The 57,007-nt window shown below is 65.3% G+C and carries 47 protein-coding genes, 2 tRNA genes, 2 rRNA genes and 2 pseudogenes (2 of these 53 cut by a window edge); 30 read left to right on the forward strand and 23 right to left on the reverse strand.

From position 1 onward, the window contains the following. Position 1, reverse strand: a 1-nt sliver of a protein-coding gene (locus K5H97_RS03980; RefSeq protein ID WP_028691346.1) for a PilZ domain-containing protein. It extends 368 nt beyond the left edge of the window; just 1 of its 369 coding nucleotides falls inside the window; only part of the start codon is in view: it crosses the left edge, with 1 base visible at position 1; its stop codon lies beyond the left edge, outside the window. Between the two features lie 166 nt (positions 2-167). Here K5H97_RS03980 and K5H97_RS03985 point away from each other — a divergent pair, with 166 nt between their 5' ends. From K5H97_RS03985 to K5H97_RS04000, 4 genes and pseudogenes are all read left to right on the forward strand, one after another. Further along, a complete protein-coding gene (locus K5H97_RS03985; RefSeq protein WP_028691347.1) occupies positions 168-2,234 on the forward strand; it encodes a carbon starvation CstA family protein in 2,067 nt (688 codons plus the stop codon). A gap of 13 nt (positions 2,235-2,247) precedes the next feature. Further along, positions 2,248-2,445: a YbdD/YjiX family protein gene (locus tag K5H97_RS03990; RefSeq protein ID WP_028691348.1), complete on the forward strand. Its 198-nt coding sequence runs from the start codon at positions 2,248-2,250 to the stop codon at positions 2,443-2,445. 78 nt (positions 2,446-2,523) lie between these two features. Then, on the forward strand, positions 2,524-3,501 hold the full coding sequence (gene yjiA, locus K5H97_RS03995; RefSeq protein ID WP_028691349.1) for a GTPase: 978 nt from the start codon (positions 2,524-2,526) through the stop codon (positions 3,499-3,501). 126 nt (positions 3,502-3,627) lie between these two features. Then, a pseudogene (locus K5H97_RS04000) lies at positions 3,628-3,846 on the forward strand (Fis family transcriptional regulator); the annotation flags it as partial. Positions 3,847-3,905: 59 nt separating this feature from the next. On the opposite strand, the gene glyA reads toward K5H97_RS04000, so the two are convergent. Both glyA and K5H97_RS04010 read right to left on the reverse strand, forming a co-directional pair. Then, entirely contained in the window at positions 3,906-5,159 is a 1,254-nt protein-coding gene (gene glyA / locus K5H97_RS04005) for a serine hydroxymethyltransferase (RefSeq protein ID WP_028691350.1), read from the reverse strand. A 312-nt stretch (positions 5,160-5,471) separates the two neighbouring features. Then, a pseudogene (locus tag K5H97_RS04010) lies at positions 5,472-8,456 on the reverse strand (EAL domain-containing protein); the annotation flags it as partial. 1,098 nt (positions 8,457-9,554) lie between these two features. Here K5H97_RS04010 and K5H97_RS04015 point away from each other — a divergent pair. The 5 genes from K5H97_RS04015 to K5H97_RS04035 all read left to right on the forward strand — a co-directional run bounded on the left by K5H97_RS04015 (position 9,555) and on the right by K5H97_RS04035 (position 17,021). Continuing rightward, positions 9,555-9,947 (forward strand): hypothetical protein, encoded by a 393-nt coding sequence (locus tag K5H97_RS04015; RefSeq protein ID WP_028691352.1) that lies wholly within the window; start codon positions 9,555-9,557, stop codon positions 9,945-9,947. 228 nt (positions 9,948-10,175) lie between these two features. Next, positions 10,176-11,843 carry an energy-dependent translational throttle protein EttA gene (gene ettA / locus K5H97_RS04020; RefSeq protein ID WP_028691353.1) on the forward strand — a complete coding sequence of 556 codons (1,668 nt, stop codon included), beginning with the start codon at positions 10,176-10,178 and terminating at the stop codon, positions 11,841-11,843. Between the two features lie 278 nt (positions 11,844-12,121). Next, entirely contained in the window at positions 12,122-13,462 is a 1,341-nt protein-coding gene (gene gdhA / locus K5H97_RS04025; protein ID WP_028691354.1) for an NADP-specific glutamate dehydrogenase, read from the forward strand. A 246-nt stretch (positions 13,463-13,708) separates the two neighbouring features. Further along, positions 13,709-15,259 carry a collagen-like triple helix repeat-containing protein gene (locus K5H97_RS04030; RefSeq protein ID WP_028691355.1) on the forward strand — a complete coding sequence of 517 codons (1,551 nt, stop codon included), beginning with the start codon at positions 13,709-13,711 and terminating at the stop codon, positions 15,257-15,259. A 91-nt stretch (positions 15,260-15,350) separates the two neighbouring features. Then, entirely contained in the window at positions 15,351-17,021 is a 1,671-nt protein-coding gene (locus tag K5H97_RS04035; protein WP_051555696.1) for a ShlB/FhaC/HecB family hemolysin secretion/activation protein, read from the forward strand. Between the two features lie 11 nt (positions 17,022-17,032). On the opposite strand, the gene K5H97_RS04040 is transcribed toward K5H97_RS04035, so the two are convergent. Then, the gene (locus K5H97_RS04040) at positions 17,033-17,440 is read right to left on the reverse strand and encodes a response regulator (protein WP_028691357.1); all 408 of its coding nucleotides are present in this window, start codon (positions 17,438-17,440) and stop codon (positions 17,033-17,035) included. Positions 17,441-17,485: 45 nt separating this feature from the next. Then, a complete protein-coding gene (locus tag K5H97_RS04045) occupies positions 17,486-17,668 on the reverse strand; it encodes a Flp family type IVb pilin (RefSeq protein WP_028691358.1) in 183 nt (60 codons plus the stop codon). A gap of 290 nt (positions 17,669-17,958) precedes the next feature. Here K5H97_RS04045 and cpaB point away from each other — a divergent pair, with 290 nt between their 5' ends. From cpaB to K5H97_RS04085, 8 genes are read left to right on the forward strand one after another with little or no spacing between them, the layout of a single operon-like run. Further along, positions 17,959-18,900 carry a Flp pilus assembly protein CpaB gene (cpaB, locus tag K5H97_RS04050; protein WP_028691359.1) on the forward strand — a complete coding sequence of 314 codons (942 nt, stop codon included), beginning with the start codon at positions 17,959-17,961 and terminating at the stop codon, positions 18,898-18,900. Between the two features lie 19 nt (positions 18,901-18,919). Continuing rightward, positions 18,920-20,212: a type II and III secretion system protein family protein gene (locus tag K5H97_RS04055; protein ID WP_036986199.1), complete on the forward strand. Its 1,293-nt coding sequence runs from the start codon at positions 18,920-18,922 to the stop codon at positions 20,210-20,212. After that, positions 20,209-21,399 (forward strand): pilus assembly protein, encoded by a 1,191-nt coding sequence (locus tag K5H97_RS04060; protein WP_028691361.1) that lies wholly within the window; start codon positions 20,209-20,211, stop codon positions 21,397-21,399. The genes K5H97_RS04055 and K5H97_RS04060 overlap by 4 nt, the downstream gene beginning before the upstream one ends. Next, positions 21,396-22,652 (forward strand): CpaF family protein, encoded by a 1,257-nt coding sequence (locus tag K5H97_RS04065; protein WP_028691362.1) that lies wholly within the window; start codon positions 21,396-21,398, stop codon positions 22,650-22,652. The genes K5H97_RS04060 and K5H97_RS04065 overlap by 4 nt, the downstream gene beginning before the upstream one ends. Next, positions 22,649-23,530, forward strand: a complete 882-nt coding sequence (locus tag K5H97_RS04070; protein WP_028691363.1) for a type II secretion system F family protein — start codon at positions 22,649-22,651, stop codon at positions 23,528-23,530. The genes K5H97_RS04065 and K5H97_RS04070 overlap by 4 nt, the downstream gene beginning before the upstream one ends. A 2-nt stretch (positions 23,531-23,532) precedes the next feature. After that, positions 23,533-24,420, forward strand: a complete 888-nt coding sequence (locus K5H97_RS04075) for a type II secretion system F family protein (protein ID WP_028691364.1) — start codon at positions 23,533-23,535, stop codon at positions 24,418-24,420. A gap of 14 nt (positions 24,421-24,434) precedes the next feature. Next, the gene (locus K5H97_RS04080) at positions 24,435-25,136 is read left to right on the forward strand and encodes a tetratricopeptide repeat protein (RefSeq protein ID WP_028691365.1); all 702 of its coding nucleotides are present in this window, start codon (positions 24,435-24,437) and stop codon (positions 25,134-25,136) included. 13 nt (positions 25,137-25,149) lie between these two features. Beyond that, entirely contained in the window at positions 25,150-25,410 is a 261-nt protein-coding gene (locus K5H97_RS04085) for a DUF3613 domain-containing protein (RefSeq protein ID WP_028691366.1), read from the forward strand. Between the two features lie 46 nt (positions 25,411-25,456). On the opposite strand, the gene K5H97_RS04090 is transcribed toward K5H97_RS04085, so the two are convergent. Continuing rightward, positions 25,457-26,239 (reverse strand): response regulator, encoded by a 783-nt coding sequence (locus K5H97_RS04090; RefSeq protein WP_189660374.1) that lies wholly within the window; start codon positions 26,237-26,239, stop codon positions 25,457-25,459. Positions 26,240-26,352: 113 nt separating this feature from the next. Continuing rightward, positions 26,353-26,823, reverse strand: coding sequence for an A24 family peptidase (locus tag K5H97_RS04095; protein ID WP_028691368.1), 471 nt, complete (start codon positions 26,821-26,823; stop codon positions 26,353-26,355). Positions 26,824-26,898: 75 nt separating this feature from the next. Between K5H97_RS04095 and K5H97_RS04100 the strand changes: the two genes are divergently transcribed. Together K5H97_RS04100 and K5H97_RS04105 are read left to right on the forward strand one after the other, a co-directional pair. After that, positions 26,899-27,342: a TadE family protein gene (locus K5H97_RS04100; RefSeq protein WP_028691369.1), complete on the forward strand. Its 444-nt coding sequence runs from the start codon at positions 26,899-26,901 to the stop codon at positions 27,340-27,342. Further along, positions 27,339-29,975, forward strand: coding sequence for a PAS domain-containing sensor histidine kinase (locus K5H97_RS04105; protein WP_028691370.1), 2,637 nt, complete (start codon positions 27,339-27,341; stop codon positions 29,973-29,975). Before K5H97_RS04100 ends, K5H97_RS04105 begins: the two co-directional genes overlap by 4 nt. On the opposite strand, the gene K5H97_RS04110 is transcribed toward K5H97_RS04105, so the two are convergent. From K5H97_RS04110 to K5H97_RS04140, 7 genes are all read right to left on the reverse strand, one after another. Further along, positions 29,960-31,912, reverse strand: a complete 1,953-nt coding sequence (locus tag K5H97_RS04110) for a pilus assembly protein TadG-related protein (RefSeq protein ID WP_036986202.1) — start codon at positions 31,910-31,912, stop codon at positions 29,960-29,962. The genes K5H97_RS04105 and K5H97_RS04110 overlap by 16 nt on opposite strands. Positions 31,913-32,032: 120 nt before the next feature. Beyond that, positions 32,033-32,593, reverse strand: coding sequence for a DUF4136 domain-containing protein (locus K5H97_RS04115; protein ID WP_028691372.1), 561 nt, complete (start codon positions 32,591-32,593; stop codon positions 32,033-32,035). Between the two features lie 19 nt (positions 32,594-32,612). After that, positions 32,613-33,245 carry a DUF4136 domain-containing protein gene (locus K5H97_RS04120; protein WP_028691373.1) on the reverse strand — a complete coding sequence of 211 codons (633 nt, stop codon included), beginning with the start codon at positions 33,243-33,245 and terminating at the stop codon, positions 32,613-32,615. A 20-nt stretch (positions 33,246-33,265) separates the two neighbouring features. Further along, complete coding sequence (locus K5H97_RS04125) at positions 33,266-34,015, reverse strand: methyltransferase domain-containing protein (RefSeq protein WP_028691374.1); 750 nt, start codon at positions 34,013-34,015, stop codon at positions 33,266-33,268. Beyond that, positions 34,012-34,317 carry a MazG-like family protein gene (locus K5H97_RS04130; RefSeq protein WP_028691375.1) on the reverse strand — a complete coding sequence of 102 codons (306 nt, stop codon included), beginning with the start codon at positions 34,315-34,317 and terminating at the stop codon, positions 34,012-34,014. The genes K5H97_RS04125 and K5H97_RS04130 overlap by 4 nt, the downstream gene beginning before the upstream one ends. A 56-nt stretch (positions 34,318-34,373) precedes the next feature. Continuing rightward, positions 34,374-35,225: a MaoC family dehydratase gene (locus K5H97_RS04135; RefSeq protein WP_028691376.1), complete on the reverse strand. Its 852-nt coding sequence runs from the start codon at positions 35,223-35,225 to the stop codon at positions 34,374-34,376. A 2-nt stretch (positions 35,226-35,227) separates the two neighbouring features. Then, a complete protein-coding gene (locus tag K5H97_RS04140; protein ID WP_028691377.1) occupies positions 35,228-36,580 on the reverse strand; it encodes a 3-oxoacyl-ACP reductase in 1,353 nt (450 codons plus the stop codon). A 117-nt stretch (positions 36,581-36,697) separates the two neighbouring features. On the opposite strand from K5H97_RS04140, the gene K5H97_RS04145 reads away from it, so the two are divergent. Both K5H97_RS04145 and K5H97_RS04150 read left to right on the forward strand, forming a co-directional pair. Next, positions 36,698-37,975, forward strand: a complete 1,278-nt coding sequence (locus tag K5H97_RS04145) for an acetyl-CoA C-acetyltransferase (protein ID WP_028691378.1) — start codon at positions 36,698-36,700, stop codon at positions 37,973-37,975. Between the two features lie 48 nt (positions 37,976-38,023). Then, positions 38,024-38,800, forward strand: a complete 777-nt coding sequence (locus tag K5H97_RS04150) for an AraC family transcriptional regulator (protein ID WP_028691379.1) — start codon at positions 38,024-38,026, stop codon at positions 38,798-38,800. 18 nt (positions 38,801-38,818) lie between these two features. On the opposite strand, the gene cueR is transcribed toward K5H97_RS04150, so the two are convergent. Genes cueR through K5H97_RS04165 form a run of 3 tightly spaced genes read right to left on the reverse strand, consistent with a single transcriptional unit; the run spans position 38,819 to position 42,060 of the window. Beyond that, a complete protein-coding gene (cueR, locus tag K5H97_RS04155; RefSeq protein ID WP_028691380.1) occupies positions 38,819-39,223 on the reverse strand; it encodes a Cu(I)-responsive transcriptional regulator in 405 nt (134 codons plus the stop codon). After that, positions 39,220-41,619, reverse strand: coding sequence for a heavy metal translocating P-type ATPase (locus K5H97_RS04160; RefSeq protein WP_028691381.1), 2,400 nt, complete (start codon positions 41,617-41,619; stop codon positions 39,220-39,222). The genes cueR and K5H97_RS04160 overlap by 4 nt, the downstream gene beginning before the upstream one ends. Before the next feature lie 54 nt (positions 41,620-41,673). Then, positions 41,674-42,060: a hypothetical protein gene (locus K5H97_RS04165; RefSeq protein WP_028691382.1), complete on the reverse strand. Its 387-nt coding sequence runs from the start codon at positions 42,058-42,060 to the stop codon at positions 41,674-41,676. Positions 42,061-42,206: 146 nt separating this feature from the next. Here K5H97_RS04165 and K5H97_RS04170 point away from each other — a divergent pair, with 146 nt between their 5' ends. Then, the gene (locus tag K5H97_RS04170; protein ID WP_028691383.1) at positions 42,207-42,404 is read left to right on the forward strand and encodes a heavy-metal-associated domain-containing protein; all 198 of its coding nucleotides are present in this window, start codon (positions 42,207-42,209) and stop codon (positions 42,402-42,404) included. Between the two features lie 169 nt (positions 42,405-42,573). Beyond that, the gene (locus tag K5H97_RS04175; RefSeq protein ID WP_028691384.1) at positions 42,574-43,755 is read left to right on the forward strand and encodes a multidrug effflux MFS transporter; all 1,182 of its coding nucleotides are present in this window, start codon (positions 42,574-42,576) and stop codon (positions 43,753-43,755) included. Here the strand turns inward: K5H97_RS04175 and K5H97_RS29530 are convergent. Further along, entirely contained in the window at positions 43,706-43,903 is a 198-nt protein-coding gene (locus tag K5H97_RS29530; protein WP_081791590.1) for a hypothetical protein, read from the reverse strand. The genes K5H97_RS04175 and K5H97_RS29530 overlap by 50 nt on opposite strands. Before the next feature lie 491 nt (positions 43,904-44,394). Here K5H97_RS29530 and K5H97_RS04180 point away from each other — a divergent pair, with 491 nt between their 5' ends. After that, on the forward strand, positions 44,395-45,105 hold the full coding sequence (locus tag K5H97_RS04180; RefSeq protein ID WP_028691385.1) for an ArsR/SmtB family transcription factor: 711 nt from the start codon (positions 44,395-44,397) through the stop codon (positions 45,103-45,105). Here K5H97_RS04180 and K5H97_RS04185 read toward each other — a convergent pair. From K5H97_RS04185 to K5H97_RS04205, 5 genes are all read right to left on the reverse strand, one after another. Next, positions 45,102-46,052, reverse strand: coding sequence for an adenosine deaminase (locus K5H97_RS04185; protein ID WP_028691386.1), 951 nt, complete (start codon positions 46,050-46,052; stop codon positions 45,102-45,104). The genes K5H97_RS04180 and K5H97_RS04185 overlap by 4 nt on opposite strands. A gap of 86 nt (positions 46,053-46,138) precedes the next feature. Then, a complete protein-coding gene (locus tag K5H97_RS04190; RefSeq protein ID WP_028691387.1) occupies positions 46,139-46,825 on the reverse strand; it encodes an SDR family oxidoreductase in 687 nt (228 codons plus the stop codon). A gap of 445 nt (positions 46,826-47,270) precedes the next feature. Beyond that, on the reverse strand, positions 47,271-47,855 hold the full coding sequence (locus K5H97_RS04195; RefSeq protein WP_028691388.1) for an IMPACT family protein: 585 nt from the start codon (positions 47,853-47,855) through the stop codon (positions 47,271-47,273). A 9-nt stretch (positions 47,856-47,864) separates the two neighbouring features. Next, on the reverse strand, positions 47,865-48,527 hold the full coding sequence (locus tag K5H97_RS04200; protein WP_028691389.1) for a TetR/AcrR family transcriptional regulator: 663 nt from the start codon (positions 48,525-48,527) through the stop codon (positions 47,865-47,867). A gap of 85 nt (positions 48,528-48,612) precedes the next feature. Then, a complete protein-coding gene (locus K5H97_RS04205) occupies positions 48,613-49,530 on the reverse strand; it encodes a LysR family transcriptional regulator (RefSeq protein ID WP_028691390.1) in 918 nt (305 codons plus the stop codon). 119 nt (positions 49,531-49,649) lie between these two features. Between K5H97_RS04205 and K5H97_RS04210 the strand changes: the two genes are divergently transcribed. The 6 genes from K5H97_RS04210 to K5H97_RS04235 form a co-directional block, all read left to right on the forward strand. Next, positions 49,650-50,996, forward strand: a complete 1,347-nt coding sequence (locus K5H97_RS04210; RefSeq protein WP_028691391.1) for an aspartate aminotransferase family protein — start codon at positions 49,650-49,652, stop codon at positions 50,994-50,996. 71 nt (positions 50,997-51,067) lie between these two features. Further along, positions 51,068-52,561, forward strand: coding sequence for a CoA-acylating methylmalonate-semialdehyde dehydrogenase (locus tag K5H97_RS04215; RefSeq protein ID WP_028691392.1), 1,494 nt, complete (start codon positions 51,068-51,070; stop codon positions 52,559-52,561). A gap of 612 nt (positions 52,562-53,173) precedes the next feature. After that, a 16S ribosomal RNA gene (locus K5H97_RS04220) occupies positions 53,174-54,710 on the forward strand. 86 nt (positions 54,711-54,796) lie between these two features. Beyond that, positions 54,797-54,873 (forward strand) — tRNA-Ile (locus K5H97_RS04225). 24 nt (positions 54,874-54,897) lie between these two features. Beyond that, positions 54,898-54,973: transfer RNA gene (locus tag K5H97_RS04230), tRNA-Ala, on the forward strand. Positions 54,974-55,218: 245 nt separating this feature from the next. Continuing rightward, positions 55,219-57,007, forward strand: a 23S ribosomal RNA gene (locus tag K5H97_RS04235); it runs 1,104 nt beyond the window's last position. Together the 16S and 23S rRNA genes with 2 tRNA genes alongside form the textbook arrangement of a ribosomal RNA operon.

The raw sequence follows: 57,007 nt of genomic DNA on the forward strand, positions 1-57,007 counted from the left end.
TGGGAAAAGCCCTCGGGGGTTCAACCTGACTATAGTGGGTTATGGTGCAGTATCAGGTACCGCAATCTGGCCGCAGAGGCTCTAGACCAAAGCAAGTGTGGCAATGCGCGATGAGTCGCCCTAGACTCGATGGGCGGTCTTTCCAATCCACCAGCTGGAAGTAAACCATGAACAACAATAATAGCCTGCTACGCCACATTCCGTGGCTGGCGCTGGCAGTCATAGGGGCCTGCGCGCTGGGTGTGGTCGCCCTGCGTCGCGGTGAGGCCATCAACGCCTTGTGGATCGTGGTCGCGGCAGTGGCCCTTTACCTGGTCGCCTACCGTTACTACAGCCTGTTCATCGCCACCAAGGTGATGCAGCTCGACCACCGCCGGGCCACGCCCGCGGTGCTCAACAACGATGGCCTGGACTACGTCCCGACCAACAAGCACATTCTCTTCGGCCACCACTTCGCCGCCATCGCCGGCGCCGGCCCGCTCGTCGGCCCGGTGCTCGCCGCGCAGATGGGCTACCTGCCCGGCACGCTGTGGCTGATCGCCGGCGTGGTGCTGGCCGGCGCGGTGCAGGACTTCATGGTCCTGTTCCTCTCCACCCGCCGCAACGGCCGCTCGCTGGGCGACATGGTTCGCGAGGAAATGGGCCGCATCCCGGGCACCATCGCCCTGTTCGGCTGCTTCCTGATCATGATCATCATCCTCGCGGTGCTGGCGCTGATCGTGGTCAAGGCCCTGGCCGAGAGCCCGTGGGGCATGTTCACGGTGATGGCGACCATCCCGATCGCGATGTTCATGGGCATCTACATGCGCTACATCCGCCCGGGCCGCATCGGCGAGATCTCGGTCATCGGCGTGGTCCTGCTGCTGCTGTCGATCTGGCTGGGGGGCCAGATCGCCGCAGATCCGGTGTGGGGCCCGGCGTTCACCTTCACCGGCGTGCAGATCACCTGGATGCTGGTCGGCTACGGTTTCGTCGCTGCCGTGCTGCCGGTGTGGCTGGTGCTGGCGCCGCGTGACTACCTGTCGACCTTTCTCAAGATCGGCACCATCGTCGGCCTTGCCATCGGCATCCTGATCATCGCGCCCGAACTGAAGATGCCGGCGCTGACCCAGTTCACCGACGGCACGGGCCCGGTTTGGAAGGGCACCCTGTTCCCGTTCCTGTTTATCACCATCGCCTGCGGCGCGGTGTCCGGCTTCCACGCGCTGATCTCCTCGGGGACCACGCCCAAGCTGCTGGACAACGAAACCAACGCCCGCTACATCGGCTACGGCGGCATGCTGATGGAGTCGTTCGTCGCCATCATGGCCATGGTCGCCGCCTCGGTGATCGAGCCTGGGGTGTACTTCGCCATGAACAGCCCGGCCGCGGTGGTCGGTGCCGACGTCGTCTCGGTGGCGCAGACTGTGAGCAGCTGGGGCTTCATGATCACACCCGAGCAGCTCGAGGCCACAGCCCGTGATATCGGCGAGCACACCATCCTGGCCCGTGCCGGTGGTGCACCGACCCTGGCGGTGGGCATTGCGCAGATCCTGCACCAGGTACTGCCGGGTGAGAACACCATGGCGTTCTGGTACCACTTCGCGATTCTGTTCGAGGCGCTGTTCATCCTCACTGCAGTAGACGCCGGTACCCGTGCCGGTCGCTTCATGCTGCAGGATTTGCTGGGCAGCTTCGTGCCGGCCCTGAAACGCACCGAGTCGTGGACCGCCAACCTGATCGGCACCGCCGGTTGCGTGGCGCTGTGGGGCTATCTGCTGTATCAGGGCGTGATCGACCCTCTGGGTGGCATCAACACCCTGTGGCCGCTGTTCGGCATCTCCAACCAGATGCTCGCCGGCATCGCCTTGATGCTGGGTACCGTGGTGCTGATCAAGATGAAGCGCCAGCGCTACGTCTGGGTCACCCTGCTGCCGGCCGTGTGGCTGCTGATCTGCACCACCACCGCGGGCCTGATCAAGTTGTTCGACCCGAACCCTGCGGTCGGCTTCCTGGCCCTGGCCAAGAAGTACAGCACCGCGCTGGATGCCGGCCAAGTGCTGGCCCCGGCCAAGGACATCGGCCAGATGCAGCATGTGATCTTCAACGCCTACACCAACGCCGGCCTGACCGTGCTGTTCCTGGTGGTGGTGTTCAGCGTGCTGTTCTTCGCCGTCAAGGTTGGCCTCGCCGCCCTGGGTCGCAAGGAGCGCACCGACAAGGAAACCCCGTTCCAGGCCCTGCCTGACGCTTGAGAGGATCGCCGCGATGTTCAACGACCTGGGTCGACTGGGCAAGTACCTGGGGCAGGCCGCCCGCCTGATGGTCGGCATGCCCGACTACGACAACTATGTCGAGCACATGCGCAAGAAGCACCCGGACAAGCCGGTGATGAGCTACGAAGAGTTCTTCCGCGAGCGCCAGGAAGCGCGCTATGGTGGCAAGTCCGGGCCCAAGTGCTGTTGAACCCGCGACACGCGTGAACCAGTGGGAGCCCGGGCAACCGGGCTCCCACTTTCATTTTCAGCTGCAGGAGACAACCGCGTGCAAACGCCGATTCCCGTTACCGTGCTGACCGGCTTCCTTGGCGCCGGCAAGACCACATTGCTCAAGCATATGCTCAGGGCCGAGCATGGCCTGAAGCTCGCCGTGATCGAAAACGAATTCAGCGAGGCCGGCATCGACAGCCAACTGCTGGGCGATGAACCGGTGCAGGTCATGACCCTGGCCAACGGCTGCGTGTGCTGCAGCATCCATGGCGACCTGACCCGGGCCCTGTACCTGCTGCTCGAACGGCTGGATGCCGGTGAAATCGCCTTCGATCGCCTGGTCATCGAGTGCACCGGCCTTGCCGATCCGGCGCCGGTGGCGCAGACCTTCTTCATCGATGAAGAGCTGCGCGAGCGCTATATCCTCGACGGCATTATCACCCTGGTCGACACCGCCCATGCCGAGCTGCACCTGACCCAGGCCATCGCCCAGGCCCAGGTTGGCTTCGCCGACCGCCTGCTGCTGAGCAAGACCGACCTGGTCGAGCCACAGGTGGTCGACGCCCTGCGCGAGCGTCTGGCGCGCATCAATGGCCGGGCGGCAATCCGCGTGGTCGAGCACGGCCGCATCGACCTGGCCGAGCTACTCGATGTGCGCGGCTTCAACCTCAACCCGGACCTGGGCATCAGCCCAAAGCCCACCTTGCGCCCGCTGCTCAAGCCGGCCACCCCTGACCGTATCTCGACGCTGGTGCTGCGCACCGAAACGCCGTTGGACATCGATCGGCTCAGCGACTTCATGAACGAGCTGCTGGAAGAGCACGGCAAGCAATTGCTGCGCTACAAGGGGGTATTGAACATTGCCGGTGAGGACCGCCGTCTGGTGTTCCAAGGGGTGCTGAAGCTCTATGGCTTTGATTGGGACGCCGAGTGGAAGGACGGCGAGACACGGGAAAGCGTGATGGTGTTCATTGCCGATGAGCTGCCGGAAGAGAATATTCGGGCAGGGTTTGAGGCGTTGTATCACGCATGAGTGGGACGTAGCTGACTGGTTGATGCCGCCAAATGGCGGCATTTTTTTGCCTCGTTCAATACATTGGGCCACACGCTATGGCCCCCTTGAAAGAGGTACCTTTTTTGGTGCGCTTGGTCGAGTCACAAGCGGGTGACTGCCTGGCAGCTGACTGAGGCGATGAAGCAGCAGAAGGTCAGCAAGAAGGCGCTTGCCGAGCGCATGCACACCAGCCGTACGGCGGTCGATCGAGCGCTTGATCAGACGGATGCCGGCATGACGCTGGCAACGCTGGCCAGTGCGGCGAGAGCCTTGGGCCAGCGCGTGGAAATACGTCTCGTGCCGGATGTCGCAACAACTCGCTGAGAACAAGCACAAAAAAGCCCGGCACATGGCCGGGCTTTTTCACATCAGGCGTCCGCCAATCAGTTGCCGTACACCGGCAGCTTCTTGCAGATGGCCTTGACCTTCTCGCGCACGGCGTCGATCACCGCTTCGTTGTTCAGGTCGGCCAGGATGTCGCAGATCCAGCCAGCCAGTTCGCGGCACTCGGCTTCCTTGAAGCCACGGGTGGTGACGGCAGGGGTGCCGAAACGCAGGCCCGAGGTGACGAACGGCGAACGTGGGTCGTTCGGGACCGAGTTCTTGTTGACGGTGATGAACGCCTTGCCCAGGGCGGCGTCGGCGTCCTTACCGGAGATTTCCTGCTTGATCAGCGACAGCAGGAACAGGTGGTTCTGGGTGCCGCCGGAAACGACGTCGAAACCACGCTCGATGAACACTTCGGCCATGGCCTGGGCGTTCTTTACCACTTGCTGCTGGTAGGCCTTGAACTCAGGCTGCAGCGCTTCCTTGAAGCAGATCGCCTTGGCGGCGATGACGTGCTCCAGCGGGCCGCCTTGGGCGCCCGGGAAGACCGCGGAGTTCAGCTTCTTCTCGATGTCGGCGTTGGCGCGGGCCAGGATCAGGCCGCCACGCGGACCGCGCAGGGTCTTGTGGGTGGTGGTGGTGACCACGTCGGCGAACGGAACAGGGTTCGGGTACACGCCGGCGGCGACCAGGCCAGCCACGTGGGCCATGTCGACGAACAGGTAGGCACCGACCTTGTCGGCGATTTCGCGGAAGCGTGGGAAGTCCAGGACCTGCGAGTAGGCGGAGAAGCCGGCGACGATCATCTTCGGCTTGTGCTCCAGGGCCAGTGCTTCGACTTCGTCGTAGTTGATCAGGCCGTTGGCGTCGATGCCGTACTGGATGGCGTTGTACAGCTTGCCCGAGGAGGAGACGCTGGCGCCGTGGGTCAGGTGACCGCCGTGGGCCAGGCTCATGCCCAGGATGGTGTCACCGGCCGACAGCAGGGCCAGGTAGACGGCGGCGTTGGCCTGGGAGCCGGCGTGCGGCTGGACGTTGGCGTAGTCGGCGCCGAACAGCTCCTTGGCGCGGTCGATGGCCAGCTGCTCGACGACGTCGACGTACTCGCAACCACCGTAGTAGCGCTTGCCTGGGTAGCCTTCGGCGTACTTGTTGGTCAGAACCGAACCCTGGGCCTCCATGACCGCCGGGCTGGTGTAGTTTTCCGAAGCGATCAGCTCGATATGCTCTTCCTGGCGCAGGGCTTCTTGCTGCATGGCTTCGAAGAGCTCGGCGTCGTACTTGGCAATGGTCAAATCACGGCTGAACATGGCGGTCCTCAAGGATCGGGCAGAATTGGGGGGGCATTCTAACCGATTGATTCGCCGCTGGCATATGAAGTGGCATCAAGTCGCGGACCAATGGCCCTCATGTTGCAGCCCGCGCCGTTTCTGGGCTGGAGTTGACTTTTGGGTCCGTTTTTCAAGGCTTGGCGCCGTGCACTGCGGGAGCGGCCTTGCGTCGCGAAAGGGCCGCAAAGCGGCCCCGGCGATCTTTGCGTTAACACTTAGGTCCTGGGGCTGCTGCGCAGCCCTTTCGCGACGCAAGGCCGCTCCCACGGAAACCGTCTCGTGTCACCGTCGTCACTGGAACATGAACAACGTCTCGTTGCTGAACTGCGCCTCGAACTGGTTGGCCGGCATCGGCCTGCCGAACAGGTAGCCCTGCACCTCGTCGCAGCCGTGCTCGCGCAGGAACTCCAGCTGCTCGTGGGTCTCCACGCCCTCGGCGATCACCGCCAGGTTGAGGCTGTGAGCCATGGCGATGATCGCCCGGGCGATCTGCGCGTCCTGCTCGCCCTCGGGCAGGCCGTCGACGAAGGTGCGGTCGATCTTGAGCACGTCGATGGGGAACTGCTTGAGGTAGTTGAGCGACGAGTAGCCGGTGCCGAAGTCGTCGACCGCGATGCTCAGGCCGAGATTCTTCAGGCTGTCGAGGATCTGCATGGCCTCGTTGACCTCGCGCATCAGGATGCTTTCGGTCAGCTCCAGCTCCAGGCAGGCCGGGGGCAGCCCGGTTTCCTCGAGGATGGTGGCGATGCGCGTACCCAGTTGGCCGTCGGAGAACTGCCGGGCGGAAATGTTCACCGACACCTTCGGTACCCGCACCTTCTCCTTGTGCCAGGCCTTGAGTTGGCGGCACGCCTCGCGCAGCACCCAGTCGCCGACGTCGACCACCAGGCCCAGCTCTTCGATCACCGGGATGAAGTCGCCCGGCGGCACCAGGCCGCGGGTCGGATGGCGCCAGCGCAGCAGCGCCTCGGCGCCGGTCAGGCGCTTGCCGTCGCCGCTGAACTGCGGCTGGTAGTAGAGGGTGAACTCGTTTTGCTCCAGGGCATGGCGCAGGTCGCTCTCCAGCTCCAGGCGCTCCAGGGCGCTGGCGTTCATGTCTGCCTGGTAGAACTGGAAGTTGTTCTTGCCGCGCTCCTTGGCGTGGTACATCGCCGTGTCGGCGTTCTTCATCAGTTGGCTGAGCTCGCTGCCGTCCTGCGGGCTCAGGGCGATGCCGATACTGGCGGTGACAAAGAACTCGCGGTTTTCCAGGACGAACGGCGTGACCAGCCCGTCGAGGATGTGCTCGGCGACATGGATCGCCCGGTTGAGCGCCTGCTCGCGGGTGGCCTTGGGCTGCAGCAACAGGGTGAACTCGTCGCCGCCCATGCGCGCCACGGTGTCGTCGTCGTCGACGCAGGCCAGCAGGCGCTCGGCCATGTCCTTGAGCATGCGATCACCCGCGGCGTGGCCGAGGGAGTCGTTGATCGGCTTGAAACGGTCGAGGTCGAGGAACATCAACACCACCCAGGCCTTCTGCCGTTCGGCCTGCTGCAGAGCGGTGTACAGGCGGTCCTGGAACAACGTGCGGTTGGGCAGGTGGGTCAGGGCGTCGTAGTAGGCCAGGCGGTGGATGCGCTGTTCGCTGGCCTTGCGCTCGCTGATGTCGGTGAAGAAGCACACGTAGCTGGCCAGGTCGCCCTCGTCGTCGAGCACTGCGGTGATGCCTACCCACGCCGGGTAGTGCTCGCCGTTGCGGCGCTTGAGCCAGACCTCGCCTTCCCAGGTACCGCGCTGGCTCAGTTGCTTGAGCACGTAGCCCAGCTGGGCGCTCTGCTGCTGTTCGACGGTGAGCATGCCGGGCAACTGGTCGAGCACTTCGGCCACGGCATAGCCGCTGACCCGGCTGAAAGCCTCGTTGGCCTGAACGATATAGCCGGCCGGGTCGGTGATGAGGATCGCCGAGGTGGAGTGTTCGAACACCGTCGCGGCCATGCGCAGGTCTTTCTCGGCACGGCGCTGCTGGCTGATGTCGCGTCCCACGCCGAGCACGCCTTCGAAGCGCTCGTGTTCGTCCCACACCAGCACCAGGCGCAGCTCGATGGGGATCTTGCGGCCATCGGCGCGCAGGCAGTCGAACAGGAACAGCTGGGTGGGCAGGGTGCTGCGCAACTGGGCCAACTGCTCACTGTCGCCCAGCACCTTGCTGACCCGCTCCAACAGGTTGTAGACGCCGCTGAGCTGGGCGGGGTTGGCGACGATCGACTGCCAGCCGTTGGCGAAGATCCAGTCGGCCTGGTAGCCCAGCACCGCCTGCACCGAGGGGCTGACGTAGTTGAGCTGCAACTGGCTATCGGTGGAGAAGATCACGTCGCTGATGCTCTCGGCGAGCATGCGGTAGCGCTGCTCGCTGTCGCGCAGGGACTCGCTGGCCTCGATCTGCACGGTGACGTCCTTGCCCACGCCGATGATGCGGGTGACCTGGCCCTCGCTGTCGCGGGTCAGCACCTGCTCGCGGATGTCGTAGCAGCGCCAGCCGCCGTCACGGTGGCGGAAACGCAGCTGGCAGTGCAGCGACTCGCCGTGGCCGGTGTCGCGCTGCTGCTGGCGCAGGGCACGATAGTGCTCGGCGTCGCCGGGGTGCAGGAGCATTTCCCAGAAGCGGTCGCCCATCTGCGCCAGTTCCACACGGTCGTAGCCCAGGGTCTGGCCGAGGTGGCGGTTGCTGAAGATCATGCGCTGGCTGTTGACGTCCTGCACGTAGAGCTGGTCGGGCACGGTGCGCACCACGTCCGACCAGAAGCCTTCGCGTTCGAGCAGCGACAGCTCCACCTGCTTGCGGCTGGTGATGTCGCTGATGCTCAGGATCACCGCCTGGTAGTCGCGGCGCTGCTGGGGCAGGCGGGCCATCAGCCACAGGTGCAGTTCGCCACCCTGCGGGGCGGGCAGGCGCACCTCCAGTTCAAGCTGCTGGCGCTCTTCGATCAGCGCGTCGATCAGTTGCATGCCGATACTGTCGCGGCTGTCGCCGCTGCCCTCGATCAGGCGCTGCCAGGCGCCTTCGTGGCTGTCGACATTGAGCAGCTGACGCGCCACCTGGTTGATCTCGGTGATCTTCAGTTCCGCCAGCAGCGTGCGGCGCAGCTTGGTGTCCAGCGCCAGGCTGTGCTTGAGCGCGGCGCGGTTGCGCAGGTGGTAACGGTCGAGCTGGCCGGGCAGGCTGGACAGGTCGAGCACGCACAAGGCCACGCCAGTGCCCTCGAAAATTTCCTGGTAGCGTCGGCGATCCTCCTGCAGGGCGCGCTGGCGGCGACGCATGTTGATCAGCGCCAGCACCGGCAGCAGGGCGCAGAACAGCACCAGCACACACTTGCCGATCAGCGCCGGCAGCAGTTTGTCGCGGGCCATGCCTGCGTCGAACAGGCCGCGCAGTTGCCAGGTGCTGTTGTCGATGAACGCGAGCATCACGCTTTGCAGCGGTTCGTCGCTGGCCTGGCGGTGGCCATGGTGCTGGATGATCTCGCCGCTGCGGCTGTTTTCCAGCAGCCACAGGGGGTGGGTAGGGCCGTCCAGGTGGCGGGTCAGCTCCTGGTAGTAGTCCGGGCTCAGGCGCAGCAGCCAGTAGCCGCGGTCCTGCTCGGCCGGCTGGCGCAGCAGCAGGTACACCCGCTGGTTGTCGGCGTCGTTGCCATAGAAGAAGGCGCGGCCTTGGTTCAGTTGCAGGAGGTCGTCAATCAACTGACGGTCCGGCGTGCCGTCGAGGCTGTCGCTGCGTACCTGCCCGGCGGCGTCCAGCCAGGCCAGGTCGCGCAGGGCCGGCAGGCGCGCCTGCAAGGTGGTGAGCAGGCTCGGCAGGGCGGCGGGCGCCGGTGGATTGACGTAAGGCTGGACCAGGTTCAGCGATTGCTGGGCCTTCAGCGCCATGTTCAGGCTCAGGTGGTCGGCCAATTCGGCGCTGGTCGTCAGGCTGTGCTGACGCAGGTCGGCCTGGGTATGGCGGAACTGGGCGAACAGTTGCCACAACAGCAAACCCAGCAAAACCAGGGCGAGCAGGGCCAGCGCCCCCTTGAGCGAGCCACGCAGGTGTGTGCCGGCCGAGGTGTCGGCAGGCCGCAGGGATGACGGTTGCGTGAGATTGGTCAAGCGTTGGGTCCTGCGATTTGGCTGGCGATGGCAGGGGTTGCGTCCTCGCAGCATGCACGGCGCGTGCCGTGGTCGCTGGGCGCACTATAAGGCGCACGCGAGAAGCCGACTAGCATGCCCGCAAACATGGCAAAGTGCCAGTCCGTATGTCCGCGCACCGCCCGGCAGCCGGTCATGTCGGTTCGGCAAGCCCCTGCAACCTGTGCGAGAATGCCGCCCGCTTCATAGTCAACGCAACGGAGATGTACGGTTTTGGTTACCCACTATTCCACCAATGGCCTCGATTCCGCCTGTGGGCGCAGCAGTCAGACCCTGGTCAGCACTGCCGTGACCGAGGACGTATCCTGCAAGACCTGCCAGCGTTCGCTGGCCAAGCCGGACACGGCTGCCGCCAGTGCCAACAAGACGCCGTCGCTGGCCGAACTGCGCAAGCAGGCCATGCCTGCGGTCGAGGCCGTCACCCCGGCGGCTGGCAAGCCTGTTGCCGCGCCCGCCCAGGCCGCGAGCAAGCCCGCCGCCAAGGCTGCGGAAAAACCTGCCCGCAATGGCGGCTTCAGCGTCAAGGCCGCCTGGGCCGCGCGCCTGGCCGAGCAGTCGGACCGTTGCCGCCTGCCGCGCGGCAAGGTCAAGCAAGCGCACGTCTGAGCCTGCGTCACCTTGATCGCGGGCCAACCCCGCTCCCATGCAACAACGCCGTGGCGTGGGAGCGGGCTTGACCCGCGGTAGCCGCCGAACGGCGCCGCCATCTACTCATCTGTGCAACGCCGCGAGTTGGCGTAGAATGGCCCACTTTGTTCAACGACACCCCGTAATCACATCCCCCTGGCCCATGCCGGGGCGCGTGTCTTTACCTATCTGATAGAGGGCTTGGTTTTGGCTCAATACGTCTACACCATGCATCGGCTGAGCAAGGTCGTGCCGCCGAAGCGGGAAATTCTCAAGAACATTTCCCTGTCGTTCTTCCCTGGCGCCAAGATCGGCGTGCTGGGCCTGAACGGCGCGGGTAAATCGACCCTGCTGCGGATCATGGCGGGCGTCGACAAGGAATTCGACGGCGAAGCCCGTCCGATGCCCGACATCAACGTCGGCTACCTGCCCCAGGAGCCGCAGCTGGATCCGACCAAGACCGTGCGTGAAGTGGTCGAGGAAGCGGTCAGCGTGATCAAGGACGCCCAGGCCCGCCTGGACGAGGTCTACGCCGCCTACGCCGACCCCGACGCCGACTTCGACAAGCTGGCCGCCGAGCAGGCCAAGCTCGAGGCTATCCTGCAGGCCGCCGACGGCCACAACCTGGAGCGTCAGCTGGACGTTGCCGCCGACGCCTTGCGCCTGCCGGCCTGGGACGCCAAGATCGAGCACCTGTCCGGTGGCGAGAAGCGCCGCGTGGCCCTGTGCCGCCTGCTGCTGTCGGCTCCCGACATGCTGCTGCTGGACGAACCGACCAACCACCTGGACGCCGACTCGGTGGCCTGGCTTGAGCGTTTCCTCCACGACTTCCCCGGCACCGTGGTGGCGATCACCCACGACCGTTACTTCCTCGACAACGTCGCCGGCTGGATCCTCGAACTGGACCGCGGCGCCGGCATCCCGTACGAAGGCAACTACTCGGGCTGGCTGGAGGCCAAGTCGGAGCGTCTGGCCCAGGAATCCAAGCAGCAGAGCGCCCACGAGAAGGCCATGAAAGAGGAACTGGAGTGGGTGCGCAAAGGCGCCAAGGCCCGCCAGTCCAAGTCCAAGGCCCGTCTGCAGCGTTTCGAAGAGATGCAGTCGCAGGAATTCCAGAAGCGCAGCGAGACCAACGAGATCTACATCCCGGCCGGTCCGCGCCTGGGCGACAAGGTCATCGAGTTCAAGAACGTCACCAAGGGCTACGGTGATCGCGTGCTGATCGACAACCTGTCGTTCGCCATGCCCAAGGGCGCCATCGTCGGCGTGATCGGCGGCAACGGTGCCGGTAAGTCGACCCTGTTCCGCATGCTGATGGGCAAGGAGCAGCCGGACTCGGGCAGCATCGAGATCGGTGAAACCGTGCAACTGGCCTGCGTCGACCAGAGCCGCGAGGACCTGGACGGCAGCAAGACCGTGTTCCAGCAGATCTCCGACGGTTCCGACCAGATCCGCATCGGCAGCTACGAGATTCCGTCGCGCACCTACGTCGGCCGCTTCAACTTCAAGGGTGGCGACCAGCAGAAGTTCGTCAAGGACCTCTCCGGTGGTGAGCGTGGCCGCCTGCACCTGGCCCTGACCCTGAAGGAGGGCGGCAACGTCCTGCTGCTCGACGAACCGTCCAACGACCTCGACGTCGAAACCCTGCGTTCCCTGGAAGAAGCCCTGCTGGACTTCCCGGGCGCCGCCATCGTGATTTCCCACGACCGTTGGTTCCTGGACCGTGTGGCCACGCACATCCTGGCGTACGAAGACGACTCGAGCGTGGTGTTCTTCGAGGGCAACTACACCGAGTACGAAGCCGACCGCAAGAAGCGCCTGGGCGACGCCGCTGCCCAGCCGCACCGTGTGCGTCACAAGAAACTGGCCCAGTAAGCCGGATTTCGCTGCACAGCAATGGGGCCCTTCGGGGCCCCATTTTTGTGCCTGGCATTCGAGTGTCGGCGGGGCAAGGTGGAAGCGGGCTTGCCTTGCGATAGCCGGGTTCAAGCCGATCAGCCAAGCAAGATCCTGTGTCTCGAATTTTGTATACACTTACAGAAAACGCACCAAATAATTTCATAAAAACGACATTGCGCCCTGTTCCAGTGCGATTGGTTCTTGGTACATTCGGGAAAAAACCAAAAACAATCCCTCTTGGTGAGATGTCTACCATGATCGAATCTGTCGACGATTTCCTGGCCCGCCTGCAACAGCGCGACCCGGCTCAGCCCGAGTTCCACCAGGCCGTGGAAGAAGTGTTACGCAGCCTGTGGCCGTTCCTCGAACAAAACCCTCACTACCTCAAGGCCGGCATCCTCGAGCGCATGGTCGAGCCCGAGCGCGCGGTGCTGTTCCGCGTGTCGTGGGTCGATGACCAGGGCAAGGTGCAGGTCAACCGCGGCTACCGCATCCAGATGAGCAGCGCCATCGGCCCGTACAAGGGCGGCCTGCGCTTCCACCCGTCGGTGAACCTGGGCGTGCTCAAGTTCCTGGCCTTCGAGCAGGTGTTCAAGAACTCGCTGACCTCGCTGCCCATGGGCGGTGGCAAGGGCGGTTCGGACTTCGACCCCAAGGGCAAGAGCGACGCCGAGGTGATGCGTTTCTGCCAGGCGTTCATGAGCGAGCTGTACCGTCATATCGGTGCCGACCTTGATGTACCGGCCGGTGATATCGGCGTCGGCGCCCGTGAGATCGGCTTCCTGTTCGGCCAGTACAAGCGCCTGGCCAACCAGTTCACCTCGGTGCTGACCGGCAAGGGCATGACCTACGGCGGCAGCCTGATTCGCCCGGAGGCCACCGGCTACGGTTGCGTGTACTTCGCCGAAGAGATGCTCAAGCGTCAGGACAAACGCATCGACGGTCGCCGCGTGGCGATCTCAGGCTCCGGCAACGTCGCCCAGTACGCTGCGCGCAAGGTCATGGACCTGGGCGGCAAGGTGATCTCGCTGTCCGACTCAGAAGGCACCCTGTTCTGCGAAGCCGGCCTGAACGACGCGCAATGGGATGCGCTGATGGAACTGAAGAACGTCAAGCGCGGCCGCCTCAGCGAGCTGGCCGGTTCGTTCGGCCTGGAGTTCCGCAAGGGCCAGACGCCGTGGTCCCTGCCGTGCGACATCGCCCTGCCGTGCGCCACCCAGAACGAACTGAACGCCGAGGACGCCCGTACCCTGCTGCGCAACGGCTGTATCTGTGTGGCCGAGGGCGCCAACATGCCGACCACCCTGGAGGCTGTGGATATCTTCATCGAGGCCGGCATCCTCTATGCGCCGGGCAAGGCTTCCAATGCCGGTGGCGTGGCCGTGTCGGGCCTGGAGATGTCGCAGAATGCCATGCGCCTGTTGTGGACCGCGGGCGAGGTGGACAGCAAGCTGCACCACATCATGCAGTCGATCCACCATGCGTGCGTGCACTATGGCGAAGAGGCCAATGGCAGCATCAACTACGTCAAGGGCGCCAACATTGCTGGCTTCGTCAAGGTCGCTGATGCGATGTTGGCGCAGGGCGTGGTTTGATTCGAGGTCATGGGGGCTGAAGTCTTGGCAAGACCGCTCCGCAGTCGCTTGTGCTAATGACTTAGTACTAATACTTGCGTCACCAGGCTTCGTCTACAGGATGAAATCAGCTTGATTTCATAGGTTTGCGCAGCGCCCGCCGTCCTCTACCACAGGTACTAACACCAAGTTGTGAACTACCTGTTTCGCTCTCCTCGGCTTTCACTGCTGGTTGTGAGTACAACAACCAGCAGCGGGAGTCTTCCCATGAACACTCAAGCGTGGATCAGGGCCGCAACGGCGCTGACGATGGTCATGTCCCTGGGCCTCACCGGTTGCAGCAGTGGCGGAGGTGGGCATCACAGTGAGGTCGATGGTTCCTCGGCCGACGGCGGTACGGGCGCAGGCACCGGTGCGGGTGCTGGAGACTCGGGCGGCGGGGCCGGTGGCGGTGGCACGGGCACCGGTGGTGGCAGCACCCCGGGCGATGGCAGCGCAGGCACGGGTGGGGGCAGCGGCGGCTCCGGCGGCGGCACCACGCCCGGCGGCGGCGATGGCGGCACGGGCGGTGGCACCACTCCTACCGCCCTGGTCACCGGCCAGGTGGTCGATCAACTGGGCAACACCGTCTCCGGTGTCGGTGACGGCGTGAGCAACCTGGGCCAGGTGATCGGCTCGCTGCCCATCGCCGGCGATACCTCGCTGACCGGCGGTGTGGGCGCGCTGGTCTCGTCCGCCGGCAACGCGGTGGACAGTGTCGGCAGCGGCTTGAGCGACGGCCTGGGGCAACTGGGCACTGGCAACAATGCCGTGGGTACCACGGTCGGCGTGGTCGGCGCGGCAACCGCCGACCTGGGCACGGGGGTCTCTGGCCTTGGCCAGGGCGTGACCGGACTGGCCAGCAACGGGCCGGTCGAGCAGGTGCCGGTGGTCAACCAGCTGGTCGCCGGGGCCGGGCAGGGTGTCGACCGGGTCGGCCAGGCGGTGACCATGCTTGGCAACACGCTCTCGCCGGCCGGCACCAGCGGTCCGCTGGCCGGTGCGACCCAAGGCGCGAGTGATGCCCTGGTGCCGGTGGTCTCGCTGGTGGAAAACACCACGGCCAACGTCACCCGGCAGACCGGGCTCGCCGGCCCGCTCAACCAGGCGTTGAATCAAACCGGCACGGTCCTGAACCAGGCCGGCCAGCAACTGGCGGGCTCGGGCAATCCACTGGGCACCACGCTTGGGCAGGCAGTCGCCAATACCGGCACCACCGTGAGCACCGCCAGCGGGCTGGCGCCGGTCACCGGCGGCGCGCGCACCGGGCTGCTGGAAACCGCTGGTGGGGTGGTGGCAGGTGCCGGTAGTGGCTTGGCCGCGAGCATTGGCAGCCCGACGGTTGGCGGTATCGGCGGCAGCGTGGTGCAGGCGGGCAACAGCGTTGCCAGCCTGGGTCCGGTGCTCGGCGGCAACGGCGTGACCAACACGGCGGCAGGTGCTCCTGCCGCGGCACTCACCCAGCAGGTGGGCAGCGGACTCAGTCCGGTGGTCGCCGGTGTGTCCAGCGTGACCCAGCAGATCGGTGCCAGCACGGGCGCGGGAGCGCCGGTGGCCGGGTTGCTGAACCAGGTGGGTGGCGCGGTGGGTACCGTCGGCACGCAATTGACCGGCGCCACGGCCAACCCGACGGTCAGCCAGCTGGGCGCAACGGTGACGGCGGTGGGCGCAACGGTCGGCCAGGCCGGCACCCTGGTCAACGCCAATGGCGCACAGGGCAGCGGTCTCGGCGGCGCCCTGGGTGGCTTGACCGGCGCCCTGGCAGGCGGGCAGCGCTGACGCGACGGGCTACGCTAAAGGTGAGTGAGGCCGACCGGTGCGCCGTGCGCCGGTCGGTCACCCTGTCACCCTTGGATCATGGAGTGTCCGAATGCGCCGATTGCTGGTGACGATGCTGGCGCTGTCCGTGGCCAGCCTGGCCCGGGCCGAACCCCTGCCGAGTTTTCTCAACAGCAATGAGACCGAGCGCCGCCTGCCCACGCCGAACCTGCCGGTGGATGCCTATCGCCCCGGCCCCGCCGGCCTGCACGTGCCCACCGTGGACAGCGCGCGCCAATCCCCGCTGTTGATGAGCACGCAGGTGGCGGTGCGCAAGGTGCGCTTCGAAGGCGGCACCGTCTATCCATTGAGCGACCTGCGTGAGCATTTCCAGCCGTTGATTGGCCGTGAGGTGACACTCGCCGAGCTGATCGAGGTCACCCGTCGCCTGACCCAACGCTACCAGCAAGACGGGTACTTGCTTTCGTACGCCTACCTGCCGCCCCAGGACTTCGCCGATGGTCGGGTGCGGGTGGTTTTGGTGGAAGGCTACATCCACGACTATCAGGTACAGGGCGATATCGGCGCGGCGCGCGCCTACCTGGACCAGTTGATGGACCGCCTCAAGGCCGAGCGTCCGCTGACCCGTGAGAGCTTCGAGCGCTACACCAGCCTGGCCGGGCGCATCCCCGGGGTAACCTTCCAGGCCCAGGTGCCGCCCCCGGCCACCACCGATGGCGCGACCCGGCTCCTGGCCCAGGTCTCGCGCAAACCGATCACGACCACCCTGAGCCTCAACGACGGCAGCCGCGACGACCTGCAGGCGTTGATCGGCGCCAGCAGCAACGCGCAAACGCGTTTTGCCGAGCAACTGAGCGCCAGCGTGCTGGTGCCGCCCGGCGAAGACAAGGAGCATTACTACCGCCTCGACTACAGCCAGTTCCTCGATGCCGAGGGCTCGAAGCTGCTGCTGTCGGCCTCGCGCTACCGCAGCGATCCCAAGGCGCGCATCCGCCTGGACAACGGCATCGACCTGACCCAGCACCGCGAGAACGATCGCTACTCGATGGGCATCAGCCAGACATTGATCGCCTCGCCCAGCGAATGGTTGGAGGTGGTCGGGCGCTTCTACGTGGTCAACGACCGCATCGACTACCAGGTGGTGGGCTTTCCGTTGCGCCTGGACAGCCAGACCGATATTCGTGCGCTGTCCTTCGAAGGGGACTGGCGCAAGGCCGAGGCACGGCGCCTGCGCATCCTCAGTGCCGGTGTCTACCAGGGCCTTGACCGCCTGGGGGCCAGCACCAATGCCGACTACGACCTGGACTTCCTGCGCCTGCGGGTATCGGGGGTGCAGAGCGACAACTTCACCGACAACTGGCAGGGTGTGGCCTCGGCGGCAGCCTACTGGAGCAACGACAGCCTGCCCGACAGCGAACGGGCGGTGTTCGGCGGGCAGAACTTCGGGCGGGGTTACCCCAGCGACCAGGGCTCGGGCGACAAGGGCTGGGGGTTGGCCTACGAGCTCAACTACAGCTTCCGGCGTGACGGCGCCTGGCTCAAGGTCGTGCAGCCGTACGTGGCACTCGACACGGCGCGGGCCTGGTTCAACGCGCTGGACGTGGAGGACACGAAGATGTCATCGGCGGCGCTGGGGCTGCGGTTCGGCGATATGCGCTACTACAACATCGCGGTCGAGGTGGCCAAGCCGATGTCGGACATCGCCCTGGACAGCTTCAACCGGCGGCCACGGCTGAACCTCAGTTTCAGTTATCAGCTGTAGGAGCGCGCAAGCTATTTGACGGCCTGCATCAATGGCTTGGGAAACAGGTTCTCCAGCGTCTCGAGTAGCCGTGCGTGGTAGATCGGCTTGCGGAACAGGTCGAGCACCTGCAGCCGCAGCAGGTCGCTGACATCGTCCATGTCGGCATGCCCGGACATCACGATCACCGGCAGGTGCTGGCGCGCGGTGTGCTCACGCAGGCGCTGCACCAGGCCCAGGCCGCTTTCCTCGGGCATGCGCAGGTCGGTGATTACCAGGGCGACATCGGGGTGGCGGGTCAATTGCTGCAGGGCGCAGCGCACCGAGGTGGCGGTGTGGCAACAGAAGCCCTCGTTCTCCAGCAGCTCGGCCAGTTCCAGAAGGGCCTCTTCCTCGTCGTCCACCAGCAGGATCTGTTGACGCAAGGAAGAGGTCGGCATGGTCGGCTCCAGGCAGTGGGACTACACGTCATGCAGGTGCTGCGGTCACTGGGTGATCGCGGTCTTGATGGTGGTCATGATGGCCGATACCTCGGTCGAGATCGGCGTGACGAAGCCGGCCAGCACCACCGCCACCATGGCCGCGATCACGGCGTATTCGATACCGGAGGCGCCGTCCTTGCGCTGGAGGAAAGCCCTTACATGGATGAGGATCTGTTGCAGCAGCATGGCACTACTCCTTGCGCTCGATGGGCGCCGGTCGGCGGGGCTTGATAAGTGATACCCCTTTGCCATCAGAGCATTGCCAAGCTGTGGCGACCTGCAAATGTAAGAAGGCATTAATCCAAAAGTATTGGTTGTAATTGGCGATGCTAAGTTTTTGTTTTGCCAACGCGTCAATTTCATGGCTCTAAAAATGCGGTGCAGGTAATGGCGAAAGATGGCGGCTCAGCTACCGTCCAATAGCGAAATAGTTACCTTTTGCCATCATTGGTCCCAGGCGTGGGGGGAGAGCGCAGATGAGCAGTCGCCTGACCATGATCCTCGCCGGCCTGTTCCTGATCGCGGCCTTGCTCGCCGGGTACTGGGGCCTGCGTTTGAGCCGCCCGGCCGAGCCAGCGCCATTGGCGCCTCCGAGCGAAGCGGCGATCCCCGCCGCGCCCGTCCCCGTCGCCCCTCCCGAGCCGCCGCGCTCGCCCATCGTGGTGTTGCGCAGGGCGGTGCCGGCCAACACCCCCTTGAGCGAGGACGATGTGCTGGTCGAACGCCTGCAGGTGGTGCCGGCCGGCGCCTTCCAGCAACTCGACCAGGTGCTCGGGCGCCGCAGCATCCGGCCCCTGGCGGCAGGCAGTTGGCTGGAGGAGTCGAGCTTCCAGGCCGGCGGACCGCTGGCGCGGATGATCCGCCCCCACGAGCGCGCCGTGGCGGTGGCCGTCGACGATGTGATCGGCGCCGCCGGGCAGTTGCGCCCGGGTGACTTCGTCGACGTGCTGCTGTTTCTGCGCGAGGAGAACAACAACCCGCAGTCCTCCGCCCAGGTGGTGCTGCCGGCCCTGCGCGTGCTCAGCGTCGACCAGCAGACCGGCCTGGCCAACGACGGGCGTCCGGCGCAGACGGCCGAAGAGCAGAAGGCCCGTCGCGACCAGCAATCGCTGAACAGCAACACCACCCGCACCGTGGGCCTGGCCGTGCCAGAAGCCCTGGCCAGCCGGCTGATGCTGGCGGCCCAGGCCGGGACCTTGCGCCTGGCGGTGCGCAGCGCCGAGGAGCCACTGCTGGCGGCCTACTGGTCCGGCCAGGACGCCAGCCCGCAGTTGCAGAGCGCCAATCGCGACCTCTATCGCTTCAGCCAGCTGTCCCAGGTGCCCCTGGCCAGCCAGACGGCCGCCGCCGCGGCTGGCGCCCCAGCGATGCAGATCATTCGCGGCGCCCAGAACGGCGATAACAACAAGACTCCCTGAACCGGCAAGGATGCGATCCATGCGTAGTTCTTTGCGTGTTACTCCACGAGGCGGATGGCTGGTCCCGGCGCTGCTGGTCCTGGCCCTGCTGGCGCCGACTGCGCAGGCGGCGGCCAAGGGTTGCGCCGCGTTCGGCCAGTTGCCGTCGGTGATCGAGATGGACCAGGGCCTGCAGCAGGAACTGCGCCTGCCGGTGGCCATCACCCGGGCGGCGGTGGGCGAGCCCAAGGTGGCCGATGTGCAGCCCAGCGGCGAGCGCGCCGTGCTGCTGACGGCGGTGGGGCAGGGCACCACCAGCCTGATGCTGTGGACCGACTGCACCGCGCAGCCGCACCGGGCCATGTTGTTTGTCAAGGGCCGGGCCAGCGCCGACATGACGGAAACGGCGCAACTGCCCTCCGCCCAGGAGGACCTGCCGGTGCAGGTGCAGGCTGATATCCGCTTCGTCGAAGTGCGCCGCCTCAAGTACAAGGAGGCCGGGGCGCGGTTGTTCTTCAAGGGCTCGAACAACAGCCTGATCGGCTCGCCCGGCACCGTGCCCGACACGGTGGTGCGCCCGGGCTACGTGCCGAGCACCGCCAGCGTGCCGAGCTCGGCCAACTACGCCGACGCCCGGCCCGGCATCCCCCTCGACAACAGCGTCTTCAACATTGTCTGGGGCGGCGGCAGCAGCCGCTTCCTGGCAATGATCAACGCCCTGGAGAACAGCGGCTTCGCCTACACCCTGGCGCGTCCCAGCCTCACCGTGCTGAGCGGGCTGACCGCAAGTTTCCTGGCCGGTGGCGAGATCCCCATCCCGGTGCCCAGCAGCGGCAGCGACAACGTGTCGATCGAGTACAAGGAGTTCGGCGTGCGCCTGGCGCTGACCCCCACGGTGGTCAGCCGCAACCGCATCACCCTGAAGGTCGCCCCCGAGGTCAGCGAGCTGGACTTCAACAATTCGGTGGTCATCGCCGGCACCCGGGTGCCGGGGCTCAGCGTGCGGCGTACCGATACCAGCATTTCCCTGGCCGATGGCGAAAGCTTCATCATCAGTGGCCTGATCAGCAGCAACGTGCGTTCGAACGTGGACAAGATGCCGGGCCTGGGCAACCTGCCGATCATCGGCGCGTTCTTCCGCCAGTCGGCGCTCAATCGCGAGGAGACCGAGCTGTTGATGATCGTCACCCCGCACCTGGTCCAGCCGCTGGCCGCCAATGCGCGCCTGCCGGAACTGCCGGGCGAGGCGTTGCGCACCTACGACCCCAGCTGGGGCCGCCTGTTCTTCATGGAAAACGGCAACTTCGAAGGCCGTGGCGGGTTGTCCCAATGAACGAAAGCCTGAACCAGACCTACCTGGCCCTGACCCGCACCGACGAGGACCTGCACTGGCTGCAGGGCGCGCTGGCGCCGCTGGGGCAGGTGATCGGCGCCAGCAGCCCGAACCTCGACGAGCTGCTGGCGCTGGTCGACATGACCTTCAGCAACCTGGTGTTCATCGGCCTGGACCGCGAGCAGTTGATCGGCCAGTGCGCACTGATCGAGGGCATGCTCGAAGCCAAGCCGATGCTGGCCATCGTCGCCCTCGGCGACGGCATGGACAACCAGCTGGTGCTGCACGCCATGCGCGCCGGCGCCCGTGACTTCGTCGCCTATGGTTCGCGGGCCAGCGAGGTGGCGGGGTTGGTGCGGCGCCTGGGCAAGCGCCTGCCGACGGCCACCAGCAACCCCAGCCTGGGCGGCCTGACCGTGCTCTTCGGCACCCAGCGCGGCGCCGACGGCGCGCTGCTCACCACGCACCTGGCGCGGGTGGTGCAGGAGAGCGGCCAGCAGACCCTGCTGCTTGATCTCGGCCTGCCCCGGGGCGACAGCCTGGCCCTGTTGGGCCTGGAGGCCTCGTTTCATTTCGGCGACGCCCTGCGTCACCTGCGTCGGCTCGACGCGACCCTGATCGACAGCGCCTTCACCCGCGACAAGGGCGGCTTGCGCATCCTGGCCTATGCCGACAACGACGAAGCCCTGGCACAGTCCAGCGCCGCCGAGCTGTACATGCTGCTCAGCGCCTTGCGCCAGCACTTCCAGCACATCGTCGTGAACCTCACCGGCCAGGCCGACAGCGAGGCCCTGCGCACCATCGTCAGCCACTGCGACAAGCTGATCGTCTACACCGACCAGAACATCATCGACTGCCGGCGCAACCTGGACGTGCTCGAACAGTGGCGCGACCGCGGCATCAAGCTCGAACACGCCAGCCTGCTCGTGGACCGCTACCTGCGCCATGTGGCGCCGGATGCCGACGCCCTGGCCAAACGCTACGGGCTGGCCTTGCTCAAGGTCATGCCCTACAGCCCGGAGGTGCGCCTGAACGCCAAGAACCAGGGCTTGAGCCTGTTCGAGCTGGCTCCGCGCGAAGGCCTGACCCAGGCCCTGCGCGGCCTGGGCGAGCGCCTGGCGCAGCGCTCGGAAAACCTGGCGCCGGCAGGCCAGGGCTGGCTCAACCGGCTGTGGGGCAACCGATGAGCAACGAAGAACCCTTTGGCGGGCCGCGCCATGCGGCCAGCGATCCGCAGGTGCTCAAGCGCGCGCTGCACCGGCACGTCATCGACGCCATCGAGGACAGCGGCCGCAACCTGCTCGAAGGGGCGCGACCGGTGCTGGCGCAGTTCGTCCTGGAACAGGTGGGCGACTATGTGGCGCGCCTGCGCCTGGCCCTGTCGCGCTACGAGATGGAGCGACTGGCCGAGGAGATCGTCGACGAGCTGACCGGCTACGGCCCGCTGGAGGTGCTGCTGCGCGATCCGAGCGTCACCGAGATCCTGGTCAACGGCCCGTACCGGGTGTTTGTCGAGCGGGCGGGGCTGTTGCAACAAACCGACTTGCGCTTCATCGACGCGCATCATGTCGAGCGGGTGATGCAGCGCATCCTTGCGCCCCTCGGGCGGCGCCTGGACGAGTCGTCGCCGATGGTCGACGCGCGCATGCCCGACGGCAGCCGGGTCAACGCGATCATCCCGCCGGTGGCCCTGGACGGGCCATGCCTGTCGATCCGCAAGTTCCGCCAGGACATGCTCAAGAGCGCCGACCTGCTGGCCACCCGGGCCATCGACCAGCCGATCTACGACTTCCTCGAACGCGCCGTGGGCCGACGTTGCAACATCCTGGTCAGCGGCGGCACCGGCACCGGCAAGACCACCTTGCTCAACATCCTCAGCCAGATGATCGCGCCCCAGGAACGTCTGGTGACCATCGAGGATGTGGCCGAGCTGCAACTGCATCACCCGCATGTGGTACGCCTGGAGACCCGCCCGCCAAATGCCGAGGGCCATGGCGAGATCAAGGCCAGCGAGCTGATCCGCAACGCCCTGCGCATGCGCCCCGACCGCATCATCCTCGGCGAGATCCGCGGCGCCGAGGTGCTCGATGTGATGACCGCGATGAACACCGGCCACGACGGTTCGATGAGCACGGTGCACGCCAACACTGCCCAGGACGCGCTGCTGCGCCTGGAGACCCTGGTCGGCCTGACCGGCCGGCAGGTGGCCGAGAAAACCCTGCGGCAGATGATCTGCGCGGCGCTGGACGTGGTGATCCAGCTGACCCGACTGGCCGATGGCCGGCGCTGCGTCAGCGAGGTGCTGGAAGTGGTCGGCGTGCGCGATGATGTGTATGTGACGAACACCCTGTTCCGCCTCGACCGGCGCAGCGGCGACGGTTTCTTGCGCGAGGCGCCGAACCCCGCGGGAAACAAGCTGCGCCACGAGGGCGTGCTGTGATGGGCCCGCTGCTGCTGGCACTGTCGCCCTTGTGCCTGGGCATGGCGCTGCTGCTGTTGCGCCTGGGCCTGTACAAGCGTGGCGAGGAGCGCATCCTCGAACGCCTGGGCCGGGCCTACCGCGCCGTGCGCAGCGGCAATGCCCGGCGCGACTGGCTCGACCCGTTACTGCAGCGGGCGGGCCTGGCCCATGCCGAATTTTCCCCCAGGCCGTGGCTGTTCGCCTGGTTGGCGCTGACCGTGCTCGCCGGCCTTGTGGCGGGCTGGGTGGTGGCGTCGATGGTGCTGTTCGGCCTGCCGCTGCTCGGCCATTTCTTCCTGGCCTGGCGCTGCCGGCGACGCCTGCAGCAGATCGTCCAGCAACTGCCTGGCCTGCTCGACTACAGCGTGCGCAGCCTCAAGGCCGGTCGCACCCTGAACGAGGCGGTGCTCGGCGGCGTCGACAGTACTCGCGAGCCGCTGCGCTCGGCGATGCTGAGGGTACGGCGCAACGTGCAACTGGGTGTGCCGCTGGAGGATGCGGTCAATGAATTCGCCGAACTCTATGGCCAGGCCGAACTGCGCATGTTCGCCCTCGGGCTGCGCATCAACCAGCGTCACGGCGGCAATGCCAGCGAGCTGATGGAGAACCTGATCAAGCTGATTCGCGAACACGAGCAGGGCGACCGGCAACTGCGCGCCATGACCGGCGAAACACGCATTACCGCGTGGATCCTCGGCGCGCTGCCGTTGGCCATGGTCGGCTACTTCCTGTTTGCCAATCCCACCTATCTGTTGGCCATGTGGCACGACCGCAGTGGGCAACTGATGCTGCTGTTCGCCTTCGCCCTGCAGGCCGTCGGCTGCCTGGTGCTGTGGCGCATGATGAGGAGCCTGTAAGTATGGCCTTGTTGCTTTGCGCGCTGTTCCTGTTTGCCGCGTTCGTGCTGCTGGCCTTGCAGGTCGGCCAGCAATGGCGGGCCCGGCAGCGGGTGGCGCGACGCCTGCAGGGACGGCTGGCCCGTGACGAGCGGCTCGGCGACTGGCTGCAGTGGCTGGGCAGCAGCCCGCTGGGGCGGCGCCTGCAACGGCTGGATGGCGAGACCCAGGCGCTGCTCGATCGCCTGGGCTGGCGGCGCAGCCGGCAACGGGCGTTGTTCGCCGCCGTGCAGTTGGGCTTGCCGCTGCTGGCGGTGGGCGTGGCGCTGCTGCTGGGCCATGGCTTGCCCGGGGAAAACCGCGGGCACTGGGGCGTGCTGGTGCTCTGCGCGATGGGTGGGGGCTACCTGCTGCCCAAGCGCTTGCTGGTGTTGGCGGCGGCGCGGCGTCAGCGGCAGATCGCCCAAGAGGTGAGCCTGCTGATCCCGCTGCTGCGCATCCTCTTTGAAACCGGGCTGGCGGTGGAGCAGGCCCTGCGGGTGCTGGCCCATGAAGGCCGCAGCCTGGTACCGAACATCAGTGACGAATTGCGCCTGGTCCTGCAGCGAGTCGACTCAGGCCTGGCCCTGGGCCCGGAGCTGGAAAAGACCGCGCGCCTGCTGGCGGTGGACGAGTTGATCGACACCTGCGTCATTCTCCAGCAACTGCTGGTGCAGGGCAGTGGCTCGATGAAGTCGCTGCTGGCGCTCAAGGAGTTGCTTGACGACCGGCGCCTGACCGGCCTGCAGGAACGGGTGTCGAAGATGTCGGCGAAGATGTCGGCGGTGATGATGGTGTTCCTGTTCCCGGCGTTGCTGATCGTCCTGGCCGGGCCAGGTTTTTCCGCGCTGGCGCGGGCCTTGGGCTCATGAGGGGATAAATGGATATGAAAGCGATCCTGACGTTGATCGGCCTGTTGCTGCTCACCGGTTGCGCCGGCCAGCCCCCCGAAGGCCTGGCCCGTCTGCTCGGCGGTGGCACCTGTGGCAAGCCCGATGCCGACCAGCAACTGAGCCTGGACATGGCCGACCAGATGATCAGCGAAGGCCGCCCGCACGCGGGCCTGGCCCACCTGGAACAGCTGCCTGACACCCTCGACCAGGTCCGCCTGCGCAAGGCCAAGGTACTGCGCCAGCTCGGGCGCGGCGAGGCCGAGCCGCTCTACCGCAGCCTGCTCGGCGGCTGCCTGGCCGCCGAGGGCGAGCACGGCCTGGGCCAGCTGGCTTCGGCCCGTGGCGATGACGTCCAGGCCTTGCGCAACCTGCTGCGGGCGGTACGCCTGGCGCCAACCGACGAGAAGGTGCGCAACGACCTGGGCGTGGTGCAGATGAACCTGGGCAACCACGAACAGGCGCGCTTCGAGTTCCTCACCGCCATCGAGCTCAAGGACGACAACCCGCTGCCAGCGGTGAACCTGGTGACCCTGTCGCTGGTGCAGGACAACTGGCGGCAGGCGGAAGATTTGGTCAATCGCCTGCGCCTGAAGCCCGAGCAATTCGCCGAGGCCCAGGCCCGGGCCCAGCGCATCAGGTCCAACGGGCGCGGCCCACTGGCGGCGACCGAGTCTTCGGCCGCGGCCATCAACTGATCGGGAGGTGATCATGTTCAAGCCCTGGATTGTCCTGGCCTGCCTGGCCGCACCGCTGCTGGCGCAGGCTGAAGAACCTGTGCGCCAGCCACGCCCACAGACCGCCACCGAGGCCCTGCTGCAGGTACAGGCGAGCAATCGCCAGGCCTCCAGCGTGCGCCAGGAACAGACCGACAAGGAACGTGACCAGGCCATGCAGCGTTGGCTGGACAGCTACAAGTACGCGATTCCGGATTTCTACCGCTGGACCAAGATCAGTTCGTCGAACAATTGAGCACTTGAAGCTGTGGCACGATCGTGTAGGAGCGGTATTCACAAGGTCAGTGCGTGGTAAACCGCTGATGCACCGGCGACGAACGCGGAGTCAACGCCAGCGCCAGCTGCGTGCGGTTGTGCATGTGGGTCAGGCGCAGCACCTGCGACACGTACAGCTTCACTGTGTTCTCGGTGATGCCCAGCTCGCAGGCGATCTGGTAGTTGGTCTTGCCCTTGCTTACCAGCCGGGCCACTTCAAGCTGGCGCGGTGACAGCTTCTCGAAGGCGGCGGGCAACTCCGCCTCGCCGTCCTCGGCATCGCTGGCGCGACGGTGGGTGCCCTGGCCACGGGCTTTTTCCAGGTCCTGGTAGAGATCGTCGATGGACTCGGCCAACTCCTGCAGACGCTGGTTGAGGCTGCCCAGCTCGCGGAAGTTGCGGCGCCGTTCGAGCAGCGCCGCTTCCTGGCGGCGCACGCCTTCGAGCAGTTCGTCGAGGTCCATGGGCTTCTGGTAGTAGTCGGCGAAGCCCTCGCGCAGGGCGCGGATCACGTCCTGCTTGTCGGCGCGGCCGGTCAGCATGATCGCCTCGAACATGCGCTGCGGCCCTGCGTTTTGCTTGAGGGTGCGGACCAGCTCGATGCCATCGCGCTCGGGCATGTGCAGGTCGCACAGGATCAGGCCGATGGTCTCGTCGGCCTTGAAGCAGTCGATGGCCTGGCCGGTGGAATGGGCGGGGACGCAACGGTAGCCCTCGCTTTCGAGAAATTCGCACAACTCTTCGACGATCACTGGCTGGTCGTCGACTACCAGCACTTTCACCTCACTGACGGACTTGTTCACGATCAACTCCCTGTTGTATCGGCTCTGCTCCCGGGCCAGAGGCTCTGGCAGGTAGAAAAGTAGTCGCACTTTGCAATTATGTACATGCATCTAGCTCATGGAAGCGACCCAGCGGTCGGTTATTGGATCCAGACGGCCGTCAACAGGAAGCCGGCCAGCACATACGGGGCAAAGGGCTGCTTGTCGCCGACCTGTTCGGCCAGCGCCTGCAGGCGCTTTTTCACCTTGGGATTGAGCAGGGTCCACAGACGCCGCCGGCCGAACATCCAGGCGAGCACGGTGACCCCGGCGCCGATGAAGGTGCCGAGCACGTATTGCGGGCTGGTGGCCAGGGCCAGGGCGCCCATCAGCTTGACGTCGCCGGCGCCGAAGCGGCCGAGCATGTAGCCGGGCAGGGTGAGCAGCATGACGATGGCCAGGGCCCAGCCGGCTTCGCTTGCGTCGGCGCCGATCCAGCTGCGTCCGGTGGCGAACAGCCAGGCCAAGGCGCACGCCGCGACCCCGAGGGTCAGGGCGTTGGAGATTTGCCGTTCACGGACATCTTGTTCGGTGCACAAGGCAAGCCACATCAGGAGAACAATGCTTTGCATTGGCAAATTGCCATCCCTATTCGTTGAACGGTTCTATGCTTTCAGACAGGTCTCACAGTCAGGGTAGACGCGATCATGAAAGCAAGCCCGGCGGGACAGCAAAAAGGCGCGGCAGCCATCGAGTTTGTCGCCGTATTCATGGTGTTTTTCGCGGTGTTCTACGGGCTGGTCAGCTACGCCTTGCCGATGCTGATGCTGCAGTCGTTCAACCAGGCCAGCAGCGAGGCGGTGCGTCGCTGCGTGGCCGTGGACCCCGCCAGCCAGACCTACGAGCTGGACGTGCAGGGGCTGGCCCGCCAGGTGATCGGCCAGCAGTTGGCGTGGATGCCCAGCGCGCTGGGATTCAACGTGCTCACCGACACCCGGGTCACCGTCGGCGTGGACAAGGTGCTCACGGTGGTGATCGACTACCCGCGCTCGCGCCTGACGCGGGTGCTGCCGACCCTGGTGCTGCCGGTGGTCGGTGACGTACCGAAGCTGCCCGCGCGGCTGCAGGCCCAGGCGAGCCTGCAACTGTGAGTGGTGGCCTGTTTGATCGCTGGTTCGCCGCGCCGGTCCCGGCCCAGACGCCCGAGGTGACGCCGGCCATCGGTCTGCAGCTGTGGCTCGACGACCAGGCGCGGGTATTGCGTCTGGCCGGTCCGCTGCGCAGCCTGCTGGCACTTCCCGCTCAGGCGGGCGCGCGGGTGCACGATTATCTGGAGCGTCACAGCTGGCTGGTGCTCGAAGGGCAGCCCGCCGACTGGCAGGGCCAGCCCCTGGACCTGGATTTTCACACCGTCATGGGCCATGCGCTGCACACCCGTGGCTGGCTGCAGCGCCACGAACAGGGCTGGATGCTGCAGCTTTTCGACATCGGTGACCTGCTGCGCGAGCAGCGCTGGGACCGCCAGCGCCCCTTGCTCGGCGAGATCGGCCACGCCCTGCGCGAATGTGGCAGTGAGCGCCTGCTACAGACGGCCCGCGAACAGTTGCACAGCCTGGCCGAGCACTGGCAGGCGGCCGCGTTGCGGCTGATGCTGCGCGAACCAGGAGGCTGGCGCCACTACGCCAGCAGCGACGAGACCTGGCCCTGGCCCGACGATCGCAGGCTGCGTGAGCGCCTGGACCGCTGGCCGGCCCATACCCTGGTCGAGGTCGATGACGACCCCGAGCTGCTTGCCCTGTGCGGTGCTGCGTCGTTGTTCCTGGTGCCCTATCGTCAGGGCCTGGAGGCCGAGGCCTGGGTGCTGTGCGCCGGGGCGCGGCAGGCGCCTGCGGTCGACATGGCCCTGGCGCTCGTACGGACCTTGACCGAGCCGCTGCTGGTGCGCCATCGCCGCCAGCAACTGCAGCACCAGGCCCATCACCTCGATGACCTGCAGCGCCAACTGGGCGCGGGATGGTGGGAGTGGCCGGCGCACGGCGAGCTGCAGCTGGACCCGGCCCTGGCCGCGACCCTCGGGCTGGCGAATCGGGTCAGCCTTGGCCAATGGCTCGCCCGCCTGCACCCGGCGGACCGCGAGCCGGCGCAACTGGCCCTGGACCAGGCCCGTGACGGGCAGGCGCTGAGCCTCAGCGTGCGCCTGCCGGGTCACGATCCCCAGGCGCCGCCGCGCTGGTTCCATTGGGCCGGCCAGGGCCAGGCCGGCCAACTGCGCGGCTTCCTGCTCGATATCAGCGCCCTCAAGGCCCAGGAGCAGCAGGCCGGCGCGGCCCGTGCGCGGCTGGAGAACCTCATCGCCCGCTCGCCCGCGGTGATCTACGTGCAGCGCTATGCCGAAGGCGCGCTGCACAGCGACTTCTACAGCGCCAGCCTGGCGCCGTTGCTCGGCTGGGCGGCCGATAGCGAGCAGGCGCGCCAGCCGGGCCTGGCGGTGCATCCGGACGACCGTCCGCTGTGGCTGGAGCGCACCCGCGGTCTGTTGCGCGATGGCCAGGTACGCTGCCGCTATCGCCTGCGCGATCACCTTGGCGGCTATCACTGGATGCTTGACGAAGCCCGCCTGCTGCGTGACGACCTCGGCCAGCCGCTGGAGGTGGTCGGCCTGTGGCTGGACGTCAGCGAGGCCACGGAAGCTGCCGAGCGCATGCGCCAGAGCGAGGAGCGCTACCGCGTGCTGGTGGAAGACTCGCCGGCGATGATCTGCCGTTATCGCCCGGACCTGACCGTGCTGTTCGGCAATCGGCCCTTGGCCGACTACCTGGGCTGCACGCCCGGGCAGTTGCAGGGCGCGGACCTCGGGCAATGGTTGTCCGCCGGCCAGCGCGAGGCCTTCCTCCTGCGCCTGCGGGCGCTGACGCCGGAGCAGCCGGTGAGCAGCGCGGAGATCTGCCTGCAACTGCCCGGCCGCGAGCATGCCTGGTGGGTCTGGGCCGACCGTGGGTTGTTCGATGCCGAGGGCAACCTGCTGGAGGTCCAGGCCGTGGGCCGCGACAACACCGAAGTGCGGCGCAGCCAGCAGCAACTGCTGCAGGGCGCGAAGATGGCGACCCTGGGCGAGCTGGCCACCGGTTTGTTGCACGAGATCAACCAGCCGCTCAACGTCATGCGCATGGCGGTGGTCAACACCCTCAAGCGTCTGGAGAACGGCGCTGCCGATCCTGTTTATCTGGAAGACAAGCTGCGCCGTATCGAGGCCCAGGTCGAGCGCGCCGCCCGGCTGGTCGACCATATGCGGGTGTATGGCCGGCGCTCGGCGGTCGAGCGCGAGCGCTTCGCCGCCTGGGCCGCGGTGCAAGGCGCCCAGGCGTTGCTTGAAGAAGGCCTGCGCGGCAAGGGCGTGACACTGCGCCTGGAACCGCCCGAGGCCTTGGCCCAGGTGCTCGGGCATCAGGATCAGCTGGAACAGGTGCTGATCAACCTGATGGTCAATGCCCGTGACGCCTTGCTGGAAAAGCAGGTGGCGCAGCCGTGGATCCGGGTACGCCAGACGCTGCATGGCGGGTGCCTGTGGTTGCTGGTGGAGGACAACGCCGGCGGGATCGATCCGCAGCTGCACGAGCGGATCTTCGAACCCTTCTTCACCACCAAGCCGGCCGGGGTCGGCACCGGGCTGGGCTTGTCGGTCAGCCATGGCATCGTCAGCCAGATGGGCGGCCGCCTGAGCGTGGACAACGGCGTCGAGGGCGCGTGCTTGCGGGTCGAACTGCCCCTTCACAGCACCAGTTGAGCGTGGCCGCTGGCGCAGCTGAGGTTGGTGCCGACCTGGGCGTCGAGCAGGTCGATACCCAGCACCTTTAGCAAGCCGTTGACCAGGGGATCGAGCAGGGGGCTGAGCAGGTTCTTGATGACCGGCTCGAGGATGTTCTTCACCCCGTCCAGCAGTCCGGCGGTGAGCACCAGCACCTGGCCAAGGCCGCCATTGCCGGTGGGCTTGTAGGCTTCCAGGTGGATGCCCGCCAGGGTGTCGGACAGACTCGCCACCACCTGCGCCTGGTCGCTGTCCATGGGTTGGTAGGCCGGTTCCTGGCCGATTTCGGTCGGGGCATGGGCACCGCTGAACAGCAGGGGCTTTTCCACTGGGCCACTGCCCAGCAGCTTGCTGTCCACCCGCAGGCCGATGCCACCGCCGGCGTAGGGCACCCGCGTGCCGCAGGACGGCGGCAGGATCAGCAGGCGGCTGCAGACATTGGTGCCGATATCGATGACTGGCAAGGCCTTTACCACGGTGGTGCCGTTGCTGAGGAAGTCCGCCGGTGAATCGAACCTGCCGATGGCGATTTTCGCCGCCGAGCGCTGGGTGAGGGTGGTCAGGCTCTTCGGGCTACAGGTGTAGTTGTCGGGCGGTGCCGGGCGCAGGCGGCTGCTGCCTTCGGCGACTTCGATGCCGATATCGATATGCACCTGGCCGTCCAGCAGCTTGATGTCGCTGACCTTGCACGGAATGCCCAGGGCGCAGGTCAACGATTGCACGGTGCCCAGCAGGTTCAGGCTGAGCAGGTTGTTGAGCACGTTGGTCAAGGGTGCCGCGAGGTCCAGCACCGCATTGAGCAGCCCGGCGATGCCGCTTAGCAGGGGCAAATCGAGGGAGACCAAAGCGCGGATCTGGGCGGTATGAACGCGCAACTCGTCCGTGCGCGGGTCACCCACCGCCGAGATCTGCGGGGGCTCGATCACCCGCAGTTGCACGCGGCCATTGACCAGCCCGAGCACATTGATCGGCAGGTCGGCGTTGACGGCGTTCTCGCTGGCCGCCAGTTGGATCACCCCTTGCACCAGTTGCAGCAGCTGGATGCTGGCGTCCAGGCCAGCCTGGGCCGTGCCGTTCTGCAGGTCGAGCAGCTCGCCCAGTTGCAGGCCGCCCACCGGCAGGTCCGCCGCCAGCTTGCCCAGGTTGGTGATCACGTCGACGGCGGCGCCGCTTTGCTGCAACACCTTGACCGCGGCCTGCAGCAGGACGGTGGCGCTGGTGTCGGCGTTGAGCAATTGCTGGTAGTCGCCGATATCCAGGTGCAGGTCCACCGCCAGTTGGTCGAGGTACTTCAGCAGGTTTAGCTGGGTGTTGGCGATGCCCTGCCAGCCCAGCACATCGAGCTGCGCCGAGCCGCCCAGGGCCTTGAGCAGGGCGTTGAGCACCGAGCCCTGGGTCGAGTTGACGGTGGCCAGGGTAGTGCGGATGCTCAGCCGCGCCTGGGGCGTCCCGGGGGTGGCTGCCACCGCGCTGGCACGCAGGGTGGTGGTGCGGGCGATGGCGCCACCCTGGACCAGCGCGTACACCCCGCCAGCGACGCTGGTGACCACCACGTTGCTGACCTCGACCCTGATCGCCTCGTGACGCACGTTGTCGGCGGTGAACGTGCGCAGGTTGTCGAGGCCGGTGCGCAGGTAGCCGCAGTTGGCAATCAGGGGGTTGAGAGGCGAGTGGCCGTTGCGGGTGGCCGCGGTGCGGGCCAGGGTGGAGGCCTGCGGGCCGCTGCCGCTGCAGACGCCGCCGTGCTCGGCGGCTTCCAGGGCGGCCATGTCGGCGATGCGCTGCAGCTTGCGTTGTTCGAGGTAGAGGCGGCCGCTGTCAACGGTCAGGAGCATGAACACCAGGGCCAGGCCCATGGTCAGCGCGGCCATCAGGCCGATCGCGCCGCGTTGGCGCACAGCGGAACGGGGAACCACGGGCACTCCTTTGCCGGCCTGTGGCCCGGCAGCGCGGCGGCGGTGCAAGGAGTGTAGTCAAGGTGATGGCAAGTTGCCTTGTCTGCTGCACGCGATCTCTGTGGGAGCGGCGCGCAGGCTTCAGTGCGGCGGATAGTTGCTCAGCACCTGGGTCACGGTCTTCTGGATCGCCGCATTGCGCTCCTGCGGGCTGGGCGGGTAGTTGTTCATGATCTGCTCGGCGCTGCCGCGCCATACCAGCTTGCCGTCGCGGCCATCGAACAGGTCGACCTGAATGGTCGCCACCTTGTAGTCGACGCTGCGCGTCTCGTTGTACATCGGCCCGCCCCAGTAACCGCCCCAATAACCACCCCAGGCACCGCCGTAGTTGGTGGTGACCTGCTGCTGACGGTCCTCGACGATCAGGTAGGCGCGCACCTTCACATCCGCCCGGGCATTGCCCTGGACCGGGCGCAGGCCGCGCTGGTCGAGCTGGTTGGAGACCGCCTGGCGAATGCGTTGCTCGGTCAGGTCGCTCTTGATCCGCGGATCGTCCGGGCGATATTGCAGGCCCGGTTCCTGCCAGGCCCAGCTGCGATAGGCGGCGAAGTCGCGGCTGGCATCGAAATCGTGCTGCACGTTGTTGCTCGAGCAGGCGGCCAGCAGCAGGGCGAAGGACAGTAGAACGAGACGGCGCAACATGGTGGTTCTCCGTTGAACGTTAGCTGGGAGGATAGCCGCTCATCGCCTTGCTCACTGACTCGCGCAGGGCGCTTTCGCGCTCACGCGGCGAGTCCTTGTCGCTGCCGCTTTCGGCGCTGGCGCTCCACACCGGCTGGCCGTTGCGGGCATCGAACAGGTCGATGCGCACCACCATCACCTCGACTTCGTAGGTGCGCACGATCGGCACGCTTGCGTAGCCGCCATAGCCGTTGCGATAGCCGCCGTAGCCGACGCCGCCGTAAGGGTAGGGGCCGTAGTAGGGATCGTAGTCGTAGTCGCGCACCTGGCGCAGGCGCCGCTCCAGACGCACGTCGGCGCTCACCAGCAGGTCGGCGGGCGCATTGCGTGCCGGGCGCAGGCCGTGCTGGTCGAGGGCACCGCTCACCGCGTCGGCCAGCTGGCCCGGCGTCGCGTTGGCCAGGCCCCCGGGTGGCTGGTTGTTGCGCCAGCTCCAGCTGCGGTAACGGCCGTAGTCGCGTGTCGGCGCGGGGTAGGCGCTGGCATCGAAGGTACTGGCGGCCTGGGGCGGCGCCGGCGGCAGCGGCTTGCCGCTGGCGACATAGGGGTTGCTGCCCTGGCAGGCGGCCAGGGCGAGGGGGAGCAGGGCCAGGCAGAGCAGACGATACGGCATGGATCCTCCTGGCGAGCGGGTCAGTGGGGGCGGCACATCCAGTGCAGGTAGCGGCCCAGGCCGGCGAAGCTGGGGTGACGGCGGTGCGCCAGTTCCATCTCCAGCAGGTCGAGCAGCTCGGCCTTGTCCTGGAACTCCTTGGGCATGTAGTCGTGGAACACCCGTACGCCGCTCTCGCTTTCGACCTGCCACAGAGCTTCAAGTTGCGCCTTGAGCTGGCGTGGATCAAGTGGTTTCTGTGGTGTGAGGCTCTGCTTTTCGCCGGCCAGCCGATTGTGCCGCAACTTGCGGAAATGGCCCTTGAGCAGGTTGCGGTAGACCAGCGCGTCGCGGTTGTAGAAGGCCAGCGACAGCCAGCCACCCGGCGCGGTCAGCTGGTGCAGCACCGGCAGGATGCTCTCGGGCTCGGCCAGCCATTCGAGCACGGCGTGGCACAGCACCAGGTCGTAGGGTTCGGTGAGTTGACCGAGCAGGTCCTGCCACGGCGCCTGGATGAAGGTCGCATGCTGGCCGGCCTCGGCGAAGCGCGCACGGGCGCCGTCGAGCATCGGCGCGGCGGGTTCGGCAAGGGTCACCTGGTGGCCGCGCTGGGCCAGCCACAGGGCCATGTGGCCGAGGCCCGCGCCGATATCGAGCACCCGCAGGGGGCGGTCGGGCAGGGCCTCGGCCAGGTCGGCCTGGAGCACCGCCAGGCGGATGGCGCCCTTGGCGCCGCCGTAGATCTTCTCGGCGAAGCGGCTGGCCAGCTCATCGAAATGACGGTCGTTCATTTGCCGAAGCGCCTCTCGCTGTCGGCGAGCTTGGCCCGCACCACCTCGTTCATGTCCAGTCCCAGCTCACTGCACAGCAGCAACAGGTAGAGGACGATATCGCCGACTTCCTGGCCGGCGTGGGCGAGCTTGTCGGCGGGCAGCCGGCGGGACTCGTCCTCGGTCAGCCACTGGAAGATCTCCACCAACTCGGCCATTTCGACGCTGGCGGCCATGGCCAGGTTCTTCGGGCTGTGAAACACCCGCCAGTCGTTGGTGTCGCGGATGCGGTGCAGGCGTTCGGTCAGTTCTTGCAGGTTCATCGGGGTCTCCTCGTGGCGCATAGCTTCCGGCGAGGTGCCTTGCAAAGCAAGCCCGATCAGAGCGTGCGCCAACTGCCGAGCATATGCAGCAGGCCGCCGTGGCCATCCAGGCGCAGCTCGCCGCTCGGCCCCGCCTGGCTGGCGCTCAATATCACCTCCGAAGGCAGGCGCACCGGTTTGTGGAAGTCCACCGCGAAGGCATATCCGGCCTTGGGCAGGTGCCCCTGCAAGGCCGCCAGCGCCATGGCCTTGCTCCACATGCCGTGGGCGATGGCCCTGGGGAAGCCGAACAGGCGTGCCGTGAGGCTGCTCAGGTGGATCGGGTTGTAGTCGCCGCAGACCCTGGCGTAGCGCCGGCCGATATCGCCGTCGGCATACCAGCGGGTGGCTTCGGGCAACGTGGCGGACGTTGTGTCGGCGAGTTCCGCGTCCGGTGCGTCGAGCTTGAGGCCGCGCACCAGCATGCGGCTGGTTTCGCGCCAGAGCAGGCCGAGGCCGTCCTCGGCCTCGGTCACCAGGTCGAAGGTGCCGCCTTTTTCATGGGGCTGCAGGTTGTCGGCATACACCGCGAAGCGCAGCCCGTCGATGCCGCCCAGGGGACGCAGCACCTGCAGGCTGTTGTGCAGGTGCACCAGCCCCAGCAACGGGAAGGGAAAGTCCTCGGCGGTGAGCAGTTGCAGTTGCAGGCTGAAGGCCATGACGTGCGGGTAGGTGCCCGGCAGGCGGCCATCGTCGGCGAAGTGGCAGAGCCGGCGGTAGGCCGCCAGGTTGGCGGGGTCGACCCGCAGGAAGCAGCGCAGGCCCTGCTCCGGCAGCTGGCTGCCACGGATCTTGCGTTTGCCGAGGGCGCGCAGGTACAGGCTCGGTCGTGATTCGGGGCTGTGCAGGTCGTGCCAGGATCGGGTCATGGTCAGGCTCCCATCAAGGCCTGGCCGCAGACCCGCAGGGCCTGGCCATTGACCGCGCCCGAGCCCGGCTGGCTGAGCCAGGCGATGGCTTCGGCGACGTCCTGCGGCAAGCCGCCCTGGCCCAGCGAACTCAGGCGTCGGCCGGCCTCGCGCAGGCCCATGGGCATGGCCGCGGTCATGTGCGTTTCGATAAAGCCTGGCGCCACCGCGTTGATGCTGGCGCCCTGTTCGGCCAGGCGTGGCGCCCAGGCCTGGGCGAAGCCGATCAGCCCGGCCTTGCTGGCCGCGTAGTTGGACTGGCCGCGGTTGCCGGCGATGCCGCTGACCGAGGCGAGCAGGGTGATGCGCGCATCCGCGTGCAGCTTGCCGCCTGCGAACAGCGCCTCGGTCAGCACCTGGGGCGCCTTGAGGTTGACCGCCAGCACTGCGTCCCAGTACTCCGGGGTCATGTTGGCGAGGGTCTTGTCGCGGGTGATGCCGGCGTTGTGCACGACGATATCCAGGCCCTGGGGCAGGGCTTCGAGCAGTTGCGCGGCGGCATCGGCGGCGCAGATGTCCAGCGCCAGGGCACGACCGCCCAGGCGCGCGGCGAGGGCGTCGAGGTCGCGCTGGGCCTGGGGCACGTCGAGCAGCGTCACCTCGGCGCCGTCTCGGGCCAGGGTTTCGGCAATCGCCGCGCCGATGCCCCGGGCGGCGCCAGTGACCAGGGCGTGGCGGCCGGCCAGCGGCCGGGTCCAGTCCTGCACCTGGGCGGCGCAGGGCGTCAGGCGCAGGACTTGGCCGGAAACGAACGCGCTCTTGGGCGAAAGGAAGAAGCGCAGCGCGCCCTCCAGCTGGCTTTCGGCGCCTTCGGCGACATACAGCAGGTTGGCCGTGGCGCCATTGCGCAGTTCCTTGGCCAGCGAGCGGCTGAAGCCTTCCAGGGCCCGCTGGGCAACGCTGGCCTGCGCATCGGCGACGCCTTCTGGCGCACGCCCCAGGATCACCACGTGGGCGCTGGAGGCCAGGCTGCGCAGCAGGGGTTGGAAAAATTCGCGCAACTGCTTGAGGTCATCGCTGTCGGACAGGTGACTGGCATCGAACACCACCGCCTTGAGCTTCGGCCCCAGGCCCGCGACCCAGGCCGGGACCTCGAGCGCGTCGCTGGCGAAGCCGTAGCAGTCGGCGGTCAGGCGTGGAGCGATCGCCGCCACCTGGGCTGCCAGCGGCCCGCCGCCCAGCACCAGTGCGCCCTCGATGGGGCGCAGGCGCCCGGCCTGCCAGCGTTCCAGCGGCACCGGGCGGGGCAGGCCGAGGGCATCGACCAGTTTTCGTCCGAGGGTGGAGTTGGCAAAGCCCAGATAGCGGTCGCTCATGTACGGTTCTCCCTGAAGGCAAGCATGCAAGTGTGGACCAAGTTTGTGGCAGGGTCGTTCGAATGCGCGAAAAGAACCTAGGCTTAAGGATCAAATTGTTTCAGGAGGAATACAGGCATGCAGTCAATTCGCCGAGTCGCGATCCTGGGGGGCAACCGGATTCCCTTCGCCCGCTCCAACGGCGCCTACGCCAAGGCCAGCAACCAGGCGATGCTCACGGCGGCTCTCGAGGGCCTGGTGGAGCGTTACCGCCTGCACGGCCTGCGTCTGGGCGAAGTGGCGGCCGGCGCGGTGCTCAAGCATTCGCGTGACATGAACCTGACCCGCGAGTGCGTGCTGGGCTCGAGGCTGTCGCCGCAGACGCCGGCCTACGACATCCAGCAGGCCTGTGGCACCGGCCTGGAAGCGGCGTTGCTGGTGGCCAACAAGATCGCCCTGGGGCAGATCGACAGCGGCATCGCCGGGGGCGTCGACACCACCTCGGACGCGCCCATCGCCGTGAGCGAAGGGCTGCGGCAGATCCTGCTGCAGGCGAACCGCGGCAAGACCCTCGGCGAACGTCTCAAGCCCTTCCTGAAACTGCGCCCGGGCCTGCTCAAGCCCGAGTTGCCGCGTAATGGCGAGCCGCGCACCGGGCTGTCGATGGGCGAGCACTGCGAACGCATGGCGCAGACCTGGCAGATCGGCCGCGAGGAGCAGGATGAACTGGCCCTGCTCAGCCATCAGCACCTGGCGGCGTCCTACCGCGAGGGCTGGCACGACGACCTGCTCACGCCCTACCTCGGCCTGACCCGGGACAACAACCTGCGCGCCGACCTGAGCCTGGAGCAGTTGGCCAAGCTCAAGCCGGTGTTCGAGCGCAGCGGCCTGGGCACGCTCACGCCGGGCAATTCCACGCCGCTGACCGATGGCGCCTCGCTGGTGTTGCTCGGCAGCGAGGCCTGGGCCGAGACGCAGGGCCTGAAGGTGCAGGCCTACCTGGTGGACGGCGAGGCGGCGGCCGTCGATTTCGTCCATGGTCAGGAGGGTCTGCTGATGGCACCGGTGTACGCGGTGCCGCGGCTGCTGGCGCGCAATGGCCTGACCTTGCAGGATTTCGACTTCTACGAGATCCACGAAGCCTTCGCCGCCCAGGTGCTCTGTACCCTCAAGGCTTGGGAGGATGCCGACTACTGCCGCACGCGCCTGGGGCTCGAAGGGCCGTTGGGGTCGATCGATCGCGCCAAGCTGAATGTGAAGGGCAGCTCGCTGGCCGCCGGGCATCCGTTCGCGGCGACGGGAGGGCGGATACTGGCGAACATGGCCAAGCTGCTGGGCGAGCGTGGCAAGGGGCGTGGCCTGATCTCGATCTGCGCGGCGGGTGGGCAGGGGGTAACGGCGATCGTCGAACGCTAGGCGGCGATGGCTGGTACCCTTGTCCGACCCGAGACACCAGGCCTTAGCATGTCGATCACCGGACCACGTCCCATCCCCGCCCTGGACCAGTTGCCCAGGCCGCTCTACGCCCGCGCCGAGAGCCTGGGCGCCGGGTCCTGGACCACCCGTCACCAGCATGACTGGGTGCAATTTTCCTATGCCATCAGCGGCGTGCTTGGCGTGTACACCAGTGACGGCAGCTACTTCGCCCCGCCGCAGTGGGGCGTGTGGATCCCGGCCGGCACCGAGCATGAAGTGCTGACCTCGATGCAGGCCGAGATGCGTAGCCTGTATGTGCGCCGCGATGCCTGTCCCTGGGCACCGGGCGAATGCCGGGTGCTGGAGGTCACGCCGCTGGCGCGGGAGCTGATCAAGCAGTTCTGCACCTTCGCGGTGAACTACCCGGAAGGCGACAGTGCCGAGGCGCGGTTGGTGGCCGTGTTGCTGGACCAGCTGCGCACCCTGCCGCAGGTGGGGTTCTCGCTGCCGCTGCCGCGCCACCCGGGCTTGCTGGCGTTGTGCAACGGCTTGATCGCCGCCCCCGACCGGCCCCAGACCCTGCAGCAGTGGGCGGTGCAACTCGGGGTATCGGAAAAGACCCTGATGCGCCTGTTCCAGCGCGAGACGGGGCTGAGCTTTCGCAACTGGCGCCAGCGCATGCGCCTGCTGTCGTCGCTGGCGCTGCTGGAGGCCGGAGAGAGCGTCACCCAGGCCGCGCTGGGCTGCGGGTATGACTCGACTTCGGCCTACATCGCCGCCTTTCGCCAGCTGTTCGGCGCCACGCCAGGGGAACTGCGCCTGTAGTAGCGGCTGCTGTTTCGGTCAGTGACAGCACCCGCTGCCATTGGCCAGGTCCTTGAGGATCGGACAGTCCGGCCGGTCGTCGCCCTGGCAGTGGGCCACCAGCTCGCCGAGGGTGTCGCGCAGGCTCACCAACTCCTCGATGCGCTTGTTCAGCGCCTCGATATGCTGCATGGCCAGGGCCTTCACGTCGGCGCTGGCGCGCTGGCGGTCCTGCCACAGGGTCAGCAGCTTGGCGACTTCTTCCAGGGAAAAGCCCAGATCACGTGATCGCTTGATGAACGCCAGGCTGTGCAGGTCCTCCTGCTGGTACAGCCGGTAGCCGCTTTCGCTTCGCGTGGCGGGGCGCAGCAGGCCGATGGACTCGTAGTAGCGGATCATCTTGGCGCTCAGCCCGCTGCGGCGGGCGGCCTGGCCGATGTTCATGGGGCCTCCTGGTCGATGGCGGTGGGTTTCCAGGTCTTCAGCCACAGGGCATTGCTCACCACGCTGACGCTGGACAACGCCATGGCGGCGCCGGCCAGCACCGGATTGAGGTAGCCCAGCGCGGCCAGGGGGATGCCGATCAGGTTGTAGATGAATGCCCAGAACAGGTTCTGGCGGATCTTCGCGTAGGTCTTGCGGCTGATCTCCAGTGCCGCGGGTACCAGGCGCGGATCGCCGCGCATCAGGGTGATGCCGGCCGCCTGCATGGCCACGTCGGTGCCGCCGCCCATGGCGATGCCGATGTCGGCGGCCGCCAGCGCCGGGGCGTCGTTGATGCCGTCGCCGACCATCGCCACCACGCCCTGTTGCTTGAGCGCGGCCACCGTGGCGGCCTTGTCCGCCGGCAGCACTTCGGCGTGCACGTCGTCGATGCCGAGCGCCTCGGCCACCACCTTGGCGCTGCCGCGGTTGTCGCCGGTCAGCAGGTGGCTGCTGATGTGGCGCGCATGCAAGGCGGCGATGGCCTGGCCGGCGCCGGGTTTGAGACTGTCGCCGAAGGCGAACAGGCCCAGCACGCGGGGGTGGCTGCCGAGTTCGATCAGCCAGGACAGGGTGCGGCCCTCGGCCTCCCAGGCTTGGGCGCTGGCGGCCAGCTCGCCCGGTACCAGCCGGCTCTCGTCGAGCAGGCGGCGGTTTCCCAGGGCCAGCTCGCGGCCCTCCACCTGGCCGGCGATGCCACGGCCGGTGAGGGACTGGCTGTCGGCCACTTGCGGTACGTCAAGATCGCGTTCGGCGCAGGCATCGAGCACCGCCTTGGCCAAGGGGTGCTCGCTGCCACGCTGCAGGGCGCCGGCCAGGCGCAGCAGTTGGTTATCGTCACCGCTGCTGGCCTGCTGGTGGACGATGCGCGGACTGCCGGAGGTAAGGGTGCCGGTCTTGTCGAATACCACGCGGTTGACCGCATGGGCGCGCTCCAGCGCTTCGGCGTCCTTGATCAGGATGCCGTGGCGGGCGGCGACACCGGTGCCGGCCATGATCGCCGCGGGCGTGGCCAGGCCCAAGGCGCAGGGGCAGGCGATCACCAGCACGGCGACGGCGTTGATCAGCGCGGTTTCCAGCGGTGCGCCGGCCAGCCACCAGCCGACCAAGGTCACCAGGGCCAGCACCAGCACGGCGGGGACGAATACCTGGCTGACCCGGTCGACCAGCTTCTGGATCGGCGCCTTGGCCGCCTGGGCGTCCTCGACCAGGCGGATGATGCGGGCGAGCACGGTCTCGGTGCCCAGCGCCAGGGTCTTCACCAGCAGGCGGCCTTCGCCGTTGATGGCGCCACCGGTCACCGCGTCGCCGGGCTGCTTGGGCACCGGCAGGCTTTCACCGCTGATCAGGGCTTCGTCGGCGTGGCTGCTGCCTTCGAGCACCTGGCCATCGACCGGGAAGCGCTCGCCGGGCTTGACCAGCACCACATCGTCGAGGCGCAGCTGGCTGATGGCGACGTCTTCCTCGCGCCCCTCGACCACCCGCACGGCGCGTTCCGGGCGCAGGGCCTCCAGTGCCCGGATGGCGCTGGCGGTCTGGCGCTTGGCGCGGCTTTCCAGGTACTTGCCCAGCAGCACCAGGGCGATCACCACCGCCGAGGCTTCGAAGTACAGGTGCGGCGTCATGCCGGCGTGGGCGTTGGCCCATTGGTACAGGCTCAGGCCGTAGCCGGCGCTGGTGCCCAGGGCGACCAGCAGGTCCATGTTGCCGGCACCTGCGCGCACGGCCTTCCAGGCGGCGACGTAGAAGCGTGCGCCAAGGATGAACTGCACCGGGGTGGCCAGCAGGAACTGCGCCCAGGCCGGCAGCATCCAGTGCAGGCCGAACGGTTGCACCAGCATCGGCAGCACCAACGGCAGGGCCAGCAGCAGGGCCGCGGCGACCGCCAGGCGTTCGTTGCGCAGGCGGCGTCGGGCCTGTGCCTGGTCATCGTGGCTGGCCAGCGGCAGGGTGGCGCTGTAGCCGGCCTTCTCGACCGCGGCGATCAGCGCGCCGTCGTCGACGCCCTCAAGTACTTCAAGGTGGGCGCGTTCGTTGGCCAGGTTGACGCTGACCTGCTCGACCCCCGGCAGTTTGCCGAGGGCGCGCTCGACCCGGCCGGCGCAACTGGCACAGGTCATGCCGCCGATCTGCAGTTCGAGGGTACGGGTGGGGACGCTGTAGCCGGCGTCGCGCACCGCGTCGACCAGCGCCGGCAGGCTGTCGGCCGGGGCCTGGACCCGGGCCTGCTCGGTGGCGAGGTTGACGCTGACGTGTTCGGTACCGGTGACCTTGCGCAGGGCGCGTTCGACCCGACCTGCGCAGCTGGCGCAGGTCATGCCACCGATCGGCAGGTCGAAGGTGGTGGATGCGGGCATGGCTCTCTCCTCCGTGGACAGGCCTCCAGCATCAACCTTGCCATGCGGGCAAGGTCAATAGCCCAGGCCGGCTCTCTTGAGCACCAGGCCATTGTGCCCCATGGCGATCCGGTATTTGTTGATCTGGCCCGCCTGCAAGGTCAGGCGCGTGCTGCGCTGGTCCTCGACGCCGGGCGCGCAGCCGGGCACCTGCCCGGGCAACAGGCGCAGGCGCACATCGACGGGGCCCGGCGGCAGGTTGAATGAGGTTGACTGCTCCTGGAACAGGCGGCCGGACAGCTGGTCGTTGAGGTAGATGCCGATCTCGCAGCTGGTGGCCACCTCCAGGCGTTCCCGGGAAATGATCAGCACGCTGTAGTCCGAATTGCCCTCGGCGCTGGCCGGTGGCACGACGGCCAGCGCGCCCAGCAATCCGACGAGGCCCAATGCTGCCCTGATCATGAAAAATCTCCTGCTTGCCAAAATCGTCAAAGGCGCAGCTTGGCCGAGGCGCGCGCGGATTTCCAGCCCGGCCGTTTTCTGCGGAACTTGACCTTGCCCCGATGGCAAGGCTGAGACTGGGCAAAACCCACAAGGAGGCAACCTCGATGCAAGTGTTCAATGTACAAGGCATGACCTGTGGCCATTGTGTGAAGGGCGTGACCCGGGCGGTGCAGGAGCAGGATGCGGCGGCACGCGTGGAAGTGGACCTGGCGGCGCGCCAGGTGCGGGTGGAAAGTGCCCTGGCGGCGGATCAGATCCTGGCGGCGATTCGTGAAGAGGGGTATCAGGCCGAGGTCGCCTGAGTTATCGCGGTGTGCATGGCGATAGTCTTGCGGCGCCGATGAGATCGCGCGCCGCGCAGGCGGCGCGCGATCTGACTGACGGTGCACGGTTTCCGTGGTGCACCTACAAAATCAATACAAAGGTTTTCAGGTAGACTAGCGGACTTGCTTAGCCTGCTATGGATTTTCCATGAACCTTCGAACCTTGCTGATTCTCGGCGCCCTCAGTGCGTTCGGGCCTCTGGCGATCGACTTTTATCTGCCGGCCTTCCCGGCCATGGCGCATGCCTTCGGCACCGACGAAAAGCATGTGCAGACCACCCTGGCCGCCTATTTCCTCGGCTTGTCCCTGGGCCAGCTCGCTTACGGGCCGGTGGCCGACCGTTTCGGCCGGCGTCTGCCGCTGCTGTTCGGGGTTGGCCTGTTTACCGTGGCGTCACTGGCCTGCGCCTATGCCCCAAATCTCGACAGCCTGATCCTGGCGCGTTTCGTCCAGGCCCTGGGTGGCTGCGCCGGCATGGTGCTGTCGCGGGCGATCGTCAGCGACAAGTGTGACGCGGTGGCCTCGGCCAAGGTGTTTTCGCAACTGATGCTGGTGATGGGCCTGGCGCCGATCCTCGCGCCGATGCTCGGTGGCGTGCTGGTCAACGTGGCAGGCTGGCAGTCGATCTTCCTGGCCTTGGGCCTGTTCAGTGCGGCATGCCTGCTCGCCGTCGGCCTGGGCCTGCCGGAGAGCCTGCCGGCCCATGTACCGCGCCAGCCGCTGTCGGGCGCGCTGCGCCAGTACCTGAGCCTGTTCGGCGACCGGGTGTTCGTCGGACATGCGCTGACCGGCGGCATCGCCATCGCTGGGATGTTCGCCTACATCGCCGGTTCGCCGTTCGTGTTCATCAAGCTCTACGGCGTGCCGCCCGAGCACTACGGCTGGCTGTTCGGCACCAACGCCGCCGGCTTCATCCTGATGGCCCAGGTCAATGCGCGGCTGCTGGCCAAGCGCGGTCCGGCATTCCTGCTGGCGCGAGCGGTGTGGTTGTACCTGGTGGCGGCGCTGGCGCTGCTGGTGGTGGCGGCGTTGCGCCCGGCACAGCTCTGGCCATTATTGGTGCCGCTGTTCGTGTGTATCGCCAGCCTCGGTTGCATCATCCCCAACGCTTCGGCCTGCGCCATGAGCGGGCAAGGAACGCGGGCTGGCAGTGCCTCGGCCCTGATGGGCTGCCTGCAGTTCAGCGTCGCCGCAGGCGCGGCGGCGCTGGTCGGAGTGCTGCACGACGGCAGCGCGGTGCCCATGGCGCTGGTGATCAGCTTGTGCGGCGCGCTGGTGGTCAGTGTCGCAATGCTGACCCGGCGCCTGCAGGCCAGCCGGCCCGCGTGAGCGGGTGGGGCGCGTTGAGACGCGCCTCCAGCAGGGCGACGAACGATCGCGCCTCGGCCTCGCTGCGGAAACTCACCACATGCTGGTCGAGCTGGACCTGCCAGGGGCAGGTGGGGTTCCGGTTCGACGCACTGACGACAATCTTCATCGCGATCCACCTCAAGTGAGCGGGAGCGGATCTAGTGTAGCGCTGCCCCCGGCTCGCGCCATGACCGCGATCAGTACCCAGACTGACGGTCATGACGGTCTGACGCTGGGAGACGTTCTGTTTTGCAGGGCGGAAATTTTCCCTCTTCCCGTCGGACATATCGACCCCCTGGTTCGTTGCTGTCAGCTGCGTTCCCGCTAGAGCCACGGTAGTACGGGGGATGGGCAGAGTCAGTCGTCAGCCACTCTGACAGACGCATCTTTAAGAACGATTTTGGGAAGGCGTATACCGACCCATCTGGGGCATGCCTCCCTCACGGCGAGTGCCCTCCAGCGGCTTATACTGCCCCCTGGCGGCCAGCGAAGGGTGAGCGTTTCCCTGGGCTGGCGACCACCATCCGGCACACGAACCATCCCGCGCTTGCCCACACCGGAGGCAGGGCATCTGCGGCGTTCGCCAGCAGGCGGGATTCATCAGGGAGCTTCAGGTTCATGAACGCAGTCCGCAGCATCAGTCAGGTCGCCAACCTGATGGCCGATCCCAAGCGCAGCGCCATGTTGTGGGCGTTGATCGATGGTACCCCGCGTGCGGCGGACGAGCTTGCCGTGCTCACCGGGCTGAGCACGTCGTCGGCCTGTGCGCACCTGTCGCTGTTGTGCAGTGCCGGGCTGCTCAGGCACGAGGCGCGTGGGCGCAAGCGCTTCTTTCGCCTGGCCACGCCGGAGGTCGGCACTGCGGTGGAAGCCTTGGCCAGCGTGCAACTGGCGACGCGCTCACTTGGGGAGCAGGGCACGACACTGCAGATTCCCCTGTCGATGCGCAAGGCACGCCTGTGTGGTGATCACCTGGGCGGCGAAGTGGCCGCCGCGCTGCTCCACCGCCTGCAGGTGGCCGGTTGGCTGGAGGGCAGCGAGCAGTACCTGTCGGTGAGCCAGGAGGGCAAGGAGCACCTGGAGGCTCTGGGGGTATTCATTGACGCGATGGCCGCCGGTGACCGGCGCGGCTGCGTGATATGCCACTGCAGTAAATGGAACGATCAGGGCCCGCACCTGGGCGGTTGCCTGGGCAAGGCCTTGCTCCGCTTGTTCACCCAGTCGGGTTGGGTGCGTGAGCAGGAGGGCAGCCGGGCGGTGCAACTCACACCGCTCGGCCAGCAGCAGATCAACGCGATCGCCTGCCTCCCGGCCCGACAGGTCGGCTAGCGGACCAGTCGCGCATCCAGGCTGTTCTGCGCCAGGCGGCGTGCCTGGTCCTGGGTCATGCCCAGGTGCTGATGCAGGGCGTGGAAGTTCTCGGTGACGTAGCCACCGAAGTAGGCTGGATCATCGGAGTTGACCGTAACTTTCACCCCACGCTCGAGCATGTCGAGGATGTTGTGCTGGCCCATGTGTTCGAACACGCACAGCTTGGTGTTGGACAGCGGGCAGACGGTCAGCGGGATCTGCTCGTCGATGATGCGCTGCATCAGGCGCTCGTCCTCGATGGCGCGCACGCCGTGATCGATCCGCTGGATCTTCAGCAAGTCGAGGGCTTCCCAGATGTACTCGGGCGGGCCTTCCTCGCCGGCATGGGCCACGGTCAGGAAGCCTTCGCTGCGGGCGCGATCGAAGACGCGCTGGAACTTGCTCGGCGGATGGCCTTTTTCCGAGCTGTCCAGGCCCACGGCGACGAAGGCATCGCGGAAGGGCAGGGCCTGGTCCAGGGTCTTCTGTGCCTCGTCTTCACTCAGGTGGCGCAGAAAGCTGAGAATCAGGCCGCTGCTGATGCCCAGCTGCTCGCGACCATCCTTCAAGGCCCGGTTGATGCCATCGAGCACCACCTCGAACGGGATGCCCCGGTCGGTGTGGGTCTGCGGGTCGAAGAACGGCTCGGTGTGGATGACGTTCTGCGCCTTGCAGCGCTGCAGGTAGGCCCAGGTCAGGTCGTAGAAGTCCTGCTCGGTGCGCAGGACATCCGCGCCCTGGTAGTAGAGGTCGAGGAATTCCTGCAGGTTATTGAAGGCATAGGCGCTGCGCAGGGTCTCGACGTCCGCCCAGGGCAGGGCGATCTTGTTGCGTTCGGCCAGGGCGAACAGCAGTTCAGGCTCCAGCGAGCCCTCCAGGTGCATGTGCAGTTCCGCCTTGGGCAAGGCGTTCAGCCATTCATACATGTGTGCAATCTCGATCAGGTACGGTTGGCCGCCATTCTACAGGGCCTGGCCGGGCAATGCGCCCACCCAGGCCGCAACGCCCGGGTTTACCAGATGAGCGCTTCACCCTTGTAGTTGATGAAGCGCAGGCCGCCATTGCCGCTCTGGGCCTTGACTTGCTCGAGCATGCCCCGGGTGCTGGTCAGCACGTCGATCTCGGCGTTCTCGCCGCCCATGTCGGTCTTCACCCAGCCCGGGTGCATGGCCAGCACGGCCAGGTCGGGGCGCTGCAGCTCGACCACGAAGCTGTTGATCATCGAGTTGAGCGCGGCCTTGCTGGCCTTGTACAGGCAGACTTCGCCACCGTCGGGGATGGCCACACTGCCCAGGATCGAGCTCATGAACGCCAGCACGCCGCTGCCTTCGCGCACCTGGCCGGCCAGGCGACGGGCCACACGGATCGGCGCCACGGCGTTGGTCATGAACAGCTCGCCGACCTGCTGTACCTGCACGCTTTCCAGGTCCTGCGGCAGCGGGCCCATCACCCCGGCGTTGACGAACAGCAGGTCGAATACTTCGTCTTGCAGGCGCTGCTTGAGCCCGTCGAGCTGGGCCGTGTCGTTCATCTCCAGGCGCTCGATGCGCACCCCGGGGACTTCGCCCAGCGCACCCGGCTGTTGCGGGTCGCGCACGGTGGCGACGACGTTCCACCCATCTTCGCGCAGGCGTTGTACCAAGCCCAGGCCGAGGCCTCGGGAGGCGCCGATGATGAGGGCGGTCTTGTTGGCGTTCATAGCGATACTCCATATCAAGGGCGCGGCGAGCGGTGCTGTGCACAGGTTCGCTTGTCGCGCGGCAACGTGGCGGTTGCCCTCCACTGGGAGGGCCTGGGTGACGAGCATAAACCAGGAAGAGGTCGGCTGCCCTGTCGCGGCTGGTCAAAAAATGATCGAAGGTCTGAAAGGCCTGTGGAGACGGGGTCTGACAGGGTGGTTCACGGGTTATCCACAGGCTGCTCCACAGTAATTGTGTGCAAGCGCGACAGCCTGAAAATGCCCGTTTCAGGGAACGCAGTCGCTGCTGACTGGGGATAACTCACACGCTTTCAGTGACTTGGGTTAATGTCACACAAATGTGATCAAAATATGCTCAATACGCTGCAGGCCTTGCGGAACAAGGCCTGCAGCGGAGTGCCCCAAGCTTATCCACAGGCAGGCCCACAGCAGTTGTGGGCAACGCTCAGGCTCGTTCCAGCAGGATGCGCCCGCGGCTCAGGTCGGCGAGCTGCTGCTGCAGCACCTCGAGGTGGCTGTCACCCAGGGCGATGCGCAGGTCGACGCCGTTGGCGGTGAACTGCTCGTCCAGCACCAGGCCGTCGACTTCGCCCAGGCGCAACTTGACCAGCGCCAGTTCGCTGAAGGTGCAGCTGCAGGCGAACTCGCTGCGCTGTACCAGCAAGCGCTTGGGCGCCTGCTGCAGGCATTTGTTGGCGCCGCCGCCGTAGGCCCGGGCCAGGCCGCCGGTGCCCAGTTGGATGCCGCCGTACCAGCGGATCACCAGAACCACCACCTGGTCACAGTCCTGGGCCTCGATGGCGGCAAGGATCGGGCGCCCGGCCGTGCCGCCGGGCTCGCCGTCGTCGCTGCTGCGGTATTGGCCGCCGAGCTTCCAGGCCCAGCAATTGTGGGTGGCCGCCAGGTCGCTGTGGCGTTCGATGAAGGCCATGGCCTCGGCCGGGCTACTGATCGGGCCGGCGAGGGTGATGAAGCGGCTCTTGCGGATGTCCTCGCGGAACTCGCAGAGCTCGAGCAGGGTAGAAGGCATAAGTCCGGGTCAGGCGGGCGTGCTGATGCCGCAGCCTTTGAGAATGATGTGGATAAGGTTGTTGCTGGCGTCTTCCATGTCCTGCTTGGTCAGCCGGCTGCGGCCGGTCACCTGGCAGATCTGGGTGGCGAAGTCGGCGTAGTGCTGGGTGCTGCCCCAGAGCAGGAAGATCAGGTGCACAGGGTCGACCCGGTCCATCTTGCCGGCGTCCATCCAGGCTTGGAACACCGCGGCACGGCCGCGGAACCATTCGCGGTAGTCGGCGCTGAAGTACTCGCTCAGGCATTCGCCGCCGCTGATCACTTCCATGGCGAATATTCGCGAGGCCTGCGGGTTGCGTCGGGAAAACTCCATCTTGGTGCGGATGTAGTGGCTGAGCGCCACGGCCGGGTCGTCTTCCACGCTCAGGGCATTGAAGGTGCTGTCCCACAGCTCGATGATGTTGCTCAGCACCGCGATGTACAGGCCCAGCTTGTTGGTGAAGTAGTAGTGCAGGTTGGCCTTGGGCAGCCCGGCCTTGAGCGCGATGGTGTTCATGCTCGTGCCCTTGTAGCCGTGGCGGGCGAATTCGTCTTCGGCGGCCTGGATGATGGCCTGCTCGTTCTTCTGGCGGATGCGGCCGGCGGGCTTGCCCGAGGCGGGGGAGCGATGCGCAGGGACTTCTAGGGTCATGGACGATTCCGGGCGGGTCGTTACAGATGTCCGACAGATTACCTGCCTGTGCCGAAGTGACAAGCATTAGCGGTAGAGATACGTATCAACGTGTCGCAGCCAGGCTCTCGAGGAAGCTTTCCAGCACCAGGTTCGGCCGACGGCCCTTGCGCGTCACCCAGCTCAGGCTCAGGTCATAGAAGCGCTGGGCGGGTTTGAGCGCACGCAGGCGCCCCTGCTGCACCCAGAGCATCGCGTAATGGTCGGGCAGGTAGCCGATGTAACGTCCGGTGAGGATGAGGAAGGCCATGCCTTCGCGGTCCGAGGCACTGGCGGTGCAGCGCAAGGCCTGGTAATGGGCCTGGATGTCGGCCGGCAGGCGGAAAGTTGGGGCGATCGCATCCTGGTCATTGAGGCGGTCGTCGTCGATCTGCTGGTCATCGGCATAGAACAGCGGATGGCCGACCGCGCAGTAGAGCAGTGAGCGCTCGCTGTACAGCGGCTGGTACTCAAGCCCCGACAGTGGGCTGGTCTGAGGCACCACGCCGACATGCAGGCTGCCATCGAGCACACCCTGCTCGACCTGGCTTGGCGCGATCATGCGGATCTGGATGCGCACGTCCGGGCCGCGGTCCTTCAGTTCGGCCAGGGCATGGGTGATGCGCATGTGCGGCAAAGTCACCAGGTTGTCGGTGAGGCCGATGTTCAGTTCGCCGCGCAGGTGCTGGTGCAGGCCGTTCACCTCGGTGCGAAAGGTCTCCAGGGCGCTGAGCAACTGCAACGCCGAGTGGTAGACCTCGCGGCCTTCCTCGGTGAGCGAAAACCCGGCGCGCCCCCGTTGGCACAGACGCAGACCCAGGCGTTGCTCGAGGTCGTTCATCTGCTGGCTGATCGCCGAGCGGCCGATCCCCAGCACGTTCTCTGCCGCCGAGAAACCGCCGCATTCGACGACGCTGCGGTAGATTTTCAGCAGGCGGATGTCGAAATCGCTGACTTGGGCGAGGGGATCGGGACGTCGGCTCATTAGTTTAGTTATCCGCTGACTGAAGATTAGAAATGCTGGGTTTTTCGAACTTTATCGCCGTGACAATTTAGCTGCAACAACACCCATCGCTGCCTAATCGTCTTCCGAGGAATCGCCCGATGAACATGCCCGAAACCGTCCAGGTCGGTCTGGCCAGCCAGCTCAAGCTGGACGCCCACTGGATGCCGTACACCGCCAACCGCAACTTCCAGCGCGACCCGCGCCTGATCGTGGCGGCCGAAGGCAACTACCTGGTCGACGACAAGGGCCGCAAGGTGTTCGACGCCCTCTCGGGCCTGTGGACCTGCGGTGCCGGGCATACCCGCAAGGAGATCAGCGAGGCGGTGGCCCGTCAGGTCGCCACCCTCGATTATTCGCCGGCCTTCCAGTTCGGCCACCCGCTGTCGTTCCAGCTGGCCGAGAAGATCGTCGACCTGGTGCCGGGCGACCTGAACCATGTGTTCTTCACCAACTCCGGCTCCGAGTGCGCCGACACCGCGTTGAAAATGGTCCGCGCCTACTGGCGCCTGAAGGGCCAGGCCACCAAGACCAAGATCATCGGCCGTGCCCGTGGTTACCACGGCGTGAACATTGCCGGCACCAGCCTGGGCGGGGTCAACGGCAACCGCAAGCTGTTTGGTCAATTGCTGGACGTCGATCACCTGCCTCACACCGTGCTGCCGGCCAACGTGTTCAGCAAGGGCATGCCGGAAGAGGGCGGCATCGCCCTAGCCGACGAGATGCTCAAACTGATCGAGCTGCATGACGCCTCTAACATCGCCGCAGTGATCGTCGAGCCGCTGGCCGGTTCCGCCGGTGTGCTGCCGCCGCCGAAGGGCTACCTCAAGCGCCTGCGCGAGATCTGCAGCCAGCACAACATCCTGCTGATCTTCGACGAAGTGATCACCGGTTTCGGCCGCATGGGCGCGATGACCGGCGCCGAAGCCTTCGGCGTCACTCCGGACCTGATGTGCATCGCCAAGCAGGTCACCAACGGCGCTATCCCGATGGGGGCGGTGATCGCCACCAGCGAGATCTATCAGACTTTCATGAACCAGCCGACCCCCGAGTACGCCGTGGAATTCCCCCACGGCTACACCTACTCGGCGCACCCGGTCGCCTGCGCCGCCGGTATCGCCGCGCTGGACCTGCTGCAGAAGGAAAGCCTGGTGCAGTCTGCCGCCGAGTTGGCGCCACACTTCGAGAAGCTGCTGCACGGCATCAAGGGGACGAAGAACGTCGTCGACATCCGCAACTACGGCCTGGCCGGCGCCATCCAGATCGCCGCGCGCGACGGTGATGCCATCGTCCGTCCGTACGAGGCGGCCATGAAGCTGTGGCAAGCCGGCTTCTATGTGCGCTTCGGTGGCGACACCCTGCAGTTCGGGCCAACCTTCAACACCCAGCCGCAGGAACTGGATCGCCTGTTCGACGCGGTGGGCGAAGCCCTGAACAAGGTCGACTGACTTTTCTGATTTTGACGTCGGGCGCGTGAGTACCACGCGCCTGTCTCTACCTTCTTTATCTGGAGTTCTGCATGAGCATTGTTCAGCACCTGATCCACGGCGAGCTGGTCACCAAGGGCGAGCGCACCGCCGATGTCTTCAACCCGTCCACCGGCCAGGCCGTGCGCAAGGTCGAACTGGCCAGCCGCGCCACCATCCAGCAGGCCATCGATTCGGCCAAGGCCGCCTTCCCGGCCTGGCGCAACACCCCGCCGGCCAAGCGTGCCCAGGTGATGTTCCGCTTCAAGCAGCTGCTGGAGCAGAACGAGGCGAAGATCTCGCAGATGATCAGCGAGGAGCACGGCAAGACCCTGGAAGATGCGGCGGGTGAGCTCAAGCGCGGCATCGAGAACGTCGAGTTCGCCTGCGCCGCCCCTGAGCTGCTCAAGGGTGAGTACAGCCGCAACGTCGGCCCGAACATCGATGCCTGGTCCGACTTCCAGCCGCTGGGCATCGTGGCCGGCATCACCCCGTTCAACTTCCCGGCCATGGTGCCGCTGTGGATGTACCCGCTGGCCATCGCCTGCGGCAACGCCTTCATCCTCAAGCCGTCCGAGCGCGATCCGAGCTCGACCCTGTACATCGCCCAGCTGCTGCTGGAAGCCGGCCTGCCGAAGGGCATCCTCAACGTCGTGCATGGCGACAAGGAAGCGGTCGATGCGCTGATCGAGGCGCCGGAGGTCAAGGCCCTGAGCTTCGTCGGTTCGACCCCGATCGCTGAGTACATTTATGCCGAGGGCACCAAGCGCGGCAAGCGCGTCCAGGCCCTGGGCGGCGCGAAGAACCATGCGGTGCTGATGCCTGACGCCGACCTGGACAACGCCGTCAGCGCGCTGATGGGCGCGGCCTACGGTTCCTGCGGCGAACGCTGCATGGCCATTTCGGTGGCGGTGTGTGTCGGCGACCAGGTGGCTGATGCGCTGATCGCCAAGCTGGAGCCGCAGATCAAGGCGCTGAAGATCGGTGCCGGCACTGCCTGTGGCCTGGACATGGGCCCGCTGGTGACCGCCGCCGCGCGTGACAAGGTGGTGGGCTACATCGATGACGGCGTCGCCGCTGGTGCCAAGCTGGTGGTCGATGGTCGCGGCTACCGTGTGGCCGGTAACGAGGATGGCTATTTCGTTGGCGGTACCCTGTTCGACAAGGTCACCCCCGAGATGCGTATTTATAAGGAAGAGATCTTCGGCCCGGTGCTGTGCGTGGTGCGTGTGAACAGCCTGGAACAGGCCATGCAGCTGATCAACGAGCACGAGTACGGTAACGGAACCTGCATCTTCACCCGTGACGGTGAAGCGGCGCGGCTGTTCTGCGACGAGATCGAAGTGGGCATGGTGGGTGTCAACGTACCGCTGCCGGTGCCGGTGGCGTACCACAGCTTTGGTGGCTGGAAGCGTTCGCTGTTCGGCGACCTGCATGCCTATGGTCCGGACGGTGTGCGCTTCTATACCCGTCGCAAGGCGATCACCCAGCGCTGGCCACAGCGGGCCAGCCATGAGGCTTCGCAGTTTGCGTTCCCGAGCCTGTAAGGCGCAGGGATGAAAGCGGGGCGGCCGACAGGCCGCCCCGCTTTGTTTTTTGGCTGCTTATATAGGTGCTAGGGCTGTGATGGGCAGCTGGCAGCCCTGACGCGGTGTTTTCCCCCGATATTTCACTTTAATGAAATTAACGGTTGACGCCCTCTCAGATCCCCTTATAATGCGCCCCACTTCCGACGTAGTCGAAACGAAAAACCTCTTGTTAATCAATAGGTTGAATGTTTCAGGTAGTGTCGGAGGTGTTTCGATCATCTGATCGGCAGCGGTGAAAAAGGCAGTTGACAGCAGGTTGTAACGCTGTATGATTCGCCTCCCGCTACGAGAGATCGCAGCGAGTCAAGTGTTTGAAGTGAAACGAAAAACTTCAAAATAAACGCTTGACACGAAATGAGGAAAGCGTAGAATGCGCGCCTCGGTTGAGACGAAACGCTCTCAGCCAAACGCTCTTTAACAAATTGAATCAAGCAATTCGTGTGGGTGCTTGTGAGTACGGACTGATAGTCGCCAAGATTATCAGCATCACAAGTGGCCATGCGAGAAATCACATAGTCATTTGAGATTGCTGAGCCAAGTTTAGGGTTTCTTAAAAACCCAAGCAGTATTGAACTGAAGAGTTTGATCATGGCTCAGATTGAACGCTGGCGGCAGGCCTAACACATGCAAGTCGAGCGGATGACGGGAGCTTGCTCCTTGATTCAGCGGCGGACGGGTGAGTAATGCCTAGGAATCTGCCTGGTAGTGGGGGACAACGTTTCGAAAGGAACGCTAATACCGCATACGTCCTACGGGAGAAAGCAGGGGACCTTCGGGCCTTGCGCTATCAGATGAGCCTAGGTCGGATTAGCTAGTAGGTGAGGTAATGGCTCACCTAGGCGACGATCCGTAACTGGTCTGAGAGGATGATCAGTCACACTGGAACTGAGACACGGTCCAGACTCCTACGGGAGGCAGCAGTGGGGAATATTGGACAATGGGCGAAAGCCTGATCCAGCCATGCCGCGTGTGTGAAGAAGGTCTTCGGATTGTAAAGCACTTTAAGTTGGGAGGAAGGGCAGTAAGTTAATACCTTGCTGTTTTGACGTTACCGACAGAATAAGCACCGGCTAACTCTGTGCCAGCAGCCGCGGTAATACAGAGGGTGCAAGCGTTAATCGGAATTACTGGGCGTAAAGCGCGCGTAGGTGGTTCGTTAAGTTGGATGTGAAAGCCCCGGGCTCAACCTGGGAACTGCATCCAAAACTGGCGAGCTAGAGTATGGTAGAGGGTGGTGGAATTTCCTGTGTAGCGGTGAAATGCGTAGATATAGGAAGGAACACCAGTGGCGAAGGCGACCACCTGGACTGATACTGACACTGAGGTGCGAAAGCGTGGGGAGCAAACAGGATTAGATACCCTGGTAGTCCACGCCGTAAACGATGTCAACTAGCCGTTGGAATCCTTGAGATTTTAGTGGCGCAGCTAACGCATTAAGTTGACCGCCTGGGGAGTACGGCCGCAAGGTTAAAACTCAAATGAATTGACGGGGGCCCGCACAAGCGGTGGAGCATGTGGTTTAATTCGAAGCAACGCGAAGAACCTTACCAGGCCTTGACATGCAGAGAACTTTCCAGAGATGGATTGGTGCCTTCGGGAACTCTGACACAGGTGCTGCATGGCTGTCGTCAGCTCGTGTCGTGAGATGTTGGGTTAAGTCCCGTAACGAGCGCAACCCTTGTCCTTAGTTACCAGCACGTTATGGTGGGCACTCTAAGGAGACTGCCGGTGACAAACCGGAGGAAGGTGGGGATGACGTCAAGTCATCATGGCCCTTACGGCCTGGGCTACACACGTGCTACAATGGTCGGTACAGAGGGTTGCCAAGCCGCGAGGTGGAGCTAATCTCACAAAACCGATCGTAGTCCGGATCGCAGTCTGCAACTCGACTGCGTGAAGTCGGAATCGCTAGTAATCGCAAATCAGAATGTTGCGGTGAATACGTTCCCGGGCCTTGTACACACCGCCCGTCACACCATGGGAGTGGGTTGCACCAGAAGTAGCTAGTCTAACCTTCGGGGGGACGGTTACCACGGTGTGATTCATGACTGGGGTGAAGTCGTAACAAGGTAGCCGTAGGGGAACCTGCGGCTGGATCACCTCCTTAATCGAAGACATCAGCCTGCTGATGAGCTCCCACACGAATTGCTTGATTCATTGTGTAAAGACGATGCTGTAACGCGACCCTGTTATAGGTCTGTAGCTCAGTTGGTTAGAGCGCACCCCTGATAAGGGTGAGGTCGGCAGTTCAAATCTGCCCAGACCTACCAATTACTTGGTGCGGCTGGTCAAATGGGGCCATAGCTCAGCTGGGAGAGCGCCTGCCTTGCACGCAGGAGGTCAGCGGTTCGATCCCGCTTGGCTCCACCACTCTTTCAGGTTTCGCAGCACTGCTCAGAACTTAGAAATGAACATTCGGTGATGAATGTTGATTTCTGACTTTTGTCAGATCGTTCTTTAAAAATTCGGATATGTGATAGATAGACTGAATACCAGTTTCACTGCTGGTTATTCAGGCTAAGGTAAAATTTGTGAGTTCTGCTCAGCAATGAGCAACATGCGAATTTTCGGCGAATGTCGTCTTCACAGTATAACCAGATTGCTTGGGGTTATATGGTCAAGTGAAGAAGCGCATACGGTGGATGCCTTGGCAGTCAGAGGCGATGAAAGACGTGGTAGCCTGCGATAAGCTTTGGGGAGTCGGCAAACAGACTGTGATCCAGAGATCTCTGAATGGGGGAACCCAGCCAGCATAAGCTGGTTATCTTGTACTGAATACATAGGTGCAAGAGGCGAACCAGGGGAACTGAAACATCTAAGTACCCTGAGGAAAAGAAATCAACCGAGATTCCCTTAGTAGTGGCGAGCGAACGGGGACCAGCCCTTAAGCTGGTTTGAGATTAGTGGAACGCTCTGGAAAGTGCGGCCATAGTGGGTGATAGCCCCGTACACGAAAATCTCTTGCCAGTGAAATCGAGTAGGACGGAGCACGAGAAACTTTGTCTGAACATGGGGGGACCATCCTCCAAGGCTAAATACTACTGACTGACCGATAGTGAACCAGTACCGTGAGGGAAAGGCGAAAAGAACCCCGGAGAGGGGAGTGAAATAGAACCTGAAACCGTATGCGTACAAGCAGTGGGAGCCTACTTTGTTAGGTGACTGCGTACCTTTTGTATAATGGGTCAGCGACTTATATTCAGTGGCGAGCTTAACCGAATAGGGGAGGCGTAGCGAAAGCGAGTCTTAATAGGGCGCTTTAGTCGCTGGGTATAGACCCGAAACCGGGCGATCTATCCATGGGCAGGTTGAAGGTTAGGTAACACTGACTGGAGGACCGAACCGACTACCGTTGAAAAGTTAGCGGATGACCTGTGGATCGGAGTGAAAGGCTAATCAAGCTCGGAGATAGCTGGTTCTCCTCGAAAGCTATTTAGGTAGCGCCTCATGTATCACTGTAGGGGGTAGAGCACTGTTTCGGCTAGGGGGTCATCCCGACTTACCAAACCGATGCAAACTCCGAATACCTACAAGTGCCGAGCATGGGAGACACACGGCGGGTGCTAACGTCCGTCGTGAAAAGGGAAACAACCCAGACCGTCAGCTAAGGTCCCAAAGTCATGGTTAAGTGGGAAACGATGTGGGAAGGCTTAGACAGCTAGGAGGTTGGCTTAGAAGCAGCCACCCTTTAAAGAAAGCGTAATAGCTCACTAGTCGAGTCGGCCTGCGCGGAAGATGTAACGGGGCTCAAACCATGCACCGAAGCTACGGGTGTCATCTTTGATGACGCGGTAGAGGAGCGTTCTGTAAGCCTGTGAAGGTGAGTTGAGAAGCTTGCTGGAGGTATCAGAAGTGCGAATGCTGACATGAGTAACGACAATGCGAGTGAAAAACTCGCACGCCGAAAGACCAAGGTTTCCTGCGCAACGTTAATCGACGCAGGGTTAGTCGGTCCCTAAGGCGAGGCTGAAAAGCGTAGTCGATGGAAAACAGGTTAATATTCCTGTACTTCCAGTTATTGCGATGGAGGGACGGAGAAGGCTAGGCCAGCTTGGCGTTGGTTGTCCAAGTTTAAGGTGGTAGGCTGAGATCTTAGGCAAATCCGGGATTTCAAGGCCGAGAGCTGATGACGAGTGCTCTTTAGAGCGCGAAGTGGTTGATGCCATGCTTCCAAGAAAAGCTCCTAAGCTTCAGATAACTGGGAACCGTACCCCAAACCGACACAGGTGGTTAGGTAGAGAATACCAAGGCGCTTGAGAGAACTCGGGTGAAGGAACTAGGCAAAATGGCACCGTAACTTCGGGAGAAGGTGCGCCGGTGAGGGTGAAGCACTTGCTGCGTAAGCCCACGCCGGTCGAAGATACCAGGCCGCTGCGACTGTTTATTAAAAACACAGCACTCTGC

Origin of the sequence: Pseudomonas mosselii (assembly GCF_019823065.1) — a bacterium.
Classification (GTDB): domain Bacteria; phylum Pseudomonadota; class Gammaproteobacteria; order Pseudomonadales; family Pseudomonadaceae; genus Aquipseudomonas; species Aquipseudomonas mosselii.

Bases quoted from the DNA above. Each gene is read 5' to 3' on its own strand.
- K5H97_RS03985 (WP_028691347.1), top strand. From the start codon at position 168: ATGAACAACAATAATAGCCTGCTACGCCACATTCCGTGGCTGGCGCTG.
- K5H97_RS03990 (WP_028691348.1), top strand. From the start codon at position 2,248: ATGTTCAACGACCTGGGTCGACTGGGCAAGTACCTGGGGCAGGCCGCC.
- glyA (WP_028691350.1), bottom strand. From the start codon at position 5,159: ATGTTCAGCCGTGATTTGACCATTGCCAAGTACGACGCCGAGCTCTTC.
- gdhA (WP_028691354.1), top strand. From the start codon at position 12,122: ATGATCGAATCTGTCGACGATTTCCTGGCCCGCCTGCAACAGCGCGAC.
- K5H97_RS04030 (WP_028691355.1), top strand. From the start codon at position 13,709: ATGAACACTCAAGCGTGGATCAGGGCCGCAACGGCGCTGACGATGGTC.
- K5H97_RS04035 (WP_051555696.1), top strand. From the start codon at position 15,351: ATGCGCCGATTGCTGGTGACGATGCTGGCGCTGTCCGTGGCCAGCCTG.
- K5H97_RS04040 (WP_028691357.1), bottom strand. From the start codon at position 17,440: ATGCCGACCTCTTCCTTGCGTCAACAGATCCTGCTGGTGGACGACGAG.
- K5H97_RS04045 (WP_028691358.1), bottom strand. From the start codon at position 17,668: ATGCTGCTGCAACAGATCCTCATCCATGTAAGGGCTTTCCTCCAGCGC.
- cpaB (WP_028691359.1), top strand. From the start codon at position 17,959: ATGAGCAGTCGCCTGACCATGATCCTCGCCGGCCTGTTCCTGATCGCG.
- K5H97_RS04055 (WP_036986199.1), top strand. From the start codon at position 18,920: ATGCGTAGTTCTTTGCGTGTTACTCCACGAGGCGGATGGCTGGTCCCG.
- K5H97_RS04060 (WP_028691361.1), top strand. From the start codon at position 20,209: ATGAACGAAAGCCTGAACCAGACCTACCTGGCCCTGACCCGCACCGAC.
- K5H97_RS04065 (WP_028691362.1), top strand. From the start codon at position 21,396: ATGAGCAACGAAGAACCCTTTGGCGGGCCGCGCCATGCGGCCAGCGAT.
- K5H97_RS04075 (WP_028691364.1), top strand. From the start codon at position 23,533: ATGGCCTTGTTGCTTTGCGCGCTGTTCCTGTTTGCCGCGTTCGTGCTG.
- K5H97_RS04080 (WP_028691365.1), top strand. From the start codon at position 24,435: ATGAAAGCGATCCTGACGTTGATCGGCCTGTTGCTGCTCACCGGTTGC.
- K5H97_RS04085 (WP_028691366.1), top strand. From the start codon at position 25,150: ATGTTCAAGCCCTGGATTGTCCTGGCCTGCCTGGCCGCACCGCTGCTG.
- K5H97_RS04095 (WP_028691368.1), bottom strand. From the start codon at position 26,823: ATGCAAAGCATTGTTCTCCTGATGTGGCTTGCCTTGTGCACCGAACAA.
- K5H97_RS04100 (WP_028691369.1), top strand. From the start codon at position 26,899: ATGAAAGCAAGCCCGGCGGGACAGCAAAAAGGCGCGGCAGCCATCGAG.
- K5H97_RS04115 (WP_028691372.1), bottom strand. From the start codon at position 32,593: ATGTTGCGCCGTCTCGTTCTACTGTCCTTCGCCCTGCTGCTGGCCGCC.
- K5H97_RS04120 (WP_028691373.1), bottom strand. From the start codon at position 33,245: ATGCCGTATCGTCTGCTCTGCCTGGCCCTGCTCCCCCTCGCCCTGGCC.
- K5H97_RS04125 (WP_028691374.1), bottom strand. From the start codon at position 34,015: ATGAACGACCGTCATTTCGATGAGCTGGCCAGCCGCTTCGCCGAGAAG.
- K5H97_RS04130 (WP_028691375.1), bottom strand. From the start codon at position 34,317: ATGAACCTGCAAGAACTGACCGAACGCCTGCACCGCATCCGCGACACC.
- K5H97_RS04135 (WP_028691376.1), bottom strand. From the start codon at position 35,225: ATGACCCGATCCTGGCACGACCTGCACAGCCCCGAATCACGACCGAGC.
- K5H97_RS04140 (WP_028691377.1), bottom strand. From the start codon at position 36,580: ATGAGCGACCGCTATCTGGGCTTTGCCAACTCCACCCTCGGACGAAAA.
- K5H97_RS04145 (WP_028691378.1), top strand. From the start codon at position 36,698: ATGCAGTCAATTCGCCGAGTCGCGATCCTGGGGGGCAACCGGATTCCC.
- K5H97_RS04150 (WP_028691379.1), top strand. From the start codon at position 38,024: ATGTCGATCACCGGACCACGTCCCATCCCCGCCCTGGACCAGTTGCCC.
- cueR (WP_028691380.1), bottom strand. From the start codon at position 39,223: ATGAACATCGGCCAGGCCGCCCGCCGCAGCGGGCTGAGCGCCAAGATG.
- K5H97_RS04160 (WP_028691381.1), bottom strand. From the start codon at position 41,619: ATGCCCGCATCCACCACCTTCGACCTGCCGATCGGTGGCATGACCTGC.
- K5H97_RS04165 (WP_028691382.1), bottom strand. From the start codon at position 42,060: ATGATCAGGGCAGCATTGGGCCTCGTCGGATTGCTGGGCGCGCTGGCC.
- K5H97_RS04170 (WP_028691383.1), top strand. From the start codon at position 42,207: ATGCAAGTGTTCAATGTACAAGGCATGACCTGTGGCCATTGTGTGAAG.
- K5H97_RS04175 (WP_028691384.1), top strand. From the start codon at position 42,574: ATGAACCTTCGAACCTTGCTGATTCTCGGCGCCCTCAGTGCGTTCGGG.
- K5H97_RS29530 (WP_081791590.1), bottom strand. From the start codon at position 43,903: ATGAAGATTGTCGTCAGTGCGTCGAACCGGAACCCCACCTGCCCCTGG.
- K5H97_RS04180 (WP_028691385.1), top strand. From the start codon at position 44,395: ATGAACGCAGTCCGCAGCATCAGTCAGGTCGCCAACCTGATGGCCGAT.
- K5H97_RS04185 (WP_028691386.1), bottom strand. From the start codon at position 46,052: ATGTATGAATGGCTGAACGCCTTGCCCAAGGCGGAACTGCACATGCAC.
- K5H97_RS04190 (WP_028691387.1), bottom strand. From the start codon at position 46,825: ATGAACGCCAACAAGACCGCCCTCATCATCGGCGCCTCCCGAGGCCTC.
- K5H97_RS04195 (WP_028691388.1), bottom strand. From the start codon at position 47,855: ATGCCTTCTACCCTGCTCGAGCTCTGCGAGTTCCGCGAGGACATCCGC.
- K5H97_RS04200 (WP_028691389.1), bottom strand. From the start codon at position 48,527: ATGACCCTAGAAGTCCCTGCGCATCGCTCCCCCGCCTCGGGCAAGCCC.
- K5H97_RS04205 (WP_028691390.1), bottom strand. From the start codon at position 49,530: ATGAGCCGACGTCCCGATCCCCTCGCCCAAGTCAGCGATTTCGACATC.
- K5H97_RS04210 (WP_028691391.1), top strand. From the start codon at position 49,650: ATGAACATGCCCGAAACCGTCCAGGTCGGTCTGGCCAGCCAGCTCAAG.
- K5H97_RS04215 (WP_028691392.1), top strand. From the start codon at position 51,068: ATGAGCATTGTTCAGCACCTGATCCACGGCGAGCTGGTCACCAAGGGC.